The organism is Psychrobacillus sp., from assembly GCF_032154225.1.
Classification (GTDB): Bacteria; Bacillota; Bacilli; order Bacillales_A; family Planococcaceae; genus Psychrobacillus.
This window is the reverse complement of record NZ_JALDYF010000007.1, coordinates 1-57,671: the sequence shown is the minus strand read 5'-3', so window position 1 is coordinate 57,671 and position 57,671 is coordinate 1. Positions and strand designations below refer to the sequence as shown.

Here is a 57,671-nt window from a genome sequence, read left to right as displayed (position 1 = left end):
CTCTTCGGGGTGGGGCTTTTTATACATAGACTTCGCTCTTTTCAATACGTAGTATTAAAGGAAATGTAATTGGAGGGAAGTAGAATGTTAAAAAAGGTTTTTAAAGTTCTAATGTTGCTCGCTTTTGCACTTGGGTGTACTTCGTTTAGTTTGGAACATGCGGATGCTTCAACTAAAGTAATGTGGGGAAAGACGGAATTGAAATTAGGGCAAATTGGGAAGGTTACTATCTTGGCAAATACGAGTTTGGTCAAATTGGGAAGTGATGGGTCACTTTCAACAGTTCGTTCTTTGAAAAAAGGGGAAGAATTTAGAGTTTATAGCTATAAAAATAATCATGGTGGTTTATACGGAGTAGGTGGAGGAAGCTTTGTTCAGAAAAATGGCGCAAAAGTAAAGTATGAGACTCCTTCTAAAAGTAAGCTCGCTTTGTTGAAAAAACAAGTGGCTGTAACAGGAGGGCTTGCTCCAAAGGCTGGTTTACAGCTTACGTATTTTCCAAATTTAATAGATAAGTCGCAAAAAACATTCGTGGCTACTAAAGAGCCAGGAAGTGCGCATATTTCTTTAAATTTTAACGGCAGTATTGTTGGAGGGTACACTTATGTTGAGAGTAATAACAGATTTACCATGGGTGTAAATGAAACAGATTGGACTTTATTTGATTTTGGATACCCCATGACTGAAGGGAAACAAACGAAAGAATATTACCTTACGGATGACTGGGAGCAAGCTTTTAATTATATTAATGTCGAAAGTACAACGAGCACAATTACAGTAAAAGCTGGAACATTTAAAAATGTTGTCATTATTCGTTCTTCTGGTGGAGCAGCATTTTATTTTGCTCCAGGTTACGGTGTTATTAAAGTTGTAGGTTCAGATGGTAAAGTGTTAACTGAATTGATTTCTGTACAATAAAAGGAGGCACCAGATTCTCTTAGAAGGACCTGGTGCCTCACTATATTTACTCCACCTCTTTCATAAAGGCTCTAAAACTTTCAACCATTTCTTTCGATTTCGTATGGTGTAAATAATGTCCACCTTTGAGGCTTATCATTTTGCCATGCATGGAGTCTTTTATTAGTTCAGCATGTAGTGCTTCCCATCCTTCTAATTGCGTGTCATCCTCTGCTAAAAAGAAAAGTACAGGAAGGTTTTTTGGGAATGTTAAGTTCTCAGTAGCCTTGGCATTGTTTCCGAAGTTTTTTCCTTCGTTTATGATACTAGGATTCATCATGTTTTGATGGGTAATTAATTGCATTTGTTCCTTTGTTATATCATCTGTGTTTGGTGGTACTAGTGGATCTGGGTCTACGTTCGTTATTAATCGAAGAAATCCTGTTTTTTCTAATACTTGATAAAGCGTTGCTGGAAATTCATCCATGCCTTCTTGTGTTGGTACACTGCTATCGATTCCAACAAATGCACGAACTTCATTTTCGTATTGATTTACATATTCCAGTCCGTAAACGCCAAATATGGAGTGCCCCATTAAAATATAGCTATCCATGTTTAATTGCTGTAACGCTTCGTGCGTTTCTTTTACAAGATTGTCCACGCTTCGTTCCTTTTTTGTTACATCGCTTAGACCGTATCCAAAAGGCTCGATTACTACAACTTTATAATAAGGAGCAAGCTCCTCTACAAGTGGTGCGAAGTCGATACCCGGAGAAGCTGTTGCGAATCCAGGAAGTAATACGACTGTTTCTTCGCCCTCTCCTTGAATCACCACGTTCATATTCTTTCCATCTACCGTCACATACTGTCCGTAGCTTTCAATTTTACCTTTTTCTATCTTTTTACTAACGAGATTAATAGTAAATCCGACAAGTAAAACAGCACTTATCATGACTGTGATCATTTTCAATAAAATAATAAATACTTTCTTCATTTTTTTACTCATCCTTTCTGTACAAAGAAATCAAAGCCCATTGCTGTTGCAATGCCAAATATGAGTGTCCATAAGCCAATACTAACGGCCATCCAAATGGTTGTTCTCACTTTACTTGCTCCAAACAACAAGCCAATGAAGGCTGCGATATGTGTTCCGATTAGAATTGGACCAAGTAGCGCCAGTCCAGGCATTCCGTATTTATTCCAAATGCGTTTACCACGTTCTGTACGTTTTGAATCACCTTTGCCATCTTTCTGTTTTTTCTTCTCCATCCAAGTTTTCACTTTTTCGAAGGCAACAATTAGGAAAAGAACTGTTAGCATATTGCCAACAAATGCGAGTAGCATAACCCAAAATGGAGACAATCCACTAATGATTCCTAAAGGTATGACAAGAGCAATTTCCAACCACGGTATCGCTGCTCCTAAAAACACTAAAAAATACTCAATCATCATTCATCTGCCCCCATATATTTTCTGATTTCTCTGTAATAAATTAAATATTGACCAAACGAAAGAAGTAAAAGTGCTACAATTACTGCGATTGTTCCTAATGACAATCCAAGAGACAAACCCGCTAATAATGGAATGGACCATACAAAATAAGAATAGACTTTTTTCGTTGCACGTTTTGTAATCTCTTGAAATAGCTCGTCATCATCCATATATTCTTGTGGCTTCCAAGAGAAAATAGTTATTTTTTGATTAGGCATTCGTTTATTGTGCTTAGCAATATTCCAAAAAAGTAATACGAGATAGACTATGATAAGCAAAAATATGATTCCTAAAATACTATTTGTAATATAGGAAGAGAGCCCGTATAGCAGCGTAAATAGAATCATTAGCAAAATAGCTCCCATTTGCCATAATGGATACGTAATCCTCATATCATTTTTCATTGTTATCCTCCTCTTCTAACCAAAATAATTCATTAATATCACAATTCAACGCATGTGCAAGCTTTAGTGCAAGCGTAATAGACGGTGAAAATTCTCCTTTTTCAATAAAGCCAATTGTTTGCCGTGTCACACCAGCATGCTTTGCAAGTTCAATTTGTGTGAAATCATGTCGTGCTCGTAGTTCTTTAAGTCGATTTTTAAGCATCGTGACACCTCCTTATTAAAATGTACATTAAACTTAACATTGTGTAAAGTATTATTAACATTTGGTTAAGTTTAGTATACATTTTATGCTTCCCTGTGTCCGAAACATTCATGTTTATTCAAACAAACGTGAATGTTTCGGACACAGGGAACAAACAAACATTTTGTCGGGGAATCATGATATAATAGAATACTTACGCATTATCGGAGGTGTATATATATGAATAAAAAATGGACGATTGAAAACATCCGGGATTATGTCGCAAAGAATTCGGATAGTGAATTACTTTCCACGGAATATACTGGATTCTCACAAAAGCTACAGTTTAAATGTTCATGTGGAAATCAATTTGAAAAGACATTAACAAAATTTAAAGGTAGCAACCAAAAGAAATGTTCAAGTTGCCAAGAACCTAGACCTTCACGTTAATCTTTTACAGTATTGAAAAAATAAATAAACCAGGACATAGCGTTTAAGCTATGCTCTGGTTTATTTTTATTTGCATTATATAGCATCTCTCTCTGTTGCTTGATTAGTTCGTTGTTTCTTTGACTTTCTAAAATAAAGCAATTCATATATACAAGGAACTACAATAAGAGTTAAAAGAGTTGCCATAGCTAGCCCACCAATAACTACTATAGCTAAACTTTGTGACACTAAGCTTCCAGCTTCAGCTTGTTTCATTAATAGTGGAAGCATCGCACAGATGGTTGCAATCGCAGTCATAAAGATTGGTCTCATTCTTGTTGAAGTAGCTTCGACAAGTGCATCACGAATAATCATTTTTTGTTCATTTTGTTTTACTCGGTCTAATAGAACAATCGCATTTGTTACGACGATACCAATGAGCATTAATGCTCCTAAAAGTGCCGTTATATCTACAGGAATTCGGCTGATAAGAATTCCTAAAATAGCGCCAATCGCAGCAAGTGGCAGCGAGCAAAGAATGGCTATTGGTGCTCTGATAGATTTGAAAGTAATTACCATTATTAAAAATACAATTCCGATGGAAACAAGCATAATAAGAAATAAATCTGTAAAATCATCTGCTTGCTGGCTACTAGATCCACCGATTAGTACGTTAATATTTTTGGGGATATCCATACCTTTATGGTCTTTTTGATCACCGAAAATTTCTTTCGTTACTGCACTAGAAATTTCAGATAGCCTTGTAGGATCAACTGTTGCTGTTACTCGGAGATATGCTTCTCCGTCTTTATGAAATTGAGTGGTTGAACGTTCTTCGCTTTCTAACTTAGCAACGGACGAAACTGGTACAAGTCCTGAATTTGTCATGATTTCTATATTTTTTAAGTCTTCAGGTGTTTCAGTATTCAAGAGAGGTTCCAGGAATACTGTTTTTTGTTTGTCATTCAAACTAATCGTTCCGATAGGTGTCTTGTTAAGCATCACACCTAATTGCTGAGCAACTTGTTCTGTGTTTCCTTTTGTTGGATCAACTGTGAGAGAGTAGACAGTTTTCTTTTCATCTTGATTAGTCGTTACTTCTTCAACACCATTAATGCTCTCCACTTTTTCTTTAATATTTGTAGCAACTTTTTCAAGCTCAGCAATATTGTCTCCGACTATATCAATAATGATATTTGAACTGGAACCTCCCATCATAAAGGACGCTGTATTTATTTCTAAAACGGCATCTGGGTATTGTTCCTTTTTCTTTTCTAATTCTTTTAATATATGGTCCGCCTTCTTTTTGTCGTGCAATAAAATACTGTAGGATGCTTCTGTTGGCGATCCGACCCAGCCATATTGAGCAGCTTCAGCAGGGGATCCTACCTGTGAAAATACATACTGTACCTCATCCATATCTTGAATAAATGCTTCTAGTTCAATTGTCTTTTCTTTGACCTTTTCAATCGGCGTATCATTCGAATAACTTAAAGTGGCTGTTACATAATCTGCAGAAGAGTTATCAACTGCACCTTTTGGAATGACAAAATAAGCACCAATGGAACCGATGAAAAGAATCATCGAAATCGAGAAGACAATCCATTTATGATTTAAAGACCATGTGACAATTTTGGGAAAACGAACAGCTGGTTTATGTTCAGGAATTTTTGAATTCTTCAATAATCCCGCACTCATTAACGGTACAACTGTCAATGCTACGATTAAAGAAGCAAGTAACGAATAAGTAACTGTTAGAGCAAATGGTAAAAGGAACTCTTGAAGTCCACCATTCAATAGACTTACAGGTAGGAAAACAGCTACTGTCGTTAATGTAGAAGCAGTAATAGCAACTCCTACTTGTTTAGTTGCATCAGTAACCATTTGGACAGAAAATTTTTCCGTTTGCATTTTTCGGAAAATATTTTCGATAACAACAATACTATCGTCAACTAGACGTCCAACTGCAACAGCGACCCCGCCAAGCGTTAAAATATTTAATGTCACGCCAGACCATGATAATAGGAATAGCGTGAAGCAAAGAGACAAAGGTATCGATAAAATCGTAATAAAAGTAGAACGGATATTTCTTAAGAAGACCATGATAACAATCGTCGCAAATAGTGCACCAAGGAGTACTTCTTTTACCATCGTTTGAACAGAGTTTTGAACTAAATCAGCAGAGGAGATGTAAACAACAGATTCCTGTTGCTCAAATTTTTCATTGATTTCCGCTGTTACTTTTTCAACTTCCTTACTAATAGCTACGGCATTAGACTTACTGTCCTTAGTGATGCTAATATCTAAGCTATCCTTTCCGTTGAAGCGGCTAATGAAATTTGTATCAACTGTTTCTTCAACAATTGCTATATCATCAAGCATTACTCCAGGAATAATAGTTAATCCTTTAAGCTTTTCAATACTTGTTAAATCTCCGATTACTTTGATATTGCTGGCTTTTCCATCTATATTCTTTTCACTGACAGCAACCGCGGTATTTTGTCCTTGAAGAATACCCATGACAGCTTGAATAGGAACCTGGTTTTCAGCCATTTTTATATGATCTATTTGGACGGAAATGCTAGAGTCATTAAGCCCATACACATCTACACTGGAAACCCCTTTGATTTCTTGATACCGAGATTGAAGCTCTTTTCGAGCAAATTCCATATTTTCATTAGTCATGCCATCTTCAAATGTAACGGCAATGTTAACAATTGGAATCATCGAAGTATTTAGCTGTGAAATAGTTGGCTTGGATATATAGACAGGAAAAGATATATTGCTTAATGCATCTTGGACATTCTGTTTTGCCTGCTTCATATCGTACCCAGCTTCAAAGTTCAGGTCTACCTTAGAAAAACCGTCTCCAGTTGTAGAATAGATGGATGTTTTTCCATTCACTCCAGTAACTGCTCTTTCAATTGGAAGGGTCACTTCATCTTCCATTGTTTTGGAATCAGTTCCCGGACCCATGGAAATAATGGTTACTTGCGGATTGTCAGCAGAGGGTAAAAATTCCATAGGCAGTCTAAAATAACTGACAACACCTATTACTAATATTAAGATGGTCAAAACAGTTACAGCAGCCTTGTTCCCAAAAGCCCACTTGGTAAATATCGACATAAAAAAACTCCTCCCACAAACTATAAAATTTGATAACTAATAAAACACTAAGATAAATGCAAAATGGAACTACAACATTTCAAAAAAACTTTTGAAAAATTAAAAAAATTTAAACTAAATACTCCCTTCCTCATACATTTAAGTTGTGTTTTCATTGTAAAAAACGGAAACCTATTCCACATTGATCCTGAGAATTATATTTTTCTAAGACCTAAGGCTTAGAAGATATTGGAAGGCTTCTCTGGCTTAATATTATTTGCAGAAACGATGAGCAAATAAAGAGAGTAATTATTCACTGTTTGTGTCGTTTAAATATAGACGCTTATTTATGGTAGTTTTTAGGAGTATATTCAAGTCAAGTGGCCACCATGTAAAAGAGGTAAAATCTTGATATTTCAAGGTTTTACCTCTTCTTATTTTAGTATTGTGCGTAAATAGCCTGTTGCGATGGTATTTTAAACATGTTTAAAACATTTGTATGATAAAATATAGTAATCTAAAGATTCCGTTAATAATAATTGCAAAATAATTAGCATAGAGATTGCTATGATTTAATTAAAAAAAGAGGAGTATTACATTATGAATTTTATTACATCATTATTCGATTCACATGTTGATTTATATATTCGACTAATTATAGCGACTTTTATAGGTTTTTTTATAGGTTTAGAAAGAGCAATTAAAAATAAGCCAGCAGGTATTCGAACACATATATTAGTATGTTTAGGGTCGACACTCGCGATGTCTTTATCTACTTTGAACCAAGGGCCATATATGGACCCAATGCGTTTAGCAGCGCAAGTAATTAGTGGGATTGGTTTTCTTGGTGCAGGAGTAATATGGATAGACAAAGGTAATGTAAAACGTGGTCTTACAACTGCTGCAAACCTTTGGATTACGGCATGTGTAGGTTTAACGATTGGTTATGGAGCATATGATTTAGCTCTTATCACTGTAATACTTATGTTTATTGCAATGAGTTTACCGAAACTTGTGCAGAAAATCGGTATTTTGCCTTCAAGAGAAAAAGAAGACGAAGATAGTGACGGCGAATAAGCCTTACATTGTAAAAGCTACAATTACCGTATTACCGGTTTATTGTAGCTTTTTTTGTATTCTTCATTAAAATGAAGATAGATGAAATAGAGTAGGGGATACAATAATGGAACAAGTAAAAAAAGATTCAACTAATCAACGTATTATAGAGGAATGGGTGGAGCAGTATCGTGCTTTTTCTTCAGAAGGAAAAAATGCTTCTTATATTCCAGCATTGGAAAAAGTCGATTCGTCGTATTTAGGTATATCGATTATAGAGCCTGATGGAACAATCATTCAGGCTGGCGATTGGGATGTAGCTTTTACATTGCAAAGTGTCTCGAAAGTAATTAGTTTTATCGCTGCATGTATGCATCATGGTATTCCTTATGTATTGGATAGGGTTGATTTAGAACCAACTGGAGATCCTTTTGATTCGATTATTCGCTTGGAAATGCATAAGCCAGGAAAGCCGTTTAATCCGATGATAAACGCTGGCGCAATTACAGTTTCTTCGATTCTTCCTGGTGAAACGGCACAAGAAAAGCTAGAATCGATCTTCATTTTGCTGGAGAAAATGTTAGGGAAGCCTTCTCATTATAATGAAGAAGTGTTCCAGTCTGAATGGGAAACGGCTAATCGTAATAGAGCCTTAGCTTATTATTTAAAAGAAACGGGTTATTTAGAAATGGAAGTAGAAGAAGTGCTAGAAGTGTATTTGAAGCAATGCTCTATTGAAGTAAATACAGCAGATATTGCTTTAATCGGATTGATTTTGGCACATGATGGATATCATCCTATTCGAAAAGAGCAAATTATACCGAAAGAAGTAGCTAGGCTGGCGAAAAGTTTAATGCTAACTTGTGGGGTGTATAATGCTTCAGGTAAATTTGCTGCTTTTGTAGGGATTCCTGCAAAGACTGGGGTATCAGGTGGAATAATGGCTGCTTTACCTCCGCGTGGAAGAAATGTGGACTTACCTCTTTTAGAAGGATGCGGTATAGGCGTTTATGGACCAGCGATTGATGAATATGGGAGCAGTGTGGCAGGTGTCCTATTATTACAGCATATAGCGAAAACTTGGGATTTAAGTGTTTTCTGAAACTAATTCTATATAAGGACGTATATTAGCTAATAAGAATAAATTAGATGTCCAAAAAGAATTGGAGGGAATATATGAAAAAGATTATTATACTGATTGGAACGATTGTGAGTTTAGGAATGATTAATTGGATTCTTTCGTATGCATTTAGTGTTCAATTCTTTGATATTGGTATTCCCTATGGAATTGTGGCTCTGTTTATTATTTATATGTATACAGATAGGAGCGGTGCAATAAGCCGCCATATGGAACCACAAATTCAAGGCCAAATTGGGGTAAGAATGAATATTACTACTCGAATACATGGTACATCATTTATTCTCATCGGATCGATAGTTTATTTTCTGCTAACGCTCATAGTTTCTTTTTATATTTATAAGGATTATTTTATTAATTAAAATTTCATATAGAAAAATAACACCAGTGGAATGAGAATCTGGTGTTATTTTTATTTTCATACATAAAAATGTCACATGATGACGCAGTTGTTTGTCTTATATAGTGAAGGGGGTGCGGTCGTAGTGTTGACAAATTTATCGGAGACTCATTTGGAAGAATCCAAAGAAACAAGAATCGAAGAGTTATTGAAAGAATACCATTCGAAAATTTATGCTTATTGCTTTAACATTTTAAGAAATTCGCATGATGCCGAAGATGCTGCGCAAGAAGTATTTATCAAGGCGTTTCAGAGTAAGAAGCTGTTGGAAATCAATAATACAAATGCATGGCTGTACAGGATTGCCTATAATCATTGTTTAAATAAAGTGAAGCGGAAATCTTTTATTGAATTTATTCCATTTGTGGAAAAGAACCGGGGGCAAGAAGACGATACGAACAGTGATATGGAATTAAGTTATATACTCTCCAAATTGAAGCCAAAAGAAAGAGCGATGATTGTGCTGCGAATTGTGGAGGATAAAGATTTCACTGAAATTGCATCTATTCTAGATATTGGTATACCTACTGCAAGAAAACGGTTTGAACGAATAAAATCGAAAGTGCAAAAGATACTAGAAGGGAGAATGCAAGATGAAGGATAAAATCAAAACATTTGAAGAGTTTGAAGCACGTATGAAAAGCCAAGAGATTCCACCAGTTCAACGGAATATTGAATTGGAACGAAAAAAAATATACAAGCCAATCTATTTGCGCGCATCGTTTATCGCTATTTTCCTTTCTATATGTGTCACTGCATCGATTGCGACTGCTATGAACTATACAGGATGGAAGCTTTTTAATGCCGAAGGGCAAGAAGTTTTTGAAATGAAAACGATGAGTGAGGAAGAAGAGGCACCGCATCGGAAGTATGATGAAGTCATGGAGAAGTATCGTGTTATTAAGGAAAAACTTAGCGATATGCCTAAAGGGAAGTTTAGGTATTTTCTAGCTGTTGATGGATATGAAGAACTGGGGATGTACGGCGGCTACGGATTAACGATGTTGCATAATGGAGAGAAAATTGACAGTGTAATGCAAATCCCAAAAGAATTAAAAGAACTACTTCTTTTGAAGGAAGATTTACAAGTTCCAGAAGAAGTTAAAGAGTCTCTCTATTTTGAGGGGATAGGCGAAGATAAACTTGTACTAACAGAAGGTACTATCTATTATAATTTTCCAGCAATTGAAGTTGATGGATTGGCTAAAGATATGTACGCTGAAGCGAAAGAAAATAATGTGGAATATATTGTTAGAGAAGGTACTTTAACAGACGACATAAGAGAAGTAAAGCTTCTGTATAGTGAAAATAAAGAAGGCTTTGGTGGAATTGAAATTACATTACAATCTGCTAATGAAGGAATGTCTACTACTGAAAACTTAGCTAGTTCAACGAAGCTAACCGAAAACGGAGTAGATTACTTATACGATCCGGTGTTCCAACAAGTCTATTTTGTAATAGAAGATGATACAAAGAAATTTATAGTAACTATTAGATTTACAACAAAATGGGAAGGAATTGTTGTTGCAAAGGAAGACGTACTAGCAATTGCAAAAAGTATTTTAAAATAGCAAAACAAAAAGAGGACTCAATGAGTCTTCTTTTTTTTGCCTAGTTTATCGACTTGTCCAAGACTTGTTTTCTTTTAGTTCTTTTTTGATAAGGAAGATGAATATACTGTCTTAGATAGTTCTTATTTTACGAATATTAAAGGAGACAGTGCTTTGGAAAATGTCAAAAATATGATGTATCAACAAACTAATCGTTACATTTATCACCGTTTTGGTAAAAGAATTGTAGATGTAGTTGTAAGTGTTTCGATTCTTGCCATTTACATTCCAATACTTGTTCTTTTTTCTATTATTCTCTTTCTGTTTTCCGGGGGACCTATTTTTTTCACACAAATTCGAGCGGGGTTAAATAATACCCCTTTTACTATTTGGAAATTTCGAACAATGCAACCAACGATAGAAGAATCTAGTAGTCATCAATATGATTGGGAAGGTGGCGTTCCAAAAGATTTTTCATTTACAAAGCCCGAACATTTGAATATCACTCAATTAGGGAAAATATACAGGAAATTCAGCATAGATGAAATACCTCAGCTTTGGAATGTCATAAAAGGGGATATGAGCTTTGTGGGACCTAGACCCGAAATGCTAGAAATTACGAAACATTATTCCGCTGAGCAGAAAAGTCGTTTACTTGTAAAACCAGGTCTCACAGGTTATGCACAAATTCAAGGAAGATCAAATATAACGCATGGTGAAAAGGTTAATCATGATTTGTATTATGTGCAACATTGTTCATTCCTTTTAGATTTGAAAATTATCCTACGCACAATACTAATTGTCATAACTGGAAAAGGAGCTTACTAGTCATTTGTAGGAATAGATTTTCTATTAAATGGGTAGAGTGGTAATGGATATACTAAATTAAAATATAGTTAAAAGTATTGGTTGAGTTTAACTGAAGGGGCGGTAGGATTGCTAGTAGATATTCATAATCATATTTTGCCTGGGCTAGATGATGGTCCTAATTCAATGGAAGAAGCTACTTTACTTGCTACTAATGCAGTTGCTAATGGGATAACTCATATAATTGCGACCCCTCATCATTGTAACGGAGAATATATGAATGTTTCCTCTGTAGTAAAAGAGGCGGTAGATCATTTAAACAAGGAGCTTATTGATAAAGCGATTCCTTTAGAAGTTTTACCTGGGCAAGAAGTTCATTTGAACATTAGCATTTTAGATGATTTAAATAATGATTTATTAACACTAGCCGATAGTGGGAAATATATATTAATAGAACTGCCGAGGAATCATATTCCTATCTTTACTTTGGAGATTCTTTTTAACATTCAATTAAGAGGGTTAATCCCGATAATTGTTCACCCTGAAAAAAATAGCGTACTCAGAAAAGATAAGCAAAAGCTTTATGAGTTAGTAAGTAGAGGATCTCTCGTACAAATAACTGCTTCCAGTTTAATAGGGATCCATGGTAGAGCGCTAAAAAAGTATACAAAAGATTTGATTAAGCATAATTTAGTACACTTCATATCTTCAGATGCACATCATTATAAGAAACGTCCTTTTTTATTGAAAGATGCATATCAATATGTTCGAAAAAAGATTTCTGAGGATTATGAAATGTATTATCGTGAGAATGCGAAGCATGTTCTATTCGGAACTGAATTTCGTCCAATGCAACCTATCAGTTTCAATAAGATTTAGTTGTGGTGCTATTCAACAAGACAGGCAAAAAGGGGGGATCACTTTTATGGAAGAAACGATCAGTCCACAGCAACTCGTTAAAATAATGAAGAAACGACTTTTACTCATAATCAGTATATTTGTTTTAGCGGTGACGATTGCAGGTGTAGTTAGTTACTTTTTTCTAACCCCTATTTATGAATCATCCACCCAAATTCTAATTAGCCAGAAAAAATTTGAGAGTGATCAATATAATACGCAGGACATTGAAATGAATCTTCAACTTATCAACACATATAGTGTCATTATTAAAAACCCTGTCATTCTATCCGAAGTTATTGAAAATCTAAATTTAAATACTACTCTTGAGAAACTCGATAAGAATATAAAGGTTAGTAGTGAGCAAAACTCACAAGTTATTAATGTAAGTGTTAAGCACCAAAGTTTAGATAAGGCCATAGATATAGCTAATATGACCTCTGAAGTATTCCAAAAAAAAATTCCTACACTAATGAACGTAGATAACGTTAAAGTGCTGTCGCCAGCAACTGTCAGTACAAATAATTTAAAGCCAGTAAGCCCAAGCCCAATACTCAATATGGCAATTGGAGCTGTTATTGGATTAATGTTAGGGGTTGGAATAACCTTCCTTATTGAATACTTAGACAATACGATTAAAACGGAGCAAGATGTGGATGAATTATTACAGTTACCAATTCTTGGTCTCGTCAGCCCAATTACTCAAAAAAAATCTAAAAAAAATAAACGAGTGGAGCTACCTAAGAAAGAAGAGGGGTGGAAAATTGTTTAAGAAGAAAAAAAAGCGTCTGCAACTCGGAAGAAAGCTTGTAACGAGCAACGATCCTAAATCAATTGTGTCAGAACAATTTAGAACTGTACGTGCGAATATCAAATTCGCTATGAAGGACAAGCAGCTAAGTACACTGCTATTTACTTCTACTTCTATAGGGGAAGGGAAGTCAACTGCAGCAGCTAATATTGCTATTGCTCTTGCACAAGAAGGGAAGAAGGTTCTTCTCGTCGATGCAGATTTGAGAAAACCGACGATGCATTACACATTTAATACACCCATTTCTCCAGGATTAACTAACTTACTTATGAGTCAATGGAATCTAGGAAGCATTATAAAAGACTCGGAAACAAAAGGCTTATGGATTATAACATGCGGACCTATACCTTCGAATCCAGCAGAACTTTTAGGATCGAATTCTATGGAAGCATTTATTCGAGATGTAAAAGATAGATATGACATTGTTATTTTCGACGCCCCTCCAGTACTTTCAGTTGCGGATGCACAAATTTTATCTGAAAAATGTGATGGAACCATTCTTGTCATCAGCTCAGGGACAACTGAAAAAGGCAATGCGATTAAAGCAAAAGAAGCACTTCTAGCTTCTAGGGCAAACATACTTGGTACGATTTTAAACAACTATAAACTGGAAAAGGGCCATTATTATAACCAGTACTATGGGGAAGCAGAGTGATAATTAATAAACTTATTTAAGAAAGGGAAAATCTATTTTGATAGGTAAAACTAAAAAAGTGACTCATATTTTCTTTCTTCTTATATATTTTGTTTTCCTATTTATTCAAGATAATATCATATTATTTTTGTGCATCAGTTCTATCCTATTCTTACTTGTATACAGAACATACTCTAAAATGTTTAAAAGCAAAGCTGAAACTTTAGTAGTATTGTTAGTTTTTTCAGTACCGTTGTCTTTTGTAAATATTTTGGGTATGCCTTATGGATCGTTTCCACTCTCTTGGTTTAATATTTTTATCCTTCTTTTTATTTTATCCATTTTATTTAATAAAAAGAAGAAAAGTATAGCTCTCAATGGGCTTTCTCTTATATCCATTATATATGGATTATATTTATGCATTCCAATATTAATATCCTTTGACAAGATAGACGCGATGCAACAGGTATTAAACTTAGTTATGTTTATCGTCACTATAGTAGTAGTAAACAGAAAGAACTTTTCTATTAATAGTAAAGATATTTTACAACTTTATTGTAATGTAACCTATTATATTTCAATAGCGGTAATCTTCCAGTTAGTTTATTTTAATTTCACAGGAATAATCACTGGACAGATTTCGTTTTATGCGACAAGGGTTGCTATTGGTTATTTATTTAGTGATGTAAGTTTCTTGTCTATATATTTAGCTTCTGGATTAGTAATTATGATCCTAACAACTAAGAGGTATTATTTCCATATTAATTTCTTTGTTATATTTTTAGCTTGTGTTATGACATCAGCTAGAACTGGAATCGTATCATTTATCATTATTTATGTTTTATTTTTAATTGTTAAATCTATAAACCAGTTAAATAGAAATCCTTTTAAATACTTTTTCTTTCTATTAATGACACCAACTATTTTATTATTTTTGTTGTTTATTATAAAAAAAACAAGGCCAAGTGATTATAATCTTTCTTCTGGAAGAATTGAAAGCTACCTTTCAAGTTTGCAACTTCTTAAGGAAAACTGGGCTTTTGGAGTAGGACTAGGTGTAGATTCGTTTTTTATAAATAATGGACAGGTAATACCTCATAATATTTTTGTTCAATTTTTAGTACAAACCGGTATATTAGGATTTCTTTTGTTAGTAGTTATTCTTACTTTAATAACTATTAACATCTATAGAAGTAATAAAAAATATATTTGGATTTGGTTATTAATACTATTGGGAGCGCAGTTTATTCCAGATATTATTCATTCGAGATTTATAATAGTCATTGCCATAATATTATTATCAAATAATTTCTTATTTAGCTACTTTGGGAAGAACGCTGACCAAGATAGTAATAGCACTATTGTTTAAATTTATTTGCAGTAAGGGGTGTATCTAATTGGGTGTAAATGAAAGACTGAAAGAAATCGATATTGTAAGAGGTATCACTATATTTTTAGTAGTGCTAGGACATACAGGGGTTACTGAAGTTTCAGAAGGTTTAGTAGCAGAAATATTTAGGGAGTTTAGAATGCCTTTATTTTTCATGGTTTCCGGATATTTGTTTAGTACAACTAAATATCTTGATAATATAAAAAATTTATTTACTGATAAGGCACGAACTTTACTAATACCGTATTTTTCTTTTTGTTTAATGTCTGCTGGAATATGGTTTTTATATTTAATTATTAGTAAGCAAAATGTGGTCTGGTGGGAACCGTTTATAGGAATGTTATATGGAAATGGAAATTGGATAGTTGAAAATACTCCTATATGGTTTTTGGTTAGTCTGTTCTGCGCGTTCATTGTTTTCAACCTTATTTTAAAGTTCTCCAAAAAGTTATCATTACTAAGCAAAACAACTGTATTTATAATTGTAGGAATTCTTGGCTATGGGATTAGTAGGATTGTTTGGCTGCCTTGGAGTTTAGATATAGCGTTAGTAGCTCTATTATTCATGTTTATAGGAAGTGTTTTGAAAGAAAAACGTGTTTTGTATAATCATAAAACAATGATAACTCTATTTGTTATTTCGGTATTTATATTCATAACAGTATTATATTTTAATGTGCCGGTAGATATGAATAATAGAGTGTATGGGAATCTATTTTTGTTTTATATGGGTGGAATCTCAGGTGGTTTCTTGATTTTATTTATTTCTAAATACCTTTTTACTAAAATTAAACTTATTTATTCGATATTTTCGTATATGGGAAGAGAATCAATTATTATTTTAGGGTTTCATTTTAGCGTAGGTTTTATGATTGCTGATTGGTTAGCGGCAGTAATTGGAATTGGAGGGGCCTTATTTACAACAGTTGTTGCAATCTCCAGTTCACTTTTGATAGGAATACTTATTAATAAGATACCTATATTTTTATTCTTATTTAAAGGAACAAGTTTACCAGTAAGAAAAGCATCTTCAATAAAGAGTGAAGGCATTTTAGAACAGGCGAAATGACATAGTTTTTGAGAAGTTCATTTTTTAGATGGAGCATGAATATACTTTGTTAATAGATTATTTAAAAACGGAGAAGGTGATTGTATAGACTTGGTGTCTGTTATTATACCTGTATTTAATAAGGAGAAGTACTTACACGTATCAATAGAAAGTGTTTTAAATCAGAGATATCAACATTTTGAGATAGTAGTTATAAATGATGGGTCTTCAGATGGTAGTGAAGATATTATATTAAACTTAATGGCTAAAGATCCTCGTATTAAATATATCAATCAAAAAAACCAAGGTGTTTCAGCTACTAGGAATAACGGTATTGAGCTTGCTAAAGGAAAGTATATTAGTTTTTTAGATGCCGATGATTATTATGATCCACTCTTTTTAGAGAAAATGGTTAATAAAATAGGGGACTATGAAGCTTGCTATTGTGGGCATTATTTTGTGAATCCTGATAATAGTAAAAAAAAGAGTAAGCAAGAGTTTTTAGATGGTGATATTTTATGTGAATATTTATTAAATAGATGTGTAGCTCATACAAATTCATGGCTGATTTGCAAAGAGTTTTTATTGGTGAATAATCTACGCTTTGAGGAAAATCTTGATTGCGGAGAAGACATGTTGCTATTTTCTAAGCTAATGACATTAAATACAGAAATACAGTGTGTAGAGGAATATTTGACATTTTATACGCAAGGAGTGAGTAATTCCTTAAGTTTTAATGATCTCAGCAAGATATACAAAGATATATTGTGGGTTAATATGTATAAGGATTTTTTAAACAAAACGAATATATCTAAATTTAGAAAGGAAAGGGCTATGGATACTATTAATGATTATAGGTTGCCAGCATTAATAGTATATCAGCTATGGGTGAATAGAAAATCATATAAAAAAGATGCATATTCGCTTGCTCTAAGTGAAGTAGAAATGTACATCAATGATATTAAGATAAGTAATGGACTAAGAAGTTTGAAGTTATATATGTACAGTAAGCTTTTAAAATTGTATCAAATTAAGCCAAAAGGAGGTTTGATGTGAGAGTTCTTCATATAATTCACCATCTGGATAGTGGCGGAGCCGAGAAGTTATTAGTTGATATTGCGGAAGAAATGAAGAATACCGGATTAAAGGTTGAAGTTCTAGTACTTTCAAATGATGGTGATATTTATAGTGAAAAACTGAAAAGTTTAGACGTTCCAGTGCATTTTAGTCCAGTAAATATCGTTTATCATCCATTACAACTTTTTGTGATAAAAAAGATTTTAAAGAATAACTTTGATATAGTTCACACTCATTTATATGCACCACAACTTTATATCGCGATCGTTAAGGGATTTCTAAATGTCCAAACAGTTTATATTACAACTGAGCATAACACATACAATAGAAGGCGCGATAAAAGGGTTTTTAAATATTTAGACAGTTGGATGTATAAGAAGTTCACAAAGATAATTGCAATTTCTGAAGGCACAAAAAATGAATTAAATAATTATCTCCCTTACACATCGAAGACCACAACTGTTATTTCAAACGGAATACGTTTGGAACAGTATATAGATGCAAAACCATTAAAACGAGAAGAACTTGTAAAAAAAATTAATGAAAATGATAAATTGATCATCATGATTGCAGCAATGCGGGAACAAAAAGACCATGAAACATTAATAAGAGCATCCAATCTGTTACCAGAAAACTATCATATTCTTTTTGTTGGTGAGGGAGATCGATTAAAAAAAGTAACTGATTACGCCAAGAAGTATGGAAATAATAATATCCATTTTCTAGGTAGACGCTTAGATGTTCCTTCGATTTTAAAAACATGTGATATTTTTGTATTATCTTCAAAATGGGAAGGTTTCGGATTAGTGGCAGTCGAAGCAATGGCAGCAGGTTTGCCAGTAATTGTTTCAAATGTTCCTGGATTAAGAGAAGTAGTAGATGGAGTAGGAAATTTTTTTGAAGTTGGAGATGAAAAAGAATTAGCACAACAAATTTTGAATACAGAAAATGAGACGATAGATAAACATGAAGCTAATAGTTTAAGAAATGAAAAATGTCTGTCATATAGTATAGAAAATACTGTTTCAGAATATCTACAAATTTATTTGGAAGCCATAAATAAACCGGAAAATTTCAAAATAATGCTTTGAAATTATAAAAAAAAGGACAAACCAGTGATACTATGAAAAAAATAGCCATACTTTTGATGATAATAGCGGTTCTTTCAAAAGCATCCGGATTTCTACGTGACATAACATTATCTTTTTTTTATGGTGCTACTAATACGAGCGATGCATATATTATTTCTGTTACAATAACGTCTGTTTTATTTAGTCTTATTATCACAGGAATTTCCACGGCATATATTCCCATGTACAAGCAGATTGAGCATAAGGGAGATCACCAAGCAACGACAATTTTTACTAATAATCTTATAAATATCGTCTTAATAATTACAACTGGTATTATTCTAATTGGGCTGATTTTTTCAAATGTTTTAGTAAAGCTATTTGCATTAGGTTTTGACGGAGAAACATTGAAAACGGCAGTTCTCTTCACAAGAATTGGCTTAGTAGGCGTATATTTTACTAGTATTACTCAACTTTTAATCAGTTATCTACAGTTGAACGGAAAGTTTATAGCACCTGCTATGATCGGTTTCCCTTTCAATTTGATTGTTATCCTTTCCATTTTTATCAGTGCACAAACGAATGTCATTGTATTAGCGATTGGTACTGTTATTGCTGCACTTTTTCAAATGCTTTTTTTATTTCCCTCACTTTATAAGACAAACTATCGATATATTCCAGTAGTTCATTTTACGGACAGTAATATAAAAAAAATGGCTGTTATTGTATTTCCAATTATGATTGGTATTTCTATTGATCAGATCAATCTAATGGTAGATAAAACAGTTGCTTCAACATTAGTCGAAGGTGGGATATCTGCATTAACGTATGCAAGTCGATTGAATGATTTTGTACAAGGTATTTTTGTTCTTTCATTTGTTACAGTAATGTTCCCCCTTATCTCAAGTATGGCTGCCGAAAAAAACATGGTGGACTTTAAAAGTTCTATTAACGAAATTATTTCAAGTGTAATTATTATCGTGATCCCTGCTAGCTTTGGAATAATGATTTTATCTGAACCCATAGTTAAGTTGCTTTATGGACATGGACATTTTGACGAAAAAGCAATTGATCTGACTTCTCAAGCCCTCTTTTACTACTCCATCGGAATGATAGGATATGGCATCAGAGAAGTATTAAATAGAATTTTCTACTCTTTTCAAGATACGAAAACTCCGTTGTATAGTGCTACTATTTCAGTCGTTTTAAACATTATTTTAAACTTGATCTTATCTACTTATATGGGAATTGGCGGACTTGCACTCGCTACAAGTATTTCAGCCCTTTTTTGTTCTGCACTTTTAGTTATCAATCTCAGAAAAAAAATTGGTTCGTTCGGTTTGAAAGGTTATTTTATTACTTTTATGAAAGTTATTCTTGCCTCTTCAATGATGGTTATAATGGTTTATATTTTATACGAATATGTATTAACAGGATGGCATACGTTATTCAAAATGCTAACAGTCGTTAGTGCAGGAAGTATTTTCTATCTCATTCTCATTACATTATTTAAAGTAAAAGAAACTAAACTACTTTTGATTTTTTTACGTAGAATTGCTCATTTGAAAAAAATATAAATACTCACGAAGGGATAGATATCCTGAAAAATTTGGAACTAATAACACTTACATCATTGGAACAATTAGATGAATTTCGAGATGATTGGTCTTTTATTTTGGAGGAAAATGTAAATACGAACCCTTTTATTGAATTCAACTGGGTATATAAATGGTGGGAAATTCTAGGGGAAGAAAGCAAAATAGAAATTATAGTAGTACTAGATCATAAAAAAGTGGTCGCCTTTTTACCATTTTTGTATAACAAGAAAGGCTTCGTATACACATACAATTTTATTGGATTTGGTCATGCAAATTATATGGATTTCATCTCTTATGAGCATAATTTGGAATACGTGCTGGAATTCGCAATTGACTATATTATTCGAGCTCGAAAGCATGTCGTTTTTTATTTGCATGGGCTACTTGAAAGTGCTTTTTCACATAGAAAACTGGAAGTGTACCTAAGAAAAAAGAAACTTGGCTATTCCACGCATAGGGTTATAACACCATATATCAATTTAGATAAATTACAAATGGAGGAATATATAAAAAAAAGAAAAAAACTACACAGGTTAGATAGAAGAGAAAAACGGATTCGAGAAAACGGGGATGTTCAGGTACTAATTAAAGGACCTGAAGAAATGGAAACGATACACAAAATTCATGATAAACGCTGGAAGAAGAAGCATGATACCAGTGGTTTTACTAATTTAAGAGAGAAAGTTTTTTTTGAAAGTTTGGCACTGCTTCAAGAGGGGGTGCTTAAAACAGAGATCGATGGACTTTATATGGATGACCGGATGATTGCTTTCAATTATGGATTTGAATGTAGAGGAAGATATATTAGCTATGTTTTAGGTTTTGATGATGATTTTGAAGTATTTAGTCCAGGTAGAATTCTTGAAAAAGAAAAAATTCTTCAATGTGGTCGACGAGAACTTAATATTTTCGATTTAAGTATTGGTTATGAGACGTATAAGTTTGACTGGAATACGGATCTCGATTATACAAAAAAAGTGATTTTTTCATCTAAAACGCTATTAGCCCAAATCAATCGGATGTTTTTAACCACTAAAGAATCAATCATTTCACGAATAAAGATTCATCAAAGTCTAGTAATGTTTAAGAGAAATAAAATAGGAAAGATACTTTATGTATTGAAAAACCTATTCAATAAAAATGAATACAAAGATGTGTGGCAAGCAATAGTCAATTTTGTTCAACCAAGGTGGAACTCCTTATTTGAATGGAAGCAATATTGTATTTATGAGATAGACAGAAAAAAAGTTTCGGAATTTGTGGGAAGTCAAGATTTTATGCGATTACACATTACTGATGCAATTAATAACGAGACTATTAAATATCATATGAAGGCTATTTGTACAAAAGTATACGGTGCATTTAAAGGGTATTACCCTCGAAATCTGCTATCTTTTAAGGACATATTTTGGATCAATGAAAAGGTTATACGTATTGATGATGTTTCCTATTTGAAGGATTTAAAAAAAAGCTCCGTCTTTATTGAAAATTGGACAATGAGTAATTTACGTGATATTTGCTCTTTTGTGCATAAGCAGAGTAAAGCAAACAAAATATTTATATGTGTAAAAGCAAAATCTACAAAAGAAATAGCTGCAATTGAAGAGGTTGGGTTTACTTTAAATCAACTAATAGTTAAAAGAACAGTCTTTGGATATTCAATAGTGCCAACTTCGAATGGAAGTGTTTTACCGAATCTAAAAAGTTGAAAAGCATATGGAATAACACTAGCTCTCAAAAAGTTCCTACGATAGAAAAAGAGGGATTCTTGATGAAAATTGTTCAGTTAATCACACATATGAATGAAGTAGGCGGAGCTCAAGTTCATGTTCGGGATTTGTCTAAGCAGTTAGCATATGACGGTCATTTAGTGACGATTATTTCAGGTGGAGATAACATAATTGCAGAGGATTTGTTATTAGAAGGTGTTACTTATACTCATAGTGAGTTTCTAATTCGAAACATTAATGTCTTTAGAGATGTTCTAGCTTTTTTTGAAATCAGGAAAATACTGAAGAAAGTTCAACCAGATATTGTAGCAATTCATTCTTCAAAGGCAGGAATTGTAGGAAGACTAGCTTGTTGGTCTACTCGAATACCATGTGTATTTACTGCTCATGGTTGGGCATTTACAGAAGGTGTAGAGAAAAAGAAGCAGCTAGTTTATCGACAAATTGAAAAGTGTGCTGGAAAACTATCGAAAAAGGTTATTACGGTTTGTGATCAAGATAGAAACCTTGCTCTTCGTCATCAAGTGCTGATGCCGGAGAAAGTGATAACCATTCATAATGGAGTATTGGATACAAAGAATGCTGCATTAAAAAAAGATAATAGTGAAGTAGTAACTATTATTATGGTCGCTCGTTTTGAAAAACCAAAACAACAATTAGAGCTCCTAGAGGCGCTTCTGCATATAAAAGAATTGAATTGGCATATGATTTTTGTAGGTGATGGAAACTTAAAGCAGGAATCTGCTCAATTTGTACAAGATAATTATTTAGGAAACAAAGTGACTTTCTTAGGAAGTCATTCAAATGTATCGGAGCTTTTAAGTGCAGCTGACCTTTTTGTGCTTACCTCAGAGTGGGAAGGACTTCCTTTAAGTATTTTAGAGGCAATGGCTCATAGATTGCCGATAATAGCATCTAATGTTGGAGGGATAAAGGAAGCAGTTAGAGACTCGGAAAACGGTTTTTTGATTCAAGATAATTTATCTGAACTTCTTTCCAGATTAATAGAAAATGAATTACTTCGAAAGCAAATGGGAGAAAAGAGCAGAGAAATATACGAGGCGAGTTTTACGTTTGAAAAAATGTACGCAAAAACGATTGCAACATATAAAAACTTAATTGTATCGGGGGATAACTTATGAAAGTATTGGTGACTGGAGCGGCTGGATTTATAGGTTCTAATGTTGTACAAGCATTAGTAGATCAACAGTTCGAAGTAGTTGCAGTAGACAACTTATCGATTGGTAAGCGAAGTAATATAGCTAAAGATACATTGTTCTATGAAATGGATATTACGAGTAACGAACTAGAAGAAGTGTTTCGGGAAGAGAGACCGGACTATGTAATCCATTTAGCTGCCCAATCTTCTGTATTAAAGTCTATGAGTGAGCCAATGGAAGATTGTCAATCCAATTTAGTAGGTACGCTAAATATTTTAAGATTATCCAAGTTGAACAATGTGAGGAAAATTGTTTTTGCTTCTACTGCCGCTGTATATGGAAATCCTACTATTTTTCCTATTGCAGAGGATAGTAAGCTTTCTACCCTGTCATTCTATGCTCTATCCAAACTTTCTGCAGAGAAGTATATTCAGTTATACGAAAAAATGTTTGGTTTAAAAAGCTGTATTTTACGGTTTTCAAATGTATTTGGACCTAAGCAAACGAGTGGAGTTATTCCAATTCTTACAAACTGTCTGTTAGAGGGAACGAATCCAGTCATTTTTGATGGAAATCAAACAAGAGATTTTATATATGTAAAAGATGTAGCAGCAGCTTGTATTCAATCATTAATGTCTGATAACACAGGGATTTTTAATATTAGCTCTGCAACAGAAATATCCATTCAACAAGTGTATGAAGAATTATCGGAACTTACAGGAGCTCTGACAGAACCAATTTATGATTTACTACGAGAAGGAGAGATCGAAAGAAGTGTTCTTTCCAACGAAAAAGCAATAGCATCTCTTGAGTGGAGACCATCTTATAGTTTAATAGCTGGGTTAAAAGAAATGCTTCAGCAAAATATGCACGTAACGCAAACTTAATTCGATTGGAGGATTATTTGGAGCTTATTTCAATTACTACTTATAAGCATCTATCGATATACGAGGAAGAATGGTTGGCCATTTTAAAGGAAAATCAAAACTCAAACCCTTTCATCGAATATGAATTTGTTTGTAATTTGTTGAAGTCTTTAGAAGGGCATGGAGAAGTGAAGATATATGCAGTAAAAGAGCATAATAGAATGATTGCATTTTTTCCGTTTCAACTGAAAAAAACATGGTTTGGGTATATAATGCATTTTTTAGCTCCTGAGGAAACGAAAATGATGGATATAGTTGCAAAAAAAAGAGATGTAGATCGGGCTATCATGTTTGTTTTTGATGAGATTATTACTTACAAGAAAAATACTATTTTTCATTTGCATGGATTAGTAGAGAGTGGGGGTACTCCTTCTAAGATATCCAATTATTTAAAAGCAAGAAACATGAAAGAGCAAAATATAACCAAAAATAATGATGGCAATGGCTTAAGTAAGATAATTTTTTCAACAAGTATTTTAAAGGCAAAAACATATCGAAACTTTTTGTGGGTAAAGGATTCGTTTAATTCTAAAAAAATGGAGAGGAAAGGGTGAGGAACTGGGCGCGCTCATTATTTCATTAGATACGGAGTTAAATTGGGGGGTACATGATGTGTTTCCTCTTGAAACATATGGAGCAAATATACTAGGAGCACGTCTAGCGATACCAGAAATTTTAAAGCTGTTTTTGAAGTACGATATTCATGCAACATGGGCAGTCGTAGGGTTGCTTTATTGTAAAAATAAAAAAGAGCTTTTAACTTGCTTGGAAGGTTTAAATATTCCATACGATAACGACGCCTTTTCTCCGGTGCATAACCTACCTAACGTCGGGGAGGATGAAGTGAATGATCCTTATCATTATGGACATTCACTTATTGAAGCTATGAAAGAAATTCCAAATCAAGAAATCGGCACGCATACATTCACGCATTATTATTGCCTGGAGGATGGACAACGTAGCGAGCATTTTGAGAAAGACTTGCAAGCGGTTGTTCGTTTGAAAGAAGCCAGTACTTCACTAGTATTTCCAAGAAATCAAGTGAATTCCAATTATTTGGAGCTATGTCGTGAATACGGAATAACTGCTTATCGAGGCAATGAAGAGGCATGGATCTATGGGCCATATATGAAAAAAACGAATACGAAAATACGTCAAATGCTTCGGCTAATGGACGCTTATATAAATTTATCGGGTCATCATACATTTTCAATGAAGGATATTGAAATAGAGCCGATTGCCAATATAAAGTCGAGCCGTTTTCTGCGCCCGTATAGTAATAGGTTAAAGGTGTTGGAAGGGCTCCGTTTGAAGCGAATTAAAAACAGTTTGACACATGCTGCTAAAAATAATGAGTTGTATCATTTATGGTGGCATCCACATAATTTCGGGAAAAATATAGAAGAGAATTTGTGGTTTTTAGAGGAAATATTAATACATGTGGAGTATTTGAAGGGGAAGTATGGTTTCGAGAGCATGCATATGAGAGATGTCGTGGGTCTAAGGGGAAAGTAAAAATTCCCTTTAGGCTTTTTTAGGTGATTTACGTCCTCATTCGTACTTTACATATGGTGTGTCTTAGTGAATAGCCCCTATGCCTTCGCGCTTGCCGCACTTTGCATGAGCCAACTTGCGCTGCGCGGCTTGAGTCTCATACTTCGGCTCAAGCGGCCAGGCACGCTACGGCATTCAGTAAATCTCTATCTATATAGGTTAGTAATCATAGGGCTGAACGATAAAATGTGACGATCCATTTTCTATTTTAATTTACTTTCCCATCTGTCACTCTACGTTTTAGTTGGAAAAATGGAAGGCTTAGTTAGAATTTTAGAGCATTTAGTTGGAAAAAAAAGCAGGTTTAGTTGGAAAAATTTTTAATAGAGGAATAGCCTGAAAGCTTCTAACATGCTCGATTGGATTGGAGCGAAAGAGCCGGCGACACCAGTGGCTGAAGCTGTGCCTGCAGTAAGCGTTCGACTCTGTAGCGCAAATCCCTGCCGAAACCATTAAATAAAATGGTTAATCAACACACGTAGGTGCTTTTATTACTTTATTTCCTGATAACTCTAGAAACATGCGGCTCATGATATACTAAATGTAAATCTACTATAAAAAAGGATGTTTGAAATGGCTCAAGAGAAACCACATGTATTAGTAATAGATGGAATGGCATTATTATTTCGCTCGTTTTTTGCAACGGCGATGTCTGGGAACTATTTTAAGAATGATAAAGGAATACCAACAAATGCAGTGCAGGGATTTGCAAGACATGTACTTGCCGCGCAAACCCTAATGCAGCCAACACATATGGCAATTTGTTGGGACAAAGGTGCCAACACATTTCGTAATGAGTTATACGATGGCTATAAAGCAAATCGTCCGAAGCCAGCAGAAGAACTTATTCCTCAATTTGATATGGCACAAGATTTATCAGAGCATTTAGGGTGGATGAATTTTGGAATTATTGGCATGGAGGCAGATGATACAATCGCTTCGGTTACGCATAAATGGCAAGAGGATGCGAAGTTCACAATCGTAAGTGGAGATAAAGATTTATTGCAATTGTTACACCCATCTACTGAAATTGCCTTTACGAAAAAAGGATTTACGATATATGACGTATACGATGAAGCGCGATTCTTAGAAGAGTATGGTATTTCGCCGTTATTATTCCCAGATGTTAAAGCATTTATGGGAGATTCGAGTGACGGCTATGCAGGAGTAAGAGGCATTGGACCAAAAACAGCATTACAATTAGTGCAAACATATGGAACAGTGGAAAATGTTATCGACTCTCTTCATTTATTGAAAGCAGGGCAACGTACGAAAATCGAAACAGATTTAGAGATGCTTAAGCTTTCTAAGGAGCTTGCGACAATTCGACGAGATGTTCCGATTGAAGCAGAATTGGATCATCTGATTGTGAAGGGTATCCCGTCTTCTAAGCATGATTACCTATATGATAATGGTTATACGATTTTAGCGAGACAGTTGAAAAATTAATTCGGTGTAATTTGAACAAATGTAAGGACAGAAGCATTTTCTGCGTATCGTACTTTGCGAATGGTACTTTCTCTATTTCTGCCTCCATTATCATGAATGATTAAAAAGAGTTCGGCGTTTTTTATTTCGTAGCCAATTAGTGGAACCCAGTGGTAGGCAAATGTGAATTTTTTATTCCATTGGAATGTAAAATACTTATCGAATTTCAAAGCAACAGGGCGACCACTTTTTAACTCGTGTAAGGCCGAGTGGAGGGAACATTTTACTACTTTCCATTCAGGTCCAATAATTTTTCGCGTGTTGCGAATAAAACGATGCGTAAATAATCCAATGCGAGTTCCGCCAAGTTTGCTATACATGTCGTTTGGGGTATAGGGACATGCGTTTGGCAAAAGATAGTTTAATAGAACAAATGCGGTAACTGGACCACAGGCAGAAGCTTGATAGTTTGGATGAATAGAAGCGTCATATTGAGAAAGTCCTTGTAAAGGTAATTGGATTTGCATTTCTATCATCTCCTTATATAGAAGAAAGGCTGCTCCTCATTGGAACAGCCTTTTTGATTAGTTAAGAAAGTAAAAACTTTCCTACATAGTAATTGTCTAGCTACAGCGCCTAGCCCCTCGGGGTCTAATGTGAAAAAGCTCCGGAGGCTGGGGAACTGCCTCCTCGCTTTTCCCCATTTGCCTGTCGGGGCAGACATAGGCGCTTACGCATTTCTTTTTAATTTTGAGCGTCTAGAAATTCTGTTACTTGATCCGGAGATTTTGCGTTTGCGCTGTGTAAATGTGCTTTTTTCTCTCCGTTTTGATAAATAAGAAGACTTGGGATTCCCATTACTTCATATTTTTCAGCGATTTCTGGTAACTCATCGCGATTTACTTCATACCATGTATATTGATTGTACTTTTCAATAATTGGATCGATAAACATTTCCATGCGTCGGCAATCCGGGCACCAGCCAGCTTCGAATTTTACTAGTACTTCTTCGTTGCCACCAATAATTTCATTAAATTGTTCAGCAGTTGTAATTTTTTTCATATGATGAACCTCCAAGCATTTTTTTTTACTTGTGTGAAAGTCTAAACTTTCAAACCAAGTAATTGTCTAGCTACAGCGCCTAGCCCCTCGGGGGTCAAATGTGAAAAAGCTGTGGTGGCTGGGGAACTGCCTCCTCGCTTTTCCCCATTTGCCTGTCAGGGCAGAAATAGGCGTTTCCGCTTTTCTTATCAGTTTACACTTTTTTCGAATGACTAGAAAGAAAAATGTACTTTTCATCATTTTATTATTGCGAAAATTTAAAATTTGTTCTAAACTAAAGGATATAGAGATTACGTCTATTTTTTTTAACTGTAAAATGAATGAGTATTCATTCAAGACGAAGGGGAGGCTTTGCACGTGGCTTATCAAATCAAAAAGGCAGCTGTACTTGGCTCAGGGGTAATGGGATCTGGAATTGCTGCACATCTAGCAAACATCGGTATTCCAACATTATTATTAGACATCGTTCCAAACGAAGTCAATAAAGAAGAGGAAGCAAAAGGGTTAACAATAGAACATCCTACTGTTCGAAATCGCTTTGCTCAAACGGCTTTACAAAAATTATTAAAACAAAAACCAGCACCACTAACATCTAAGAAAAACTTGCAGTTAATAACTGCTGGGAATTTAGAAGATGATTTAGGAAAGTTAAAAGATGTGGACTGGATTATAGAAGTAATTGTTGAAAACTTAGAAGTGAAGAAAAACTTATACGCAAAAATAGATGCAATCCGAAGTTCTGGTACAATCATTAGTTCTAATACTTCAGGTATTAGTATCAACGCAATGCTAGAGGGACGTTCAGAAGATTTTAGTAAGCATTTCTTAGGAACGCATTTCTTTAATCCACCTCGTTATTTGAAGCTATTAGAAGTAATTCCAGCTAATACTACTGCTCCTGAAGTGGTCGAGTTTATGAAACATTTCGGGGAAGATACATTAGGAAAAGGTGTTGTTTTAGCAAAAGACACACCGAACTTTATCGCCAACCGAATTGGGACATATGGTTTGCTTGTAACACTTCGTGAAATGCTTGCACGTGGATATTCTGTCGGAGAAGTAGATTCCGTTACAGGTCCATTAATCGGGCGTCCGAAGTCCGCAACATTCCGTACACTTGATGTTGTTGGTTTAGACACATTTGTTCATGTAGCGAAAAATGTATATGACCAAACATCTGGCGAAGAGCAAAAAGTGTTTGAAGTCCCTGCGTTTATGCATAAAATGCTTGAAAATAAATGGCTTGGAGCAAAAACAGGTCAAGGTTTCTTCTTGAAAAAGGATAAAGAAATTTTGGAACTTAATCCAGAAACGCTAGAATACGAGCCTTCCAAGAAACTAAAAACAGCCTCTATGGAAATGGCGAAACAACAAAAAGGTCTTGCTGCAAAAGTGAAAACGTTAACATATGCAAAAGATCGTACTGGTGAACTGTTATGGAGCATATTAAGTCCGACTCTACTATATTCAGCAGAGCTTCATGGAGAAATTGCAGATGATATCGTATCGATCGACCAAGCGATGAAATGGGGATTCGGCTGGGAGCAAGGACCATTTGAAGTTTGGGATGCAATCGGCGTAAAAGAGTCGGTTGATAAAATGCAAGCTGACGGAAAAGAAATTCCTACGTTTGTACAGTCTTTATTGGATAAAGGCTTTGAAACATTTTATAAAGAAGTAGATGCGGATCTTTATTTCTTCGATGGCATGGACTATCAATTAGTTCCGGTCAATGAAAAAGTAATTGATTTGAAAAGATATAAGAAAAAACATGGCGTCATTAAAAAGAATTCTGGTGCTAGTTTAATAGACTTAGGTGATGGAATTGCTTTACTTGAATTCCACTCACAATCGAATTCTATTGGTTTAGATATTATTCAAATGATTAACTTTGCAGTAGATGAAGTGGAGAAAAACTACAACGGCTTAGTAATCGGTAACCAAGGGAAAAATTTCTGTGTTGGCGCTAATCTTGGATTGATTTTGATGGAGGCACAAGACGACAATATTTTCGAATTAGACTTTGTTGTTCGTAGTTTCCAAAATGCGATGATGAAAATTAAATACTCAGCGAAACCTGTAGTAGCGGCACCATTTGCAATGACATTAGGTGGTGGAGCAGAAGTTTGCTTGCCAGCAGCTCATATTCAAGCGTCGATGGAAACGTATATGGGTCTAGTGGAAGCGGGAGTTGGCCTAATCCCTGGTGGTGGGGGCAATAAAGAGCTTTATGTGAAGCATTTAAAAGGTCTTCCAAACGGTGTTCAAGTAGATTATCAATATGTTGCGAATAAAGTATTTGAAACGATTGCAATGGCAAAAGTTTCTACTTCTGGTGAAGGAGCACGCGAAAACAATTTCTTAAACTTCGCGGATGGCGTAAGCGTTAATCCAGACCATCTACTATATGATGCAAAACAAGCAGCACTTGCGCTGTTTGAAGGTGGCTATAAAGCACCACTTCGTGAAAAAATTCCAGTTACAGGAGCATCTGGTTATGCAACTTTACTTTTAGGTGCAGAAGGAATGTTCTTATCAGGATTTATCAGTGAACATGATTTGAAAATCGCGAAAAAGCTTGCTTATGTGCTTTCAGGTGGAAAAGTTCCATACGGCACATTAATCGATGAACAATATATGCTGGATCTGGAAAGAGAAGCATTTTTAAGTCTTGTAGCTGAACCAAAATCGCAAGCAAGAATGCAACATATGTTAGTAAAAGGAAAACCGTTACGCAACTAAGGCTGCGTTGGTCATTAAGGAGGAAAACTCATGCGTGAAGCAGTTATCGTAGCAGGTGCGAGAACACCAGTCGGGAAAGCGAAAAAAGGATCTTTGGCAACAGTTCGTCCGGATGATTTTGGAGCACTAGTTGTAAAAGAAACATTGAAACGAGCGGGAGGATACGATGGCCCAATTGATGATTTAATATTAGGTTGTGCAATGCCAGAAGCAGAGCAGGGTATGAATGTTGCTCGTAATATCGGAGCATTAGCAGGACTTCCAGATACAACTCCAGCAATTACTGTAAACCGTTTTTGTTCATCTGGTTTGCAGTCGATTGCATACGCAGCGGAGCGAATTATGCTCGGATCTTCGGAAGCAATTATTGCAGGTGGAGTAGAGTCGATGAGTATGGTTCCAATGATGGGAAATACGATTCGTCCAAATTCATACTTGGCAGAAACAGCACCGCAATATTATATGGGAATGGGTCACACAGCCGAGCAAGTTGCGATTAGATACGGAGTTAGCCGCGAAGACCAAGATGCTTTTGCAGTTCGTTCACATGAGCTAGCTGCTGCTGCTATTGCTGCTGGTAAATTCAATGATGATATCGTACCTGTTGAAGTGATCAAGCATTATGTAGATGAAAGTAATAAGGCGCAAGAAAAGAAGTTTTTATTTGAAATGGATGAAGGAGTTCGTGTCGGCACGAGTATCGAAACGCTTGCAAAATTGCGCCCGGCATTTAATGTTCGAGGGTCGGTTACAGCAGGTAACGCTTCTCAAACATCTGACGGGGCAGGCGCAGTACTTGTGATGGACCGTGAAGTTGCAGAAGCACAAGGATTAAAACCGATTGCTAAGTTCCGTTCGTTTGCAGTAGGTGGAGTTGCACCTGATGTAATGGGAATTGGTCCAATTGTTGCAGTTCCAAAAGCACTAAAGCTTGCTGGCTTATCTATAGAAGACATTGATATTTGGGAGATTAATGAAGCATTCGCTTCTCAATCTATTCAAGTAGTCCGTCATCTAGGAATTGATATTGATAAAGTGAATGTCAATGGTGGAGCAATTGCATTAGGGCATCCACTTGGGGCAACTGGAACGATTTTAACGTTGAAAATGATGAGCGAGTTAAAACGCCAAGGGAAACAGTTCGGAGTAGTAACGATGTGTATCGGCGGCGGTATGGGTGCTGCTGGTGTATTTGAACTTTTATAAGCAATGAAAATGAATGATCACATAGGGGGATAACGAAATGACACAAGTTCAAGATGTAGTTAAAGGCGGAGCTTTTTTAGTAGAAGATATTGACGCAAGTCGCATATTTACACCTGAGGATTTTACTGATGAGCAAAAAATGATTGCCAAAACAACAGAAGATTATGTAGCGAATGAAGTTTTACCGGTAGTGGAAAACTTAGAAAATCATGAGTTTGAGCATTCTGTTCGTTTATTGAAATCAGCAGGAGATCTTGGATTATTAGCAGCAGATATTCCAGAAGAATATGGCGGGCTTGGATTAGATAAAGTTTCTTCTGCATTAATTGCGGAAAAATTGTCTGTCGTAGGTGGATTCTCGATTACGCACGGAGCGCATGTTGGGATCGGTACATTGCCAATTGTACTTTTCGGAAACGAAGAGCAAAAGCAAAAGTACTTACCAAACTCAGCGTCTGGTGAGAAAATCTCTGCTTATGCTTTAACAGAGCCAGGTTCAGGTTCAGATGCTTTAGGAGCAAAAACAACTGCTAAATTAAATGCAGAAGGAACGCATTATGTATTAAATGGTGAAAAACAATGGATTACGAATGCAGGCTTTGCAGATGTATTTGTTGTTTATGCGAAAATAGACGGAGATAAGTTTTCTGCTTTTATCGTAGAAAAAGAATTCTCTGGCGTTTCAGTAGGGGCAGAAGAAAAGAAAATGGGTATTAAATCTTCTTCTACTCGTACACTTATTTTACAAGACGCACAAGTTCCAGTAGAAAACCTACTTGGTGAAATCGGACGTGGTCATGTTATTGCATTCAATATTTTAAATATTGGTCGTTACAAATTAGGAGTAGGAACTGTTGGTGGTTCTAAACGTGCTTTAGAGTTAGCTATTTCTTACTCGAACCAACGTCAGCAATTTAAAACACCAATTTCTTCATTTAATCTAACGAAACAAAAATTAGCTACAATGGCTTCTAAATTATATGCTACGGAAAGCTTAATCTATCGTACTGTAGGTTATTTTGAAGATCGTATGAGCCAATTAAGTGAAGCTGAGCAAAAAGACGGAAAAGCAATTGCAGCTTCTATTGCAGAATATGCGATTGAATGCTCTATTAACAAAGTAGTAGGTTCCGAAGTTCTTGACTATATCGCTGACGAAGCAGTTCAGCTACATGGTGGATATGGTTTCATGCAAGAATATGAAGTAGAGCGTATTTACCGTGACTCTCGTATTAACCGTATTTTTGAAGGGACAAATGAGATTAATCGTCTAATCGTTCCAGGTACTTTCTTGAAGAAAGCAATGAAAGGCGAGCTTCCACTTCTTCAAAAAGCACAAAGCTTACAAGAAGAGTTATTAATGATGATGCCGGAAGAAGTTGGCGATGAGCCACTTGCACAAGAAAAAGTATTAGTAGCTAATGCGAAGAAAATCGGTATACTTGTAGCAGGCTTAGCTGCACAACGCTTCGGTACGAAACTAGAAGCAGAGCAAGAGATTCTTGTGAATATCGCAAATATCGCAAATAACTTATTTGCAATGGAATCAGCTCTATTACGTACAGAAAAAGCAATTGGCCGTGACGGCGTAGAAAAAGCACATCAAAAACTTCTGTATACAGAAATTTTCTGCCAAGAGGCATTTGATGAAATTGAAAAAGCAGCGAAAGAAACGCTTATTGCATCAGTGGAAGGCGACAATTTACGCATGATGATTTCAGCTCTTCGTAAATTAACTCGTTACAATCCGTCTAATGTTATTCTTAAAAAGCGCGAAGCTTCCGTTAAACTAATCGATGCGGAGAAATATGTTGTATAAATACAAAGAAAAAGCTGATTCTTATGAATCGGCTTTTTTTAGATTAGTATAGACTGGATTACGTTACAAGCGGACGCTTTCCGCGGGCGTTGCCTTAGCCTCCTTGCTACGCTGCGAGGTCTGCGGCTAACGCTAATCCCGCTGGAGTCGCCGCTTTTCACTTTATCCATCTAGTTTGTAAGGATGTCAACATGTTCTTTCTATTTATTGATTTTACGAAGTACATGCTTCTAAATTTTGTAGAGAGCAAACGAAGAGTCGAATCTGTTGAACGAGTGATTCCCTTTTTAGAAATAGAGTAAAAGAAGTGGACGTACAATACTTGTTTCACTCATGATCTAATTGATTCCTCCAATTTTTTTAAAGCTGCAGTTATGAGATAATACATACTTGTAGATTTTCGCTGCTGCGAAGAGTAACCGCAGGAACACATGTTTTTGAAGTCACGAGGAGATTGAAGCCATTCCCTCAAAAAGCGCCAACCGTAATGGAAATCAACAGTTGGGGGTTCCAACTTTTTTTACTCTTATGCTATGATAAATAGAAAAAGGTGATATGAAATGACGATTCAATTTTTTGGATATCCCAAGTGCAGCACTTGCAACAAGGCGAGTAAATGGTTGAAAGACAATGGCGTAGAGTTTGAAAAAAATAATATAGTTGAAACACCCCCTTCAATCGAATTAATAAAAGAAATACTGGCAACAACAAACACGCAATTAAACAAACTATTTAATACGAGCGGAACAATATACCGTGAGCTAGAGTTAAAGGACAAGCTGCCTCAAATGACGCAGGAAGAACAAATAGACATCCTTGTATCAAATGGAATGTTGATCAAACGACCATTCGTTTATGATGGTAAGCAACTAACGCTGGGCTTTAAAGAAAATGACTATGAACAGGTTTGGAAAACCTCATAAGGTAGCTTGTTTTTAACGTTAAAATATGTCACTATTATAGATGAATGTATAATTATTTTGAGAGGGGTATAACATGAACACACCTAATGAATTAAAATACTCAGCAGAGCATGAATGGGTAAAAACAGAAGATAATAAAGTACGTATCGGTATCACACATTTTGCACAATCAGAACTAGGAGACATCGTGTTTGTAGAGCTTCCACAAGTTGGAGACGATATTAAAGCAGGAGATCCTTTTGGTAGTGTAGAATCTGTAAAAACGGTATCTGAACTTTATGCCCCTATCAGTGGTAAAGTAGTCGAAGTAAACTCGGAGCTAGAAGATAGCCCTGAATTTGTAAACGAATCTCCGTATGAAAATGCATGGATGATCGTTGTTGAACCAGCAGATTTTGCTGAAGTAGATGCTTTATTATCTGCTGAAAAATATGCTGAACTAATCGAAGGTTAATAGATGAAAGCGCCGTTTAATTATCGGCGCTTTTTCATATAATGATTTAAAATGAACTAGTTGGGAGAGAATTTAATTGGCTAATGTATTTAGTGAAAAAATTATTCTCGTTGAAGGAAGATCAGATAAGCTTCGGCTGTTATCACTTCTTGATGAAACCCCTGAAATCATTTGTACAAATGGTACTATTTCAAATGTGAAACTAGAAGAAATTTTAAGTCCTTATGATGGTTTACCCATTTACGCTTTTTTGGATGCAGACAAGTCAGGTGAGCAAATTCGCTCAGTTGTGAAGAAGGAATACCCCGAAGCAATCCATTTGTATACTAACCCGATGTATTGTGAAGTCGCCAATACCCCCAAAAAAGTTTTGGCTTCGATATTAAAAAATGCAAATATACTTGTAAAAAAAGAATTTCTACTATAGGGTGATAAACTTGAATGAATGGACACGAGAACAATGGGAACAGCATAAAAATGATTCCGAGCCTTCTCTTTTATATATTTATACGCCAATGTGTGGGACGTGTCAGGTAGCGAGTAAAATGATGCAAGTCATTAAGGAAATGGTTCCTCATGCTATTGGTCAAGCGAATATTAATTTTCTAGGAAGTTTAGCGATAGATTATGAAATCGAAAGCGTTCCATGTCTTTTGATCGCTAAAAATGGAACAGTTTATAAAAAGATTTATGCATTTCAATCAGTGCCATATTTACTAGAGGAAATAAAAGAAGTTGACAGTAAAAATAATGTATGATAAAATACGTTTTACTAAGAAATATAATTTAATAGTATCGCTCTTATTAAGAGAGGTGGAGGGAAGTGCCCTTTGAAGCCCGGCAACCGTCATGCAAATGAAATGGTGCCAAGTCACACAAAGCTAATGCTTTGGGAAATGAGAGAATGGATGAGTGTTATTTTAATTGATAACTTACAGCCCTTCTGCTCTTTTGCGGAAGGGTTTTTTATATGAATAGGAGGATTTGCATGATTAGCTTAAAAAATATTTCAAAAAAGTTTAGTACAAAGCAAGGCACGATTATTGCCGTTGATGATGTAAATCTTGAGATAAGTCAAGGAGAAATTTATGGCATCATTGGATATAGTGGGGCAGGTAAAAGTACATTAATCCGATTATTAAATGGATTAGAGAAGCCAACTTCAGGCCATTTAACAATCAATGACGAAGATATTACTTCTATTAGTGAAGACCAACTACGCAAAGTAAGACATAAAGTTAGTATGATATTCCAACATTTCAATTTACTTTGGTCTCGAACTGTTGCAGAAAATATTGCATTTCCGCTCGAGATTGCAGGTGTTCCTAAAGAACAGCGAGCTGCTCGCGTTGAAGAATTGATTGAGTTAGTTGGATTAGAAGGAAGAGGAAATTATTATCCTGCTCAATTATCTGGTGGTCAGAAGCAACGAGTTGGTATTGCGAGAGCTTTAGCAAATCGTCCAGAAGTGCTTCTATGTGACGAAGCAACTTCAGCACTTGACCCAGAAACGACAGATTCGATTTTAGATTTATTAGTCGATATTAATGAAAAATTAGGATTAACGATTGTTTTAATCACTCATGAAATGCAAGTTATACAAAAGATTTGTAATCGAGTTGCAGTGATGGAAGCAGGGCAAGTAGTGGAAGAGGGAGACGTTTTAGAAGTTTTCCAAAACCCACAACGACCTATTACACAACGATTCGTGTCGCAAGTATCCGATACGAGCCAAGCAAAACAAACAATAAAAAACTTAGTGGACCTATATCCAAATGGTAAGCTGATTAAACTTGTTTTTGTTGGCGAACAAACAGAGCAGCCTATACTATCAAGGCTAATTAAACAATTTGATTTAGAAGTGAATATTGTGCAAGGAAATATCTCACATACGAAAAGCGGTGCTTTTGGTACGTTAATCCTTCAATTGGACGGAGATGCCCTAGCAGTCGATGAAGGGATTCGTTTTATTCACGAACAAAAAGTGCATACAGAGGTGATCAACAATGATTAACACATTATTTCCAAACGTTGATTGGCCGAAAATGTGGGAAGCAACAATTGAAACACTATATATGACGGCAATATCTACTTTATTAACATTTGTTATAGGGCTTGCGCTAGGATTGCTATTGTTTTTAACAAGTCCACATCAAGCGTGGGCAAATAGACTTGCAAACGTATTAACCGGTGCATTTGTGAATATATTCCGGTCTATTCCATTCATTATTTTAATCATTTTACTTATTCCGTTGACTAAGTTTTTAGTTGGAACGATGCGTGGTCCAGATGCAGCATTTCCAGCATTAGTAATTGGGGCAGCACCATTTTATGCTCGTATGGTTTTGATAGCGTTAAGAGAGATAGATAAAGGTGTGTTAGAAGCGGCTAAGTCCATGGGAGCTAAGACTAAAACGATTATTTGGAAGGTTCTACTACCAGAGTCTATGCCAGCTTTAGTTTCAGGTATTACGGTTACATGTATTGCACTTGTAGGATACACAGCAATGGCAGGTATTATTGGAGCAGGTGGATTAGGTACATTAGCATATTTAGATGGATTTCAACGTACTCAAGGAGATGTCACGTTTGTAGCTACTGTTTTAATATTGATAATAGTATTTATCATCCAGTGGATTGGCGATTGGATCACGATGAAAGTGGATAAACGATAGTTGGTGTTTACGAGTATACTCGATTATATATAATAAGGGAGAGATTTTACATGAAAAAGTTTTTAACAGGGGCAATTTTAACGATTAGCGCATTAGCTTTAGTAGCTTGCGGAAATGAAGAAAGTGATAAGTTGGTAGTTGGAGCTTCAAACGTTCCTCACGCAGAAATATTAGAAAAAGTGAAGCCCATTTTAGAGGAGCAAGGTATTGAGTTAGATATTCAAACATATCAAGATTATGTTCTACCAAATAAAGATCTAGATTCAGGAGATCTTGATGCAAACTATTTTCAACATATCCCTTACTTAGAAGGCCAAATTAAAGACAATGGGTATGATTTTGTAAATGCAGGTGGAATTCACATTGAACCAATCGGTGTTTACTCGAAAAAGCATAAATCATTAGAAGAGTTACCAGAAGGTGCTACAATTATTATGAGTAACTCTGTTGCGGACCATGGTCGTCTTTTATCGCTATTAGAAGCAAAAGGGTTGATAAAACTTGCAGATGGAATTGATAAAACAGCAGCAGAAGTAAAAGATATTGTTGAAAATGATAAGAATTTAAACTTTGATGCAAACTATGAATCTGCCCTTTTAGTTCAGTTATATGAAAATAACGAAGGTGATGCAGTACTTATTAACTCTAACTATGCAATTGATGCTGGTATTAACCCAATCAACGATTCTATTGCTTTAGAGGATAAAGAATCTCCATATGTAAACGTTATTGCTGTTAAAGCAGAAGATAAAGATAATAAAGAGATTAAAGCTCTAGTTGATGCGTTACAATCAGAGGAAATTCAACAGTTCATTTTAGAAGAGTGGGACGGATCGGTAGTACCAGTTAAATAATTTGTTAATGAAACTGTAAACAAGCTCAGTAATTTGAGATTGTTTACAGTTTTTTGCATCGAGTAACCGCAGGAGCAAGCCTTTTTGCGACGAGTAACCGCAGGAGCAAGCTTTTTTGCGACGAGTAACCGCAGGAGCAAGCTTTTTTGCTACGAGTAACCGCAGGAGCAAGCTTTTTTGCTACGAGTAACCGCAGGAGCAAGCCTTTTTGCGACGAGTAACCGCAGGAGCAAGCCTTTTTGCGACGAGTAACCGCAGGAGCAAGTCTCTTTGCGACGAGTAACCGCAGGAGCAAGCCTTTTTGCGACGAGTAACCGCAGGAGCAGTTTGTTTGGTGAAGATTAATCTTAACATTCCGTCTATTGATAATTCGGTTCACTTTAATAAACAGATGTGCTAAAGTGTATAAATATCAAAAAAACACACTTGTACATCTAAGGAGGACATAAGGTGAAAGGGAAATTTGGTTTATTACCGCGAATTATTGTTGCTATTGGTCTTGGGATTCTTTTAGGATCTTTTGTGCCGAAAAAAGTAGTTGAAATTATGGCAACATTTAATGGTATTTTCAACGGATTTTTAGGATTTATCGTACCACTGATTATTATTGCTTTTATCGTACCTGGAATAGCACAGCTTGGTAAAGGATCAGGTAAATTATTAGGATTATCTACGGCTATTGCTTATGCATCTACTTTACTTGCAGGATTTATAGCATTTTTTGTTGCATCTAATTTATTGCCAAAGTTTATTGGAGGAACTGAAAGCATTGAGATCGATAACCCAGAAGAGTTTTTAATCGGTGGTTTATTTGAAATTGGAATGCCTCCAATGATGGGGATTATGACTGCGCTAATTTTTTCGTTTATTATGGGGATTGGTATTTCCGCAATTAAGGGAGATACACTGAAAAAAGGATTTGAAGAATTTAGCGAGATTATTGAGAAAGTAATTACTTTTATCATTATTCCTTTACTACCAATTCATATTTTTGGTATTTTCATGAATATGACGTTTGGAGGTCAAGTAGCTAAAGTATTGTCTGTTTTTGGTGTCGTATTTGTCATGATTATTGCATTGCATTTACTCATGCTTGTACTGCAATATACAACGGCAGGAACGTTGACGGGAAAAAATCCATTAAAGCTGATGAAAACTATGTCTCCTGCTTATTTTACAGCATTAGGAACACAGTCTTCGGCGGCCACGATTCCAGTAACGCTTAGACAAGCCCGCAAAACGGGAGCATCTGAAAAGGTGACAGATTTCACGATTCCATTGTTCGCAACGATTCATTTATCTGGTAGTACGATTACGCTTGTATCGTGTGCAATTGGCGTTATGCTAATAAATGGGCAAGATATTGTACTATCCTCATTTATCCCGTTTATATTTATGCTAGGCATTACAATGATTGCGGCTCCAGGAGTACCTGGTGGAGCAGTAATGGCAGCACTAGGCTTGCTAGAAGTTATGCTTGGATTTAATGGTGCAATGGTCGGATTAATGATCGCACTTTATATTGCGCAAGATAGTTTCGGAACAGCTACAAATGTAACTGGTGATGGAGCGCTTGCAATTATTGTAGATAGATTCTCAAAATCGAGCTAAACGTTTCATCCTAATATAATAGGGTATATATAAAATGTACCAAATATTAATTAGGAAGGAATGATTCATTATTAGTTCGGAAGAGTTACCTTATACAGAACAGATGGACCATGCATTTAGAGGAGTACATGGTTTCGGTTATGTTGATATGAGAAGTAGCCATTTATTACGTATGAAAGTAGAGCGACGTAGGCAAGAAAATTATGAGGAGAGTGTTCGGCTGATTGCTAAAATAGCTAGTCATACTTTTCGAGGTTAATATAGTGAAATCCATGAAGGTACTTAGCTTCATGGATTTTTTCATATTCTCATAGTCGGTTTTAAATAGATATAAACACTATTTGAATAGTGAAATCCATTCTCAATTAGATTATACTTATTGAAAATGCTTCAGTTTCGATTGAGAACTCTAGTATTGTAAGAAAAGTAAATAGAAATCATGAATTACAATAGACTTGTATTCTAACTGAGAAAGTATTTCAAAAGATTTGCAAGGGACTTCAGTTTGGGTTAAGATTAGAATGATAATAAATTAGAATGGTTTTCCATTCATAGTTAATTAATGGAGGTTATTAAATGTCAACTTTAGTCATTAAGGATTTACACGTTGCGATCGACGGTAAAGAGATTTTAAAAGGTGTTAATTTAACAATTAATACAAATGAAATTCACGCAGTAATGGGTCCTAATGGTACAGGTAAATCTACTTTAGCTTCTGCTATTATGGGTCATCCAAAATATGAAGTTACATCTGGTTCAATTGAATTGGACGGAGAAGATGTTTTAGCAATGGAAGTAGACGAACGTGCACAAGCGGGTCTATTCTTAGCAATGCAATATCCAAGTGAGATAACTGGAGTTACAAATGCGGATTTCCTACGTTCAGCGATTAATTCACGTCGCGAAGAAGGCGATGAAATCTCTTTAATGAAATTCATTCGCGAGCTTGATAGTAAAATGGAATTTTTAGAAATGGATTTAGATATGGCACAACGTTATTTAAATGAAGGATTCTCAGGCGGGGAGAAAAAACGTAATGAGATTCTTCAATTAATGATGTTGCAACCTAAATTTGCTATTTTAGATGAAATTGACTCTGGTCTTGATATCGATGCATTAAAAGTTGTTTCTAAAGGGATCAACGAAATGCGTGGAGAAGGTTTCGGAAGCTTAGTAATCACTCACTATCAACGTCTTCTTAACTACATCACGCCAGACCATGTACATGTAATGATGCAAGGACGTGTAGTTAAATCCGGTGGTCCTGAACTTGCTCAAAGATTAGAAGCAGAAGGATACGAATGGGTAAAAGAAGAGTTAGGAATTGAAGACGAAACAGTTGGACAAGAAGCATAAGAAAGGGGACGAATCAGCATGACGGTTGAAACAAAATTGGCATTAACCGAGCAAGATATTCGCTCCTTTTCAGAAGGTAAGCAAGAACCAAGCTGGATGACAGAACTTCGTCTGAAAGCATTTGGTGAACTTGAAACACTTCCGATGCCAACACCAGACAAAACAAAAATTACTAATTGGAATTTCACAGAGTTTCCAGTTCATACTGTAGATAGCAGTAAATTTACTTCTTTAAACGAACTACCTGACGAAGTGAAAGCAGTTGTAAATGCGGATGAACAAAAAAATATTTACATCCAACATAACAATACACCTGCATTTCTTTCATTATCAGAAGATCTAAAAGCTAAAGGTGTTATCTTAACTGATATATACACTGCAATTCGTGAGCATTCTGATCTTGTTCAACAATACTTTATGACCGACGGTGTCAAAGTAACAGAACATAAATTAACTGCACTTCATGCTGCATTATTAAACGGTGGTGTATTCTTATACGTGCCTAAGAATGTTGTAGTAGAAGAACCAATTCAAGTTATTTATTTACATGACGATAAAGCAGCTTCACTTTTCAATCATACTTTACTAGTAGCGGATGAAAATAGCTCTGTAACTTATGTAGAGAACTATTTGTCCACTGTTGAACATGCAGAAGGTTTAGCTAATATCGTGACGGAAGTTATTGCTAAAGACAATTCAAAAGTTACATTTGGAACTGTTGATGTTCTAGCAGAAGGATTTACAACATACGTTAATCGTCGCGGTGTAACAAGTCGTGATGCGGTTCTTGAATGGGCACTTGGTATGATGAATGACAGTGATACTATTTCTGAAAATACAACACATTTAGTTGGAGATAACTCAGAAGGTCATGTGAAAATGGTTGTTGTAGGTCGCGGTAAACAAAAACAAAACTTTACAACAAAAGTAATTCATTGGGGCAAACATACAGAAGGTCAAATCCTTAAGCACGGAGTTATGAAAGATGAAGCATCATCTATATTCAATGGTATTGGTAAAATTGAATACGGTGCTACTAAGTCTAACGCTGAGCAAACATCTCGTGTATTAATGCTTAGCGAAAAAGCACGTGGAGATGCAAATCCAATTCTTTTAATCGATGAAGATGATGTAACAGCAGGTCACGCAGCATCAGTTGGCCGAGTAGATCCACTTCAGTTGTACTATTTAATGAGCCGTGGTATTTCTCAACATGAAGCAGAGCGTCTAGTAATTCATGGATTCCTTGCTCCTGTAGTAAACGAATTACCTATTGAAGGCGTGAAGAAACAGCTGACGGAGGTTATTGAAAGGAAAGTTCGCTAATGCTCAGTAAAGAGATTCGAAACTATTTCCCTATATTAAACCAAGAGATTAACGGTCATCCACTTGTCTATTTAGACAGTGGGGCAACTTCACAAAAGCCAGTTCAAGTAATTGAAGCGATTAAAAATTACTATGAATTGGAAAATTCCAATGTGCACCGTGGTGTTCATACACTTGGAAACCGTGCGACGGAAAGTTACGAAGGAGCACGTGAAAAAGTTCGTAAGTTCATCAATGCTAAATCGACGAAAGAAATTATATTTACACGTGGTACAACGACATCTATCAATACAGTTGCGCAAAGTTTCGGCTTAGCAAATGTAAAAAAAGGTGACGAAATTGTCATTACGTATATGGAGCATCATTCTAATATCATTCCATGGCAACAGCTTGCGAAAGTTACTGGCGCTACGCTTAAATATATTGATTTAGAAGAAGACGGAACAATATCTTTAGATAAAGTTCGTGCAACAATTACTAATAAAACAAAAATCGTATCAGTCGTATACGTTTCAAATGTTTTAGGTACGATGAATCCAATTAAAGAAATTACGAAAATTGCACATGAACATGGGGCAATTATGGTAGTAGATGGAGCTCAAGCTTCTCCGCATATAAAACTAGATGTACAAGCATTAAACTGTGATTTCCTGGCTTTTTCGGGTCATAAAATGTGTGGACCAACTGGTATAGGTGTACTTTATGGAAAACAGGCGTTACTTGAAGCGATGGAGCCAATTGAATTTGGTGGAGAAATGATTGATTTTGTAGGATTACAGGAGTCAACATGGAAAGAGCTGCCTTGGAAATTTGAAGGTGGTACACCAATTATCGCTGGCGCTGTTGGACTTGGAGCAGCAATTGATTTCCTTGAAGAAATCGGACTTGATGCAATAGAAAAGCATGAACATGAGCTTGCTGCTTATGCGATGGACCAAATGTCTACGATCGAAGGCTTAACAATCTATGGACCGAAAGATCCGTCGAAACGAGCTGGAATCATAACATTTAACTTAGATGACGTGCATCCACATGATGTTGCAACAGTACTTGATATGAATGGTATTGCTGTTCGTGCAGGACATCATTGTGCGCAACCACTGATGAAGTGGTTGAAAGTATCAGCAACAGCACGTGCAAGCTTCTATTTGTACAATTCAGTGGAAGATATTGACCGTCTAGTTGCAGGCTTGCGCACGACAAAGGAGTATTTTAACGATGGCTTCCAATAATTTAGATCAACTATATAGAACTGTTATTATGGATCATTATAAAAATCCTCGCAATAAAGGCAGTATTGAGGATGGGGCATTAACGATTGATATGAATAATCCTACTTGTGGAGATCGCATTCATTTAACACTTCAAGTAACAGATGGAGTGGTTCAAAATGCGAAATTCGACGGAGAAGGCTGTTCGATTTCGATGGCTTCTGCATCCATGATGACGCAAGCAGTAAAAGGGAAAAAAGTAGAGGAAGCACTTCAATTATCTACTGTTTTTTCTGAAATGATGCTTGGACAAGAATATGATGACTCTTTAGACCTTGGTGATATTGAAGCACTAAATGGTGTTTCTAAATTTCCAGCGCGTATTAAGTGTGCAACATTGGCATGGAAGGCGATGGAAAAAGGGATATCCGAAGAAGAGAAATAAAACTAGAACGGAGGAAATACGATGGCTAAAAAAATGCCTGAAATTGGTGATTATAAATATGGTTTCCACGATAAAGACGTATCCATTTTCCGTTCAAAACGTGGCTTAACGAAAGATATCGTTGAAGAAATTTCACGTATGAAAAATGAACCACAATGGATGTTAGACTACCGCTTAAAAGCGTTAGAAATTTTCTATTCTAAACCAATGCCACAATGGGGTGGAGATTTAGGATCTTTAAACTTCGATGAGATTACTTATTATGTAAAACCATCAGAGGCTACACAAACTTCATGGGATGAAGTACCAGAGGAAATCAAAGCTACATTTGATAAACTAGGTATTCCTGAAGCAGAGCAAAAATACCTTGCGGGTGTTTCTGCGCAGTACGAATCGGAAGTTGTTTACCACAACATGAAACAAGAACTTCAAGACTTGGGTATTATCTTTAAAGATACGGATTCAGCCCTTCGTGAAAATGAAGACATTTTCAAAAAATATTGGGGTACTGTTATTCCATCTGCAGATAATAAATTCTCAGCACTTAACTCAGCAGTATGGTCAGGTGGATCATTTATCTATGTACCACCAGGCATAAAAGTTGAAACGCCACTTCAAGCATATTTCCGTATTAACTCGGAAAATATGGGACAATTTGAGCGTACGTTAATTATTGTTGATGAAGGCGCTTCTGTACATTATGTAGAAGGTTGTACAGCTCCAGTTTATACAACAAACTCACTGCATAGTGCGGTTGTTGAGATCATCATCAAAAAAGATGCATATTGCCGTTACACGACAATCCAAAACTGGGCAAATAATGTTTATAACCTAGTTACGAAACGTGCTGTTTGTGACGCTAACGCTACAATGGAATGGATCGATGGAAATATCGGTTCTAAGTTAACGATGAAATATCCTGCAATATTTTTAAAAGGTGAAGGTGCTCGTGGTATGACACTTTCTATCGCAATTGCTGGTAAAGGACAACATCAAGATGCTGGTGCGAAAATGATGCACTTAGCTCCAAATACATCTTCTACAATTGTTTCGAAATCTATTTCGAAACAAGGCGGAAAAGTAACATACCGTGGTATCGTTCATTTTGGTCGTAAAGCTACTGGTGCTCGCGCGAACATTGAATGTGATACGTTAATCATGGATAATCTTTCTACTTCAGATACTATTCCATACAACGAAATTTTGAATGATAATATTTCTCTTGAGCATGAAGCGAAAGTTTCTAAAGTTTCAGAGGAACAATTATTCTACTTAATGAGTCGTGGTCTAAGTGAAGAAGAAGCAACTGAAATGATCGTAATGGGCTTTATTGAGCCGTTTACAAAAGAACTTCCAATGGAATATGCGGTTGAGATGAATCGCTTGATCAAGTTCGAAATGGAAGGTAGTATTGGGTAATACTTATTGCAGTAAGGGCTGAAAGGGGGCAACTATTATAGTTGCCCCCTTTCAAACTGTTGATACACGCATTCATTCTTCGTTGCTGGAACTCGTTTTAAACTAATGAGCTGTAGTACTATTCGCTACCTCCCCCGACTGGAACGACTCGACTGACAAGTGTTTCAAGCAAGTCTGATATGAAACCTTCGAATTTTGATGTTATCTACAAGTTAATGGAGCAACTTTTAAAGTTGCTCCGTTTTTTGTCTCAAAAATATATTTCTCCTAGTTTTTTGACATGGTTTAATACTTTGCGTTTTACAGTAATTTCAGCGTGACATTGTTAAGCCCATCAAAGACGCATTTTATTCTTACTCAAGATTCTTTTTAGGTAAACATCATGTGAATGCAGAAGTGCAACTGAAGAAAGTAGCTGCACAAGGAAAAATATTTTATCTTCCCGCATGATTATACAAACTGAATAATAATGTATCTGATTTGGCACTGCATGCTTCATTAGACTAACCAGAGGGAATTAGTAAATTAGTATTGGATATTATATCGGATAAGATATAGTATCTTCTATAAGGGAGGATTTGTACAATGAATCGAATAGTATACATACTTTTATCAATTATTTTAGGACTATTTATTATATATTCGTCATTTAATATTATTGGAAATTTTAGAAGCTACAATTTTACTGGAGCAATACTTGTTATAATTGCATTTAGTGGATTTATTTATGCTGAATACTTACTTATAAGAAGGTATAAAAGATTATCTACACCTGAAGCAATAAAACTAAAGCATCAAAAGAAAGCAATGATTCGAGAACATCAAAAAAGGGTTAAAATCGAAAATTTAAAACGAGAGAGTATGGTGCCAGGTTCAAAGGCGCGCATCAAATTATTTGAAGCTGATAGGTGTATATTAGCAAAACATCTAATAGGATTACCACTTTTAGAAGGTATTGAGACCTATATTTACAGATGTAAAGATAAGGTTATTTTTGAACATCGCAAAGATACATTTAAACTAGAAATAATAAAAGTGAAAGACATTATATTAAAAACAGAAATAGAAATTAAAAAGGATTATGTAAATGGAAATGGTTTAATATACAAAAATATTTTTGGAAATTATACAGTTAAAAATGGTGTAAGAGAAATCGAAACAAAATATATAAAAAAATTCCTTATATTTTCTTATGAAAAGGATTGGGAAATAAACTATATAGCTTTTGAAGTAACGAAAGTACCAAAGGCAGCTTTGTTTGTTGATTATTATGAGGAATTGAATATGCGTGAAAACCAGATACAAAGTTTATGATTGATATCGAATATTTACTGAAAGATAAAATTTACACAGTTTAATAATATAAAGAAGAATAAATAAAAACCATCCATTATGTAAAGAAGCTCTTCAATCCAATCGTTGCGAGTGGACGCTTCTTACTTCTATTTCTAACTCTTAGCTCTGTTTATAGGTGATTTTCCTTTATGAAAGAAAAAATAATGTGACTTAGGATTTATTAAAGCAGAAAATATGCAAAGTAATGCGAACTATAAAAAATCTAAAACAGTTCTAAATACTGAGTTTTTTTAGTAACGTAGTCCCCTTATACCTAAAATATGATTTGTATTAAAAGGAGTGCTAATGTGGACTATAATGAATTAATAAAACTAATCAATATAAGTATGGATAATTTAGATTTAGTCTCTGCTAGAAGATATATGGAACAAAACATGGATGTATTAGATCAAAATAGACATCTACTTCGTAGTAATGCTAGAGCATTATTTAATTTTCTTAAAAAAGAACAAATGGCAGGGGTAGATCCTTTGAGTCGCAAAGACATTACAATTATATATTCCATTAATAAGCATGCGACTAAATTTGATATTAGAGGTTTAAAGTTATCGATAAATAATCATGCAGAGCTATTAGCGAGAGAAGATATTAAATACTATTTAAATGATGATGCGAAAATTCTTTTAGAAAGCATGAATGTCATAAATAAAAAAGAAAAAGAGTTAACTTTTGCTACATAATGATTTGCGGCGGACGTTCAGTTGAACGTTCTTTTTTTGTGCCTATGCATAGACTGATGGTATGATATTATTGAAAGAATAGCGAGGTGAGTACATGATTCAAATAGGATTAACTGGTTGGGGAGATCACCCTGATTTGTATACTTCAACTGCAAGGGAAAAGTTGCAAGACTATAGTGCGCATTTCCCAGTAGTTGAATTAGATACCGCATTTTATGCAATTCCACCCATCAAAAATAGTTTAAAATGGTTAAAGGAAACACCTGATAATTTTCAATTTGTGGTAAAAGCTTATCAAGGGATGACAGGGCATTTACGAGGAGAACTTCCTTATGAATCACTAGACAAAATGTTTGAGGCTTATAGACAATCTATTCAGCCTTTTAAAGAACAGGGAAAGCTCTCGATGGTCTTAGCACAGTTTCCACCATGGTTTAAATGTCACACAGAAAATGTAGAGTACCTTATGAAAATTCGGGAGGAATTAAAAGATTTTGAGGTAGCTATTGAGTTCCGACATCAGTCTTGGTATTCTCCAAATTTTAAAAAGAAAACGATGCAATTTTTACGAACGCATAGTTTTCATCACACTGTTTGTGATGAACCGCAAGTTGGCGAGGGTTGTGTTCCAACAGTGCCTATTGCAACGTCCGATAAAGTACTTATTAGGTTGCATGGTCGAAATACATATGGTTGGATTAATCCAGGTGATTCAGAAAAATGGCGAGAAGTTCGTTACTTATATGATTACAATAAAGAAGAGCTTCGTTCCATTTATGGCATTACCGAGCAGCTGCACAAAGAAGCAAAAGATGTTGTAGTATTATTTAATAATAATTCTGGCGGGCATGCTGCCAAAAATGCGAAATTATTTCAAGCCATGCTAGGTATTGAATTCGATGGGCTGGCTCCAAAACAATTAGATTTATTTGAAGGAGAGTTTTAATGGAATGGTTCATACTTGCAATTAGTGGTCTTTTTTCCGGTGTGGTTGGCGCATTAGTTGGCCTTGGCGGCGGAGTTATTTTAGTTCCAGCAGTATTATTTTTTGGTACAACGCTTGCATTAATTCCAGATATTACACCACAAAGTGTTGTTGGGCTTTCTGTTGTAATGATGATTTTCACAGGTCTTTCTTCTACTCTTTCGTATATGAAAACGAAAACGGTAGATTTTAAAAGTGGGTTTATATTTTTCATAGGAAGTATACCAGGGACGATACTTGGTGCATGGGTAAATAGAGGATTAGATTTACCATCTTTTAATCTATATTTTGGTATTTTACTTATTATTTTATCGACTCTTTTATTGGTACGAGATCGCTTAAAACCTGTGAAGTGGTTTGTTGAAAATGGAAAAAAACGAACCTTTACAGACGATAAAGGTACATATATTTACGGCTATCCTATTTGGTTTGCACTTCTATTAACATTTGGAGTTGGTTTTGCTTCAGGCTTATTTGGTATTGGTGGAGGCTCCATTATTGTGCCTGCTATGATTTTACTATTTCTGTTTCCTCCTCATGTGGCAGTGGCAACATCTATGTTTATGGTTTTCTTATCTGCACTTGTCAATTCAGCGACACATATGTCATTAGGAAATATTCCTTGGCTTTATACGATACCAGTAATTCCAGCTGCGTATATCGGAGCTAAAATAGGAGCAAGTTTAAATAAAAAACTAAATTCGAATACATTAGTTTTTGCATTACGAATTGTATTATTACTACTAGGGGTTCGTTCAATAATTGCGGCGCTTATGTAAAGCGAAAAAGGTGGGTTTACAGTGAGAGAAACGATTCATATTTATCATACGAATGATTTGCATAGTCATTTAGAAAACTGGCCGACTATCCATCAGTTTCTCTCTAATAAAAGAAAAACGCACAAAAATAATGATCCCTGCCTTGTAATGGATATTGGGGACCATTTAGATCGATCCAACGTGTTTACGGAAGGGACGCTTGGTAAAGGTAACGTAGAGCTATTGAATAAGGCGTGTTATGACTATGTCACAATAGGAAATAACGAAGGAATTACACTGAGCCATGAAGATCTTCATGCTTTGTACACGGATGCGAAGTTCGATGTGATTGTTTCTAATTTTACAGATTTACATGGTGATATACCGCAATGGCTACTGCCGTATAAAATTCATGAAACACCTTCTGGAGTTCGGATCGGGATTGTTGCTGTGACAGCTGATTTTGGTATTTATTATGAAAATCTTGGCTGGCATATTCAGCATCCGATTAATCGGCTAAAGGAAATATGCGAGGAAATAAAAGATCAGGTAGATATACTTGTGTGCATGTCCCATTTGGGAATGACGTTAGATGATCGGATGACGGAAGAAATCCCACAAATAGACGTCATATTAGGCGCACATACACATCATTTTTTTAAAGAAGGCAAACTGTTTCATCAGACATTACAAGCAGCAGCAGGTAAACTAGGAGTGTATATTGGGCACGTCATGATTGAATATGATCACGCAGCAAATAAAGTAATTTCAAAAGCAGCTACATTATATCCAATAGATGAGCTTGAAAAGCCTTCGAATGATGCGGAGCAAATAGCACAATGGGAAGAGATTGGAAAGCAACGATTAGCGTATACTGTATTTCAAAATCCAGTATTGTTAACAAAAGATTGGTTTCATCCTTCTAGTATGTCTTATTTTTTTGGTGAAGCATTAGTAGCTTTTACAGCAGCAGATTGTGCAATGTTTCCAGCAGGTATCTTTTTGACCGATTTGAATAAAGGGCCGATTACTGCGTATGATTTACATGCTGTTTTACCACACCCGATCAATCCATGCATCGTTTCTATAACAGGAACTGAATTACTCGAGGTAATTGAGTTGTCCAAAAACGAAAAATGGCCTCGTTTAGAAGTAAAAGGGTTGGGATTTAGAGGGAAATACCTTGGTGCAATGCAATTTCATCAGCTGGTTGTACAGGAAGATGGAGAAGTATATGTGAATGGAGAACTACTTGAGGTTGATAAAACGTATTCACTTGCTACACTGGATATGTTTACATTTGGCTATTTTTTTCCTTCTTTTAAGTGGGCGACTAAAAAATATTTTATGCCAGAATTTATACGTGATGTTGTCAAATGGTATGGGCAGCAACAAGAGCTTAAAAAATAGCCTACATAAAAATCCTCCGGTTACATATAAGTAACTAGGGGGATTTTATGTTGTTCCATCATAAAAAGAAGAAATTCAAATTTTTTAGTATGCAAAGTAAATTAGCGATTTTTATCGCGTGTTTTTTATTGACAGTTGGAGGGTTATTTTATTGGATTAATGCACAACTAACACCGACATATTTACGATATGCAGAAGTTCAAACGAATAAAATCGCTTCGATGGTTATTAGTAAAGCGATTAATACGAGAATTGCGAACGTATTAGATGTGAATGATATCATCGAGCATGTCCCGTCCGAAAGTGCGAATATGGTGACGACGAAATTTAATACGGAAATTATTAATCGCGTATTGTCGGATACAAATAGTTTAGTATTGTCTCATTTAGAGCAAGCGGAGAAAGGAAATTTATCTTCTTTACCTTATTTGGACGATATCGAGTATGACAAGCAAACGATGGAGGATCAAGGCGGCATTGTATTTTTTGTTCCGATGGGGCAGGCTGCTAATATTCCGTTGCTTGGTAACTTAGGTCCGAAAATTCCAATTCGATTTCATGTAATTGGAGATGTACAATCTACGGTGGAGCAAAGTATTGAGGAATTCGGCATTAATAACGCATTTGTGGAAATCAGTATTCGGATAAAAGTAAATGTCCAAGTGATTGTTCCACTAGCAAGTAAAATGAGCACAGTAGAGCAAACTATTCCAGTTGCAATGGGATTAATCCAAGGGCAGGTTCCTCAAATTTATACAAAAGGAGAAGGGGCCGCACCTTCTGTCGAAGTTCCAATAACACCACGAGAAGAATGATTTTTTGCATTTTGTTGTGAATCCTGTTACAGTAGTGATTGCAAAATAAATAGGTAGAGGCTGCATAGCTTAATAGTATTATACGTGAGGATGACAACGACGATCGTATAAGAAAGGAAGCTTTGCCGAAATTAAATGTGAACTGTCAAATGCATTTAGTTGGGGTTATTTTGAATAAAAATAACACTGTCATTTATATGGGGACGTATAAATGGTGAGCTACACAATATGGATGATAGTTAATGCTTGAATTCAATAGTAGAGGCCGACCTATGTACATGTAACCATGTCTAATAGGTTGGCTTTTTTTTGTGGCTTTTGGGGAACTATAAATGAAACAGTTTCTATTTACTTTTATTTTTTGGGGATTGGGAGAGTTTTTAGCAGTTCGAATAGTTTTTGGGGGATTCGGAGCTTGTGAAAAATAGGAGGAAAATAGTTTGGGAAATACATTTTTAGCTTTATTGCCACCAATATTGGCGATTATAATGGTGCTTGTTACGAAAAGGGTATTATTGTCATTAGGAGTAGGAATCGTTTCTTCGGCATTGCTTGTAACTAGTTTTGCTCCAGTCGATTCAGCACTAATATTATGGGAATCATTTAAAGTTTCTTTTTGGGACGATGGCTTAAATACGTATAATATTTATATTTTATTGTTCATCTTACTATTAGGGGTTATTACGGCATTTGTTAGTTTGTCTGGCGGTAGTAAAGCTTTTGCAACTTGGGCAATTAAACGAGTGAAAACGCGAAGAGGTTCAAAGCTTTTGACAGCATGTTTAGGAATTCTTATTTTTGTGGATGATTATTTTAATGCATTAGCAGTTGGACAAATCGCTAGGCCGATTACAGATTCACATAAAGTTTCTCGTGCGAAACTTGCTTATTTTATCGACTCTACATCTGCACCGATTTGTGTTGTGTCACCAGTGTCGAGTTGGGGAGCGTTTTTAATAAGCCAATTAGGCGTTATTTTTGCAACACATGCAGTAACTGCTTATACACCACTGGAAGCATTTTTATATATGGCACCGATGAATTTTTATGTTATTGCAACGCTTGCAATGGTCTTTTTCCTAGCTTGGACTGACTTTGATATTTTTGATATGAAAAAACATGAATCAAGAGCAAAAGAAACTGGTGAGTTATATGATCCGAATAAACCAAACCCAGGAGAGCTACAAGGAAATTTCCCGGAAAATAATTTTGGAAAAGTAACTGATTTAGTACTTCCAATAGTAACGTTAGTTGTCGTTACGATCGGTTCAATGTTTTGGACAGGCTATCAAAATGCAGGAAAAGTAATGAACCCTGTCATTATATTTGAAAATACAGACGTGCCTACATCTCTTATGATTGGTGGATTGTCAGCAACATTGCTAGCGATATTGTTATATGTACGCCAATTCAAAGTGAATTCTGAGGCGAATGCCGGATTAGCATGGAAAGCATTTACAACAGGAATTCGTTCGATGATTCCTGCAATTCTTATATTAATCTTTGCTTGGTCTTTATCATTTTTAATCAATGCTCTTGAAACGGGCGTTTATCTTGCGAAAATAGTGACAGAAAATAATATTCCTGTTGGGATTATCCCGGTTTTATTGTTCGTATTAACAGCATTTATGGCGTTTGCAACAGGAACTTCATGGGGCTCATTCGGAATTTTATTGCCAATTGGGGCGAGCATCATTATGTCGATTGAACCAGAGTTATTATTGCCTGTACTATCAGCAGTGTTGGCAGGAGCAGTTTTTGGAGATCATTGCTCACCAATTTCGGATACAACGATTATGTCAGCGACTGGTGCCGGTGTAAATGTAATCGATCATGTCATGACACAGCTACCTTACGCATTAATAAGTGCGGTAATTGCAGCAACAGGTTATTTAGTTTTAGGTTTAACTGGATCAGCGGTGCTTGGATTCATCACTGTTATTGTTATTTTAATCGCGTTATTTATCGTATGGAGTTTGATAAATAAACGTCAAAATATTGCTGTAAGTGAATAAAATTTCGTGAATTATTTCCTATCTGTTAACTAGGTAATGGCTGCCAAAGAGAGTTGTTTGTAATCAAATAATATGTTACATTGACATCAGAGTAGTTAGTTTATTTGGATTGGGGTAGGGGAAATGTCAACGTGTAAACCAGCGAAAACAGAGCATCAACGCAAGCCAGATTGGTTAAAAATTAAGTTAAATACGAATGACGACTATAAAGGTCTGAAAAAGTTAATGCGCGAAAATAACTTAAATACAGTATGTGAAGAAGCGAAATGTCCGAATATTCATGAGTGTTGGGGAACTAGAAGAACGGCTACATTTATGATTTTAGGGGCTATTTGTACACGAGCTTGTCGTTTCTGTGCTGTTAAAACAGGACTTCCAAATGAATTGGATTTAGCCGAACCAGAGCGAGTTGCTGATTCTGTTGTGATTATGAATTTGAAGCATGTGGTAGTTACGGCAGTTGCTCGAGACGATTTAAAAGATGGTGGATCGGAAGTATTTGCTGAAACAATTCGCGCGATTCGTCGTAAAAATCCATTTACCACTATTGAAGTGTTACCTTCGGATATGGGTGGAATTGAGCAAAACTTAAAAAATATTATGGATGCAAAACCAGATATTTTAAATCATAATATCGAAACAGTTCGTCGTTTAACACCAAGAGTTCGTGCTAGAGCAAAATATGATCGTTCATTGGAATTGCTGAAACGTGCAAAAGAAATGCAACCAACGATACCAACGAAATCTTCGTTAATGTTAGGATTAGGGGAAACGCATGAAGAGATTTTAGAAGTAATGGATGATTTGCGTGCAAACGGCGTGGATATTATGACGATCGGTCAATATTTACAACCGTCTAAAAAACATTTACCTGTTTTAAAATATTATTCGCCAACAGAGTTTGGTGAATTACGTAAAATTGCAATGAGTAAAGGGTTCTCTCATTGTGAAGCTGGACCACTCGTTCGTAGTAGTTATCATGCAGATGAGCAAGTAAATGCAGCTGCGAAGCAAAGGCAAGCACAAGGTGAGGAACTTTTAGCTACTCAAAACAGCTAATGGATGGTGATTATATGATTATTGCAGAAGGATTAACGTACGATATAGTAGAAGATTACCGCGAAGCGTTTAAAGATGAAGCGTTTCAAGAGCGTTATAGTGAGATTTTATCTAAGTATGATTATATTATGGGAGACTGGGGATATGGCCAGCTTCGTTTAAAAGGTTTTTTTGAGGATAAAAACCATAAGGCTACTTTTGATACGAAAATAAGTACGATGAAAGATTATTTATACGAATATTGTAATTTTGGCTGTGCTTATTTTCTTATAAAGAAAACAGGAATTGCACCAAAGGTACCAGTAGAAATAGTAGAACCATTAGTAATTGAAAACCTTGAACAAGATCAATTGTGATCTTGCTCAAGGTTTTTTTTAGAATGTATACGAATACATCAGAGTGGATTTCGTTACAATCGGACGCTTTCCTGCGGGGCTTTCAGCTCGCACTTTTCCCGCCCGAGTCGCCGCTTTTCACTACATCCATTCTGCTTATGGGAGTGTATTCATGTTCTTTCTACTTAACCCTTTTCATGTAAGAGAAAGAGAAAGAAGTTCATGGACACTTCTAGTTAGAAATAGACCGACAATTTTCGTGTGAAGTAAATTTGTCATTTACTTTTTACTTTATATAAAAAAATAGAAGTGTCGCTTTGTAAAAACCTACAAAGTGCCGCCAAAATTGTATCTTTGGCGACCTGCAAAGTATATAGAAATGGCTTGCTTCTCCTTTTACTAAAAGTATTTAAGTACTTGCCACGGAAGTTTCTGGCGAACGAAAGGCGAACATTTGCCATACGATGACCGACGAAAAAGCTTGTTGGAAGTGGCATAGCCTCCTCTTTCAACAAGCATTGAAAATTTTATCTTTCATTGTATGGCCCAATGAGAAGCCTGAAGAGAGCCAGAAACTGTTCTAGTTTTTAAAGAAAGCTTTAGTTCAATAATTCTCTTAAATAATCTCTCAGTTCTTCTGCTTCTATTTCCGTTCTATTATATACATGCTCTAAGTATCCAGGCTCTTCTAAATCATCTGGCCCTAAAATAGCTGCTCGGCCGTATTGGATATCCATTACTAACACTTTTCCGAAAAAACGAGAGCTTTGTAATATAGCTAAATCGTATCTTTGTGAATCGCCAGTAAACCCAACAAACCTCGTTTTTGTATCTTCTACATCATCATACAAGAAAAATCGTTCCATTCGGTGACACTCCTTCCTACTCTCAAATATGTTACTATAGAATAGAAGTCAATATCAACTGAACAAGAATTACGAGGGGGTATTTCGATGTATTTTGTCGATCGAAAAAAAATTACTTTAACATTAACTTATATGAATTCTTTAGTAGAACTGTTTGAAAGTCGAGCAGACTGGGAACAAGATGAAGTGACAAAATTAGCATTAGAGCGTGTAGGGCAAAATATTATAGAATCGATTATCGACGTTGGAAATGCAATGATTGATGGGTTTATCATGCGTGATCCAGGAAGCTACGAAGATATTATTGATATACTAACGGATGAAAAAGTAATCTCTCCTGAAATGGATGGACCTATGAAGGAAGTTATTGAATATAGAAAGCAATTAGTTCGAGATTTTCAATTAGTGAATCATGCTAGTTTAGTTTCTGTTTTATTGGATAATTTAAGTTGTATTAAACAATTCCCAATAAAAGTGGAGAGTTATATTATCAATGAATTAGGCCCGGTTTCTGCGTTTTTACCAGAGGATTCCAATGTTAAGTTATAAAGCCTATTGTATTGATTTAGATGGGACAATTTACCGGGGGAAAGAGCCGATAAAGGAAGCAGTCGAATTTGTTCATTATCTACAGCACAATGGGATTGAGCCTTTTTTTGTTACAAATAATGCGTCGATGACTCAGCAACAATTGCAATTGAAGTTGGCGAAGATGGATATTCACATAGAGGCAAATCGTATTATGACTTCAGCTATTGCAGCTGCTCATTTTATTGATGATCATCATAAAGGGAAAACTGTTTTTATGGTTGGAGCAGATGGCTTAAAAGAGGCATTACATGCAAAAGAGATAGTTTGTACAGAAGCAGCAGCGGAAGTGGTCGTTATGGGGATCGATTTGCAAATAAATTATGAAAAACTTGCAACAGCGTGTTTGTCGATTCGTGCAGGTGCAGTATTTTTATCTACGAATAGTGATCATGCATTCCCAACAGAAAGAGGTTTTTTACCAGGTAACGGGGCTTTTACAAAACTAGTAGAACATTCTACCGGAGTAGAGGCAATGTTTATGGGGAAACCAAAACCGTATATGCTAGAGTTGATTCAACAGGAACATGGGTATGCTAAAGACGAGATGATTATGATCGGGGACAATTACCAAACGGATATTTTAACTGGAATTCATTATGGTATACACACTGCACATATAAATAGTGGAGTTACAACTACGGATGATGTTAGAAAACAATTGGAGTTACCGACGTATTTATTGGAATCATTAAGTGAATGGACAAATTAAGAAATACGGAAGCGCCTATGTCTGCCCCGACAGGTACGTTCTTCTGCGACGAGTAACCGCAGGAGCAAAATGGGGAAAAACAAGGAGGCAGCTCCTTGTTTTTCCCCATTTGACCCCGAGGGGCTAGGCGCTGAAGCTGGATAGTTAAAAAGTTAAAAAGTTAAAAAGTTAAAAAGTTAAAAAGTTAAAAAGTTAAAAAGTTAAA

The 57,671-nt window shown here is 35.6% G+C and carries 58 protein-coding genes and 2 riboswitches; of the genes, 50 read left to right on the top strand and 8 right to left on the bottom strand.

From position 1 onward, the window contains the following. Nucleotides 1-84: 84 nt before the first annotated feature. The gene (locus RUH95_RS11155) at nt 85-918 is read left to right on the top strand and encodes a hypothetical protein (protein ID WP_313892947.1); all 834 of its coding nucleotides are present in this window, start codon (nt 85-87) and stop codon (nt 916-918) included. A gap of 46 nt (nt 919-964) precedes the next feature. Here the strand turns inward: RUH95_RS11155 and RUH95_RS11150 are convergent, their stop codons facing one another. The 4 genes from RUH95_RS11150 to RUH95_RS11135 are packed head-to-tail and all read right to left on the bottom strand — an operon-like array spanning nt 965 to nt 2,997. Further along, nucleotides 965-1,891 carry an alpha/beta fold hydrolase gene (locus RUH95_RS11150; protein WP_313892946.1) on the bottom strand — a complete coding sequence of 309 codons (927 nt, stop codon included), beginning with the start codon at nt 1,889-1,891 and terminating at the stop codon, nt 965-967. Nucleotides 1,892-1,899: 8 nt separating this feature from the next. Then, nucleotides 1,900-2,346 carry a small multi-drug export protein gene (locus tag RUH95_RS11145; RefSeq protein WP_313893101.1) on the bottom strand — a complete coding sequence of 149 codons (447 nt, stop codon included), beginning with the start codon at nt 2,344-2,346 and terminating at the stop codon, nt 1,900-1,902. Further along, nucleotides 2,346-2,792, bottom strand: a complete 447-nt coding sequence (locus RUH95_RS11140; RefSeq protein ID WP_313892945.1) for a hypothetical protein — start codon at nt 2,790-2,792, stop codon at nt 2,346-2,348. Before RUH95_RS11140 ends, RUH95_RS11145 begins: the two co-directional genes overlap by 1 nt. After that, nucleotides 2,782-2,997 (bottom strand): helix-turn-helix transcriptional regulator, encoded by a 216-nt coding sequence (locus RUH95_RS11135; protein ID WP_313892944.1) that lies wholly within the window; start codon nt 2,995-2,997, stop codon nt 2,782-2,784. The genes RUH95_RS11140 and RUH95_RS11135 overlap by 11 nt, the downstream gene beginning before the upstream one ends. Before the next feature lie 219 nt (nt 2,998-3,216). Here RUH95_RS11135 and RUH95_RS11130 point away from each other — a divergent pair, with 219 nt between their 5' ends. Beyond that, nucleotides 3,217-3,426 carry a hypothetical protein gene (locus tag RUH95_RS11130; protein ID WP_313892943.1) on the top strand — a complete coding sequence of 70 codons (210 nt, stop codon included), beginning with the start codon at nt 3,217-3,219 and terminating at the stop codon, nt 3,424-3,426. Nucleotides 3,427-3,501: 75 nt separating this feature from the next. Here the strand turns inward: RUH95_RS11130 and RUH95_RS11125 are convergent, their stop codons facing one another. Beyond that, complete coding sequence (locus RUH95_RS11125) at nt 3,502-6,531, bottom strand: efflux RND transporter permease subunit (RefSeq protein ID WP_313892942.1); 3,030 nt, start codon at nt 6,529-6,531, stop codon at nt 3,502-3,504. Nucleotides 6,532-7,110: 579 nt separating this feature from the next. Between RUH95_RS11125 and RUH95_RS11120 the strand changes: the two genes are divergently transcribed. From RUH95_RS11120 to RUH95_RS11025, 20 genes are all read left to right on the top strand, one after another. Next, entirely contained in the window at nt 7,111-7,587 is a 477-nt protein-coding gene (locus tag RUH95_RS11120) for an MgtC/SapB family protein (RefSeq protein WP_313892941.1), read from the top strand. Between the two features lie 106 nt (nt 7,588-7,693). Continuing rightward, a complete protein-coding gene (locus tag RUH95_RS11115; protein ID WP_313892940.1) occupies nt 7,694-8,668 on the top strand; it encodes a glutaminase in 975 nt (324 codons plus the stop codon). Nucleotides 8,669-8,742: 74 nt separating this feature from the next. Continuing rightward, nucleotides 8,743-9,066 carry a hypothetical protein gene (locus tag RUH95_RS11110; protein WP_313892939.1) on the top strand — a complete coding sequence of 108 codons (324 nt, stop codon included), beginning with the start codon at nt 8,743-8,745 and terminating at the stop codon, nt 9,064-9,066. 123 nt (nt 9,067-9,189) lie between these two features. Continuing rightward, nucleotides 9,190-9,708, top strand: a complete 519-nt coding sequence (locus RUH95_RS11105; protein ID WP_313892938.1) for an RNA polymerase sigma factor — start codon at nt 9,190-9,192, stop codon at nt 9,706-9,708. Next, entirely contained in the window at nt 9,698-10,675 is a 978-nt protein-coding gene (locus tag RUH95_RS11100; RefSeq protein ID WP_313892937.1) for a hypothetical protein, read from the top strand. The genes RUH95_RS11105 and RUH95_RS11100 overlap by 11 nt, the downstream gene beginning before the upstream one ends. A 153-nt stretch (nt 10,676-10,828) precedes the next feature. Continuing rightward, entirely contained in the window at nt 10,829-11,482 is a 654-nt protein-coding gene (locus tag RUH95_RS11095) for a sugar transferase (protein WP_313892936.1), read from the top strand. Between the two features lie 108 nt (nt 11,483-11,590). Next, nucleotides 11,591-12,340, top strand: a complete 750-nt coding sequence (locus tag RUH95_RS11090; RefSeq protein WP_313892935.1) for a tyrosine-protein phosphatase — start codon at nt 11,591-11,593, stop codon at nt 12,338-12,340. 46 nt (nt 12,341-12,386) lie between these two features. Continuing rightward, a complete protein-coding gene (locus tag RUH95_RS11085) occupies nt 12,387-13,130 on the top strand; it encodes a YveK family protein (RefSeq protein ID WP_313892934.1) in 744 nt (247 codons plus the stop codon). Beyond that, entirely contained in the window at nt 13,123-13,824 is a 702-nt protein-coding gene (locus RUH95_RS11080) for a CpsD/CapB family tyrosine-protein kinase (protein ID WP_313892933.1), read from the top strand. Before RUH95_RS11085 ends, RUH95_RS11080 begins: the two co-directional genes overlap by 8 nt. A 178-nt stretch (nt 13,825-14,002) precedes the next feature. Then, nucleotides 14,003-15,172, top strand: a complete 1,170-nt coding sequence (locus RUH95_RS11075) for an O-antigen ligase family protein (RefSeq protein WP_313892932.1) — start codon at nt 14,003-14,005, stop codon at nt 15,170-15,172. 28 nt (nt 15,173-15,200) lie between these two features. Further along, nucleotides 15,201-16,262 (top strand): acyltransferase family protein, encoded by a 1,062-nt coding sequence (locus RUH95_RS11070; protein ID WP_313892931.1) that lies wholly within the window; start codon nt 15,201-15,203, stop codon nt 16,260-16,262. Between the two features lie 93 nt (nt 16,263-16,355). Then, nucleotides 16,356-17,297 carry a glycosyltransferase family 2 protein gene (locus RUH95_RS11065; RefSeq protein WP_313893100.1) on the top strand — a complete coding sequence of 314 codons (942 nt, stop codon included), beginning with the start codon at nt 16,356-16,358 and terminating at the stop codon, nt 17,295-17,297. Beyond that, nucleotides 17,294-18,409, top strand: coding sequence for a glycosyltransferase (locus tag RUH95_RS11060; RefSeq protein ID WP_313892930.1), 1,116 nt, complete (start codon nt 17,294-17,296; stop codon nt 18,407-18,409). The genes RUH95_RS11065 and RUH95_RS11060 overlap by 4 nt, the downstream gene beginning before the upstream one ends. A 32-nt stretch (nt 18,410-18,441) precedes the next feature. Next, nucleotides 18,442-19,965, top strand: coding sequence for a murein biosynthesis integral membrane protein MurJ (gene murJ, locus RUH95_RS11055; RefSeq protein WP_313892929.1), 1,524 nt, complete (start codon nt 18,442-18,444; stop codon nt 19,963-19,965). Nucleotides 19,966-20,357: 392 nt separating this feature from the next. Then, nucleotides 20,358-21,695: a GNAT family N-acetyltransferase gene (locus tag RUH95_RS11050; RefSeq protein WP_313892928.1), complete on the top strand. Its 1,338-nt coding sequence runs from the start codon at nt 20,358-20,360 to the stop codon at nt 21,693-21,695. A gap of 62 nt (nt 21,696-21,757) precedes the next feature. After that, the gene (locus RUH95_RS11045; RefSeq protein ID WP_313892927.1) at nt 21,758-22,858 is read left to right on the top strand and encodes a glycosyltransferase family 4 protein; all 1,101 of its coding nucleotides are present in this window, start codon (nt 21,758-21,760) and stop codon (nt 22,856-22,858) included. Continuing rightward, on the top strand, nt 22,855-23,763 hold the full coding sequence (locus RUH95_RS11040; RefSeq protein WP_313892926.1) for an NAD-dependent epimerase/dehydratase family protein: 909 nt from the start codon (nt 22,855-22,857) through the stop codon (nt 23,761-23,763). Before RUH95_RS11045 ends, RUH95_RS11040 begins: the two co-directional genes overlap by 4 nt. Nucleotides 23,764-23,780: 17 nt before the next feature. Next, nucleotides 23,781-24,356: a GNAT family N-acetyltransferase gene (locus RUH95_RS11035; protein WP_313892925.1), complete on the top strand. Its 576-nt coding sequence runs from the start codon at nt 23,781-23,783 to the stop codon at nt 24,354-24,356. 58 nt (nt 24,357-24,414) lie between these two features. Next, nucleotides 24,415-25,317 carry a polysaccharide deacetylase family protein gene (locus RUH95_RS11030; RefSeq protein WP_313892924.1) on the top strand — a complete coding sequence of 301 codons (903 nt, stop codon included), beginning with the start codon at nt 24,415-24,417 and terminating at the stop codon, nt 25,315-25,317. A 612-nt stretch (nt 25,318-25,929) separates the two neighbouring features. Next, nucleotides 25,930-26,805: a 5'-3' exonuclease gene (locus RUH95_RS11025; RefSeq protein WP_313892923.1), complete on the top strand. Its 876-nt coding sequence runs from the start codon at nt 25,930-25,932 to the stop codon at nt 26,803-26,805. Here the strand turns inward: RUH95_RS11025 and RUH95_RS11020 are convergent. Together RUH95_RS11020 and RUH95_RS11015 are read right to left on the bottom strand one after the other, a co-directional pair. Further along, a complete protein-coding gene (locus RUH95_RS11020) occupies nt 26,802-27,311 on the bottom strand; it encodes a C39 family peptidase (protein WP_313892922.1) in 510 nt (169 codons plus the stop codon). The two genes, RUH95_RS11025 and RUH95_RS11020, sit on opposite strands and share 4 nt — an antisense overlap. A gap of 217 nt (nt 27,312-27,528) precedes the next feature. Further along, nucleotides 27,529-27,846 (bottom strand): thioredoxin family protein, encoded by a 318-nt coding sequence (locus tag RUH95_RS11015; RefSeq protein ID WP_313892921.1) that lies wholly within the window; start codon nt 27,844-27,846, stop codon nt 27,529-27,531. A gap of 357 nt (nt 27,847-28,203) precedes the next feature. On the opposite strand from RUH95_RS11015, the gene RUH95_RS11010 reads away from it, so the two are divergent. From RUH95_RS11010 to RUH95_RS10890, 26 genes are all read left to right on the top strand, one after another. Further along, a complete protein-coding gene (locus tag RUH95_RS11010) occupies nt 28,204-30,588 on the top strand; it encodes a 3-hydroxyacyl-CoA dehydrogenase/enoyl-CoA hydratase family protein (protein WP_483880134.1) in 2,385 nt (794 codons plus the stop codon). 30 nt (nt 30,589-30,618) lie between these two features. Further along, nucleotides 30,619-31,794 carry an acetyl-CoA C-acetyltransferase gene (locus tag RUH95_RS11005; RefSeq protein WP_313892920.1) on the top strand — a complete coding sequence of 392 codons (1,176 nt, stop codon included), beginning with the start codon at nt 30,619-30,621 and terminating at the stop codon, nt 31,792-31,794. A gap of 37 nt (nt 31,795-31,831) precedes the next feature. Beyond that, nucleotides 31,832-33,613, top strand: coding sequence for an acyl-CoA dehydrogenase family protein (locus RUH95_RS11000; protein WP_313892919.1), 1,782 nt, complete (start codon nt 31,832-31,834; stop codon nt 33,611-33,613). A 560-nt stretch (nt 33,614-34,173) separates the two neighbouring features. After that, a complete protein-coding gene (locus RUH95_RS10995) occupies nt 34,174-34,536 on the top strand; it encodes an arsenate reductase family protein (RefSeq protein ID WP_313892918.1) in 363 nt (120 codons plus the stop codon). 73 nt (nt 34,537-34,609) lie between these two features. Continuing rightward, nucleotides 34,610-34,990 (top strand): glycine cleavage system protein GcvH, encoded by a 381-nt coding sequence (gene gcvH, locus RUH95_RS10990; protein ID WP_313892917.1) that lies wholly within the window; start codon nt 34,610-34,612, stop codon nt 34,988-34,990. Between the two features lie 76 nt (nt 34,991-35,066). Beyond that, entirely contained in the window at nt 35,067-35,417 is a 351-nt protein-coding gene (locus RUH95_RS10985) for a toprim domain-containing protein (RefSeq protein ID WP_313892916.1), read from the top strand. Nucleotides 35,418-35,427: 10 nt separating this feature from the next. Further along, nucleotides 35,428-35,748, top strand: a complete 321-nt coding sequence (locus RUH95_RS10980; RefSeq protein ID WP_313892915.1) for a thioredoxin family protein — start codon at nt 35,428-35,430, stop codon at nt 35,746-35,748. Nucleotides 35,749-35,788: 40 nt separating this feature from the next. Then, a riboswitch (SAM riboswitch) is annotated at nt 35,789-35,893 on the top strand. An 85-nt stretch (nt 35,894-35,978) separates the two neighbouring features. Next, nucleotides 35,979-37,004, top strand: a complete 1,026-nt coding sequence (locus RUH95_RS10975) for a methionine ABC transporter ATP-binding protein (protein ID WP_313892914.1) — start codon at nt 35,979-35,981, stop codon at nt 37,002-37,004. Further along, the gene (locus tag RUH95_RS10970) at nt 36,997-37,665 is read left to right on the top strand and encodes a methionine ABC transporter permease (protein ID WP_313892913.1); all 669 of its coding nucleotides are present in this window, start codon (nt 36,997-36,999) and stop codon (nt 37,663-37,665) included. Before RUH95_RS10975 ends, RUH95_RS10970 begins: the two co-directional genes overlap by 8 nt. Before the next feature lie 50 nt (nt 37,666-37,715). Continuing rightward, nucleotides 37,716-38,519 carry a MetQ/NlpA family ABC transporter substrate-binding protein gene (locus tag RUH95_RS10965; protein ID WP_313892912.1) on the top strand — a complete coding sequence of 268 codons (804 nt, stop codon included), beginning with the start codon at nt 37,716-37,718 and terminating at the stop codon, nt 38,517-38,519. 450 nt (nt 38,520-38,969) lie between these two features. Continuing rightward, on the top strand, nt 38,970-40,130 hold the full coding sequence (locus RUH95_RS10960) for a dicarboxylate/amino acid:cation symporter (RefSeq protein ID WP_313892911.1): 1,161 nt from the start codon (nt 38,970-38,972) through the stop codon (nt 40,128-40,130). A 103-nt stretch (nt 40,131-40,233) separates the two neighbouring features. Beyond that, complete coding sequence (locus RUH95_RS21570; RefSeq protein WP_483880133.1) at nt 40,234-40,389, top strand: YuzK family famiily protein; 156 nt, start codon at nt 40,234-40,236, stop codon at nt 40,387-40,389. Between the two features lie 317 nt (nt 40,390-40,706). Further along, nucleotides 40,707-41,486 (top strand): Fe-S cluster assembly ATPase SufC, encoded by a 780-nt coding sequence (gene sufC, locus RUH95_RS10955; RefSeq protein WP_313892910.1) that lies wholly within the window; start codon nt 40,707-40,709, stop codon nt 41,484-41,486. 18 nt (nt 41,487-41,504) lie between these two features. Then, nucleotides 41,505-42,812, top strand: a complete 1,308-nt coding sequence (gene sufD / locus RUH95_RS10950; RefSeq protein WP_090567064.1) for a Fe-S cluster assembly protein SufD — start codon at nt 41,505-41,507, stop codon at nt 42,810-42,812. After that, a complete protein-coding gene (locus tag RUH95_RS10945; protein ID WP_313892909.1) occupies nt 42,812-44,044 on the top strand; it encodes a cysteine desulfurase in 1,233 nt (410 codons plus the stop codon). Before sufD ends, RUH95_RS10945 begins: the two co-directional genes overlap by 1 nt. After that, a complete protein-coding gene (gene sufU / locus RUH95_RS10940) occupies nt 44,031-44,468 on the top strand; it encodes a Fe-S cluster assembly sulfur transfer protein SufU (protein ID WP_313892908.1) in 438 nt (145 codons plus the stop codon). Before RUH95_RS10945 ends, sufU begins: the two co-directional genes overlap by 14 nt. A gap of 21 nt (nt 44,469-44,489) precedes the next feature. Next, a complete protein-coding gene (gene sufB, locus RUH95_RS10935) occupies nt 44,490-45,887 on the top strand; it encodes a Fe-S cluster assembly protein SufB (RefSeq protein ID WP_313892907.1) in 1,398 nt (465 codons plus the stop codon). A 585-nt stretch (nt 45,888-46,472) separates the two neighbouring features. Next, nucleotides 46,473-47,201, top strand: coding sequence for a hypothetical protein (locus RUH95_RS10930; protein ID WP_313892906.1), 729 nt, complete (start codon nt 46,473-46,475; stop codon nt 47,199-47,201). 329 nt (nt 47,202-47,530) lie between these two features. Continuing rightward, on the top strand, nt 47,531-47,923 hold the full coding sequence (locus RUH95_RS10925; RefSeq protein WP_313892905.1) for a hypothetical protein: 393 nt from the start codon (nt 47,531-47,533) through the stop codon (nt 47,921-47,923). Between the two features lie 94 nt (nt 47,924-48,017). Next, complete coding sequence (locus RUH95_RS10920; RefSeq protein WP_313892904.1) at nt 48,018-48,869, top strand: DUF72 domain-containing protein; 852 nt, start codon at nt 48,018-48,020, stop codon at nt 48,867-48,869. Continuing rightward, entirely contained in the window at nt 48,869-49,687 is an 819-nt protein-coding gene (locus RUH95_RS10915; RefSeq protein WP_313892903.1) for a sulfite exporter TauE/SafE family protein, read from the top strand. The genes RUH95_RS10920 and RUH95_RS10915 overlap by 1 nt, the downstream gene beginning before the upstream one ends. Before the next feature lie 21 nt (nt 49,688-49,708). Next, the gene (locus RUH95_RS10910; protein ID WP_313892902.1) at nt 49,709-51,076 is read left to right on the top strand and encodes a bifunctional metallophosphatase/5'-nucleotidase; all 1,368 of its coding nucleotides are present in this window, start codon (nt 49,709-49,711) and stop codon (nt 51,074-51,076) included. Nucleotides 51,077-51,123: 47 nt separating this feature from the next. Beyond that, entirely contained in the window at nt 51,124-51,891 is a 768-nt protein-coding gene (gene yunB, locus RUH95_RS10905) for a sporulation protein YunB (protein ID WP_397469496.1), read from the top strand. A gap of 46 nt (nt 51,892-51,937) precedes the next feature. Further along, nucleotides 51,938-52,121: riboswitch (Lysine riboswitch) on the top strand. Nucleotides 52,122-52,331: 210 nt separating this feature from the next. Then, nucleotides 52,332-53,906, top strand: coding sequence for a Na+/H+ antiporter NhaC family protein (locus RUH95_RS10900; protein WP_313892901.1), 1,575 nt, complete (start codon nt 52,332-52,334; stop codon nt 53,904-53,906). A 123-nt stretch (nt 53,907-54,029) separates the two neighbouring features. Next, complete coding sequence (gene lipA / locus RUH95_RS10895) at nt 54,030-54,965, top strand: lipoyl synthase (protein WP_313892900.1); 936 nt, start codon at nt 54,030-54,032, stop codon at nt 54,963-54,965. A gap of 14 nt (nt 54,966-54,979) precedes the next feature. Beyond that, complete coding sequence (locus tag RUH95_RS10890) at nt 54,980-55,321, top strand: YutD family protein (protein ID WP_313892899.1); 342 nt, start codon at nt 54,980-54,982, stop codon at nt 55,319-55,321. 578 nt (nt 55,322-55,899) lie between these two features. On the opposite strand, the gene RUH95_RS10885 is transcribed toward RUH95_RS10890, so the two are convergent. After that, a complete protein-coding gene (locus tag RUH95_RS10885; protein WP_313892898.1) occupies nt 55,900-56,166 on the bottom strand; it encodes a DUF3055 domain-containing protein in 267 nt (88 codons plus the stop codon). An 87-nt stretch (nt 56,167-56,253) separates the two neighbouring features. On the opposite strand from RUH95_RS10885, the gene RUH95_RS10880 reads away from it, so the two are divergent. Then, nucleotides 56,254-56,715 carry a DUF86 domain-containing protein gene (locus RUH95_RS10880; RefSeq protein ID WP_313892897.1) on the top strand — a complete coding sequence of 154 codons (462 nt, stop codon included), beginning with the start codon at nt 56,254-56,256 and terminating at the stop codon, nt 56,713-56,715. Then, nucleotides 56,702-57,466 carry a TIGR01457 family HAD-type hydrolase gene (locus tag RUH95_RS10875; protein WP_313892896.1) on the top strand — a complete coding sequence of 255 codons (765 nt, stop codon included), beginning with the start codon at nt 56,702-56,704 and terminating at the stop codon, nt 57,464-57,466. The genes RUH95_RS10880 and RUH95_RS10875 overlap by 14 nt, the downstream gene beginning before the upstream one ends. Nucleotides 57,467-57,671 lie beyond the last annotated feature (205 nt).

What these genes read in the sequence shown, in the direction of transcription:
- RUH95_RS10970 (WP_313892913.1), top strand. Translation starts at nt 36,997, where the DNA reads ATGATTAACACATTATTTCCAAACGTTGATTGGCCGAAAATGTGGGAA.
- sufD (WP_090567064.1), top strand. Translation starts at nt 41,505, where the DNA reads ATGACGGTTGAAACAAAATTGGCATTAACCGAGCAAGATATTCGCTCC.
- RUH95_RS10965 (WP_313892912.1), top strand. Translation starts at nt 37,716, where the DNA reads ATGAAAAAGTTTTTAACAGGGGCAATTTTAACGATTAGCGCATTAGCT.
- RUH95_RS11130 (WP_313892943.1), top strand. Translation starts at nt 3,217, where the DNA reads ATGAATAAAAAATGGACGATTGAAAACATCCGGGATTATGTCGCAAAG.
- RUH95_RS11025 (WP_313892923.1), top strand. Translation starts at nt 25,930, where the DNA reads ATGGCTCAAGAGAAACCACATGTATTAGTAATAGATGGAATGGCATTA.
- RUH95_RS11125 (WP_313892942.1), bottom strand. Translation starts at nt 6,531, where the DNA reads ATGTCGATATTTACCAAGTGGGCTTTTGGGAACAAGGCTGCTGTAACT.
- murJ (WP_313892929.1), top strand. Translation starts at nt 18,442, where the DNA reads ATGAAAAAAATAGCCATACTTTTGATGATAATAGCGGTTCTTTCAAAA.
- RUH95_RS10920 (WP_313892904.1), top strand. Translation starts at nt 48,018, where the DNA reads ATGATTCAAATAGGATTAACTGGTTGGGGAGATCACCCTGATTTGTAT.
- RUH95_RS11145 (WP_313893101.1), bottom strand. Translation starts at nt 2,346, where the DNA reads ATGATTGAGTATTTTTTAGTGTTTTTAGGAGCAGCGATACCGTGGTTG.
- RUH95_RS10930 (WP_313892906.1), top strand. Translation starts at nt 46,473, where the DNA reads ATGAATCGAATAGTATACATACTTTTATCAATTATTTTAGGACTATTT.
- RUH95_RS11040 (WP_313892926.1), top strand. Translation starts at nt 22,855, where the DNA reads ATGAAAGTATTGGTGACTGGAGCGGCTGGATTTATAGGTTCTAATGTT.
- RUH95_RS10880 (WP_313892897.1), top strand. Translation starts at nt 56,254, where the DNA reads ATGTATTTTGTCGATCGAAAAAAAATTACTTTAACATTAACTTATATG.
- sufC (WP_313892910.1), top strand. Translation starts at nt 40,707, where the DNA reads ATGTCAACTTTAGTCATTAAGGATTTACACGTTGCGATCGACGGTAAA.
- RUH95_RS11005 (WP_313892920.1), top strand. Translation starts at nt 30,619, where the DNA reads ATGCGTGAAGCAGTTATCGTAGCAGGTGCGAGAACACCAGTCGGGAAA.
- sufB (WP_313892907.1), top strand. Translation starts at nt 44,490, where the DNA reads ATGGCTAAAAAAATGCCTGAAATTGGTGATTATAAATATGGTTTCCAC.
- yunB (WP_397469496.1), top strand. Translation starts at nt 51,124, where the DNA reads ATGTTGTTCCATCATAAAAAGAAGAAATTCAAATTTTTTAGTATGCAA.
- RUH95_RS11150 (WP_313892946.1), bottom strand. Translation starts at nt 1,891, where the DNA reads ATGAAGAAAGTATTTATTATTTTATTGAAAATGATCACAGTCATGATA.
- RUH95_RS11085 (WP_313892934.1), top strand. Translation starts at nt 12,387, where the DNA reads ATGGAAGAAACGATCAGTCCACAGCAACTCGTTAAAATAATGAAGAAA.
- RUH95_RS10875 (WP_313892896.1), top strand. Translation starts at nt 56,702, where the DNA reads ATGTTAAGTTATAAAGCCTATTGTATTGATTTAGATGGGACAATTTAC.
- RUH95_RS21570 (WP_483880133.1), top strand. Translation starts at nt 40,234, where the DNA reads ATGGACCATGCATTTAGAGGAGTACATGGTTTCGGTTATGTTGATATG.
- RUH95_RS10945 (WP_313892909.1), top strand. Translation starts at nt 42,812, where the DNA reads ATGCTCAGTAAAGAGATTCGAAACTATTTCCCTATATTAAACCAAGAG.
- RUH95_RS11115 (WP_313892940.1), top strand. Translation starts at nt 7,694, where the DNA reads ATGGAACAAGTAAAAAAAGATTCAACTAATCAACGTATTATAGAGGAA.
- RUH95_RS11120 (WP_313892941.1), top strand. Translation starts at nt 7,111, where the DNA reads ATGAATTTTATTACATCATTATTCGATTCACATGTTGATTTATATATT.
- RUH95_RS11140 (WP_313892945.1), bottom strand. Translation starts at nt 2,792, where the DNA reads ATGAAAAATGATATGAGGATTACGTATCCATTATGGCAAATGGGAGCT.
- RUH95_RS11000 (WP_313892919.1), top strand. Translation starts at nt 31,832, where the DNA reads ATGACACAAGTTCAAGATGTAGTTAAAGGCGGAGCTTTTTTAGTAGAA.
- RUH95_RS10975 (WP_313892914.1), top strand. Translation starts at nt 35,979, where the DNA reads ATGATTAGCTTAAAAAATATTTCAAAAAAGTTTAGTACAAAGCAAGGC.
- RUH95_RS11155 (WP_313892947.1), top strand. Translation starts at nt 85, where the DNA reads ATGTTAAAAAAGGTTTTTAAAGTTCTAATGTTGCTCGCTTTTGCACTT.
- RUH95_RS11135 (WP_313892944.1), bottom strand. Translation starts at nt 2,997, where the DNA reads ATGCTTAAAAATCGACTTAAAGAACTACGAGCACGACATGATTTCACA.
- RUH95_RS11110 (WP_313892939.1), top strand. Translation starts at nt 8,743, where the DNA reads ATGAAAAAGATTATTATACTGATTGGAACGATTGTGAGTTTAGGAATG.
- RUH95_RS11045 (WP_313892927.1), top strand. Translation starts at nt 21,758, where the DNA reads ATGAAAATTGTTCAGTTAATCACACATATGAATGAAGTAGGCGGAGCT.
- RUH95_RS11020 (WP_313892922.1), bottom strand. Translation starts at nt 27,311, where the DNA reads ATGCAAATCCAATTACCTTTACAAGGACTTTCTCAATATGACGCTTCT.
- RUH95_RS11100 (WP_313892937.1), top strand. Translation starts at nt 9,698, where the DNA reads ATGAAGGATAAAATCAAAACATTTGAAGAGTTTGAAGCACGTATGAAA.
- sufU (WP_313892908.1), top strand. Translation starts at nt 44,031, where the DNA reads ATGGCTTCCAATAATTTAGATCAACTATATAGAACTGTTATTATGGAT.
- gcvH (WP_313892917.1), top strand. Translation starts at nt 34,610, where the DNA reads ATGAACACACCTAATGAATTAAAATACTCAGCAGAGCATGAATGGGTA.
- RUH95_RS11015 (WP_313892921.1), bottom strand. Translation starts at nt 27,846, where the DNA reads ATGAAAAAAATTACAACTGCTGAACAATTTAATGAAATTATTGGTGGC.
- RUH95_RS10995 (WP_313892918.1), top strand. Translation starts at nt 34,174, where the DNA reads ATGACGATTCAATTTTTTGGATATCCCAAGTGCAGCACTTGCAACAAG.
- RUH95_RS10885 (WP_313892898.1), bottom strand. Translation starts at nt 56,166, where the DNA reads ATGGAACGATTTTTCTTGTATGATGATGTAGAAGATACAAAAACGAGG.
- lipA (WP_313892900.1), top strand. Translation starts at nt 54,030, where the DNA reads ATGTCAACGTGTAAACCAGCGAAAACAGAGCATCAACGCAAGCCAGAT.
- RUH95_RS11075 (WP_313892932.1), top strand. Translation starts at nt 14,003, where the DNA reads ATGTTTAAAAGCAAAGCTGAAACTTTAGTAGTATTGTTAGTTTTTTCA.
- RUH95_RS10915 (WP_313892903.1), top strand. Translation starts at nt 48,869, where the DNA reads ATGGAATGGTTCATACTTGCAATTAGTGGTCTTTTTTCCGGTGTGGTT.
- RUH95_RS10890 (WP_313892899.1), top strand. Translation starts at nt 54,980, where the DNA reads ATGATTATTGCAGAAGGATTAACGTACGATATAGTAGAAGATTACCGC.